The organism is Pinisolibacter sp. (assembly GCF_036782435.1).
Lineage (GTDB): Bacteria > Pseudomonadota > Alphaproteobacteria > Rhizobiales > Ancalomicrobiaceae > CALBKH01.
This window is the reverse complement of record NZ_DAIPZB010000008.1, coordinates 50,517-105,841: the sequence shown is the minus strand read 5'-3', so window position 1 is coordinate 105,841 and position 55,325 is coordinate 50,517. Positions and strand designations below refer to the sequence as shown.

Sequence of the window (55,325 nt, the reverse complement as noted above, 5' to 3'; positions counted from 1 at the left end):
GTCAGCGTCGGCTCGCGGCCGATCAGATCGAGGATGCGCTGGTACTCGTCCGGCTTGAGGCCGTGTTCGGCGACGAGTTCCGGGGTGATCTTCACTTCGTTCGGGATCATGGGTCCGCCTCGTGAGGCTGGCGCGGAAAGACGCGCGAAACGGGGATCGGCGGATCGCTCACGCCACCTTGGCGAGGCTCTCGAACAGGCCGCGGCCGTCGGTGCCGCCCTGCAGTGCTTCGATCAGGTTCTCCGGGTGCGGCATCATGCCGAGCACGTTGCCGCGCTCGTTGACGATGCCGGCGATGTGGTTGAGCGAGCCGTTCGGGTCGGCGGCTTCGGTGGTGCGGCCGAGTTCGTCGCAGTAGCGGAAGACCACGCGGCCCTCACCCTCGAGACGGGCGAGCGTCTCGGGATCGGCGTAGTAGTTGCCTTCGCCGTGGGCGATCGGGCAGCGGATGACCTGACCGGCGGTGTAGGCGGAGGTGAAGGCGGTCGTCGGGTCGTCGACGCGCAGATGGACCTCCTTGCAGACGAACTTCAGCGAGGCGTTGCGCATCAGAGCGCCCGGCAGCAGGCCGATCTCGGTGACGATCTGGAAGCCGTTGCAGACGCCGAGCACGTAGCCGCCGCGGTCGGCGTGGCGCTTCACCGCGTCGATGATCGGCGAGCGGGCGGCGATGGCGCCGCAGCGCAGGTAGTCGCCGTAGGAGAAGCCGCCGGGCACGGCGACGACGTCGACGCCGTCGGGCAGTTCGGTCTCGGTGTGCCAGACCATGACCGGCTTCACGCCCGTCACCACTTCGAAGGCGCGGGCCATGTCGCGTTCGCGATTGATGCCGGGGAAGACGAGAACGGCGGACTTCATGGGCTTCATCCTGTCACGGGGCCGGGCGGAGCGGGCCGCGGCCGAAGGTCTCGAGCGACGGGCGCGGGCGCGAGAGGCGCGTCGCGACGCCCGGAGCCGGCGGCTCGGCGCGGCTCAGACCAGTTCGATCCGGTAGTTCTCGATGACGGTGTTGGCGAGCAGCTTCTCGCACATGGCGGTGACCTCGGCCTCGGCCGCGGCGCGGTCGGAGGTGGCCAGCTCGAGCTCGATCAGCTTGCCCTGGCGGACGTCGTCGACGCCGGCGAAGCCGAGGCTCTTCAGCGCCCCCTGGATCGCCTTGCCCTGGGGGTCGAGAACGCCGTTCTTGAGGGTGACGGTGACGCGGGCTTTCATGGGGGTCGTCCTCGGCTGGTGGCACGGGCTCGGAAACGCCGAAAAGGCCGGTCCGGACTCGCCGTCCGCCGACGTTTCTTCGATCGAGCCCGCGCGTAGCATGCGACGCGAGGAGGGGCAAGCCGAACACTCGGCGAGGAGATCGGCCGACCACGCCGGATCGAAGGTTGGCAGCCCTTCTCGCGTCTTGTAGAACCGGGCGGTTCATCGAAAGCATGGCGCGGTGCGGCCGCGAGAGGGATTTCGAGCATGGCGGGTGACACACGGATCGAGGCGGCGAAGCGTATCGCGGCCCATGTGGCGGAGAAGGTCGACGCCGATCTGTCGCTCGAATTGTGGAACGGTGAAGTGGTGCCGCTCGGCAGGTCGGCGCGCGACGACATCCGTATCCGCATCGCTCATCCGGACGTCATCCGCCGCATGCTGCTCAGCCCGAAGCTGATGACCGTCTACATGCTCTACGCCGCGGGCGACTTCGACATCGTCGGCGGCACGCCGCTCGAGGCGATCGAGCGTTGGGACCACATGAAGGTGCTGAAGACGGCGCGCGGTCTGTCCAAGTGGTGGCTGATCAAGAATCTGCTGCCCTTCGTCTTCTCCCGCCGCGATGTCGCCGCCATCGATGCCGGTAACGCCTATACCGCCGACGTCGCGAAGAAGCCCGAATCCGGTCGCAACGACAAGGAACTGATCCAGTTCCACTACGACGTGTCGAACGAGTTCTTCGGGCTCTTCCTCGATCCCGAGATGGTCTATTCGTCGGCCTATTTCCAGGACGACGAGACGACGCTCGAGGATGCGCAGATCTTCAAGCTCGACATGATCTGTCGGCGTCTCAGGCTGAAGCCGGGCGACCATCTGCTCGACATCGGCTGCGGCTGGGGCGGTCTGATCTGCCACGCGGTCCGCAACTACGGCGTCACCGCCCACGGTGTCACCCTGTCGCAGAAGCAGTTCGACTTCGTCACCGCCAAGCTCGCCCGCCTCGGCATCGCCGACAAGGTGAAGCTCGAGCTCAAGGACTATCGCGAGATCGAGGGCGAGGAGGTCTACGACAAGATCGCCCAGATCGAGATGTTCGAGCACGTCGGCCTCGACAACCACGACCGCCACTTCTTGCAGATGCACAAGCTCCTGAAGCCGCGCGGGCTCTACCTGCACCAGGCGTCGGTGCGGCGGGCGACGCGCGACCTCTCGAAGTTCCGCAAGCAGACCGCCTACATGAAGTTCATCACCACCTGCATCTTCCCCGGCGGCGAACTCGACCACATCGGCCTCACGGTGACCAACCTGGAGCGTCTCGGCTTCGAGGTCCACGACGTCGAGAACTGGCGCGAGCACTTCTCGCGCACGACGCGGTGCTGGAGCGAGCGGCTGGCCGCCAACCGCGACAGGGCGGAGGCGGAAGTCGGTGCGGCCAAGACGCGGCTGTGGCTCGCCTATTTCGCCATGACGACCCTCGGCTTCCAGCGTGGCCCGATCCTGGTCTACCAGACGCTCGCCTCGAGGCGCCGCTCGGGCTTCTCCGGCCTGCCGTGGACGCGCAAGGACCTCTATCGCTGAGGCCACGTGGTCCACGGATCCTGGATTTCGGCCGGCCGGCGTCGCGAGACGCCGGCCGGTTTCGTTTCGAGTCGGGCGAATGTGGGGTGCGATGGGTCGAGACGGCGCGCGACGCGCGCCACCTCACCATGGGGGCCCGGTGCTCGCCGATGAAACGCCGGGGCCTCGTGATGGAGGCTCCGGGACGGGTGGCCTCCCGACGTCGAATACGTTCGTGTCCGCAGCGGTGGGCATCGTCGATGGAGGAAAGCCACTGCAAGCCGTCATCGCCGGGCTCGACCCGGCGACCCGGCGGGCTCTCCGCTCGGAGATGGGCCCTTGGATCGCCGGGCCGGGCCCGGCGATGGCGAACCGAGAGGAGAGAGCGGAACAGCCGTACCGGTGGCTTCGGTCGGCTCGCGTCGTTCGACACTTTCCATCCCGCGGGGGGCGCAGACCCATCTCGAAGGGTCGCGCATGAGAATCGACGCGACGGCCTTTTCGAATATGCGGTCCCGATAGCTGGGGCGTGGCCAGGAAATGTCCGGCACCCCGTGGGTCGTCGACATCGTTTCCAACCCCGATCTCGTGGAGCAAAATGCGCTTGATCGCTCATGCGCATGAGCGCATATTGATCAATGCCGATCCGAACGGGTGCACTCGCGGGACGGGTCGTCGGCCGGTAGCTGGTACCCGGGTACCGATGTAGCCATTCGCACGCCGGGTTCGCCGAGCCGGTCTTCGAAGCGCCAAGGGGCAGGGTGATGAAGCGAACCGTCGATCTCCTCTCGGCCCTCGCCGAACCGACCCGTCTCGGGGCGCTCCGGCTCCTGTGGGACGGGCGCGAGCACTGCGTCTGCGAACTCATGGAGCGGCTCGGGGCGACCCAGTCGCGGATGTCGCGGCACATGAGCGTGCTCGAAGCGGCCGGCTTGGTGACCGGGCGGCGGGATCGCCAGTGGGTGCGCTACACCCGTTCGGTCCGGCTGGCGCCGGAGGTCGCGGCGTTGGTCGATGCGGCGCTGGCGCATGCCGGCGACACGGCGGGGCAGGAGGCGGCGGCATGAGCGACTGTCGGGTGACATCCTGTGGGGCAGGGCCCGCGCCGAAATCCCCGACCTCGTCGCGGGCCCTGTGGATCGGCGGCACGCTCGCCGCACTCGTTCTGTGGTGGCTCGTCTATGGCCAGTTGAAGCTGCTCGCCGACCGGGCGACGGCGGCGTTGCCGCTCGCCCCCGGCAGCCACGCGGCCGAGGCGGTCGCCTTCTTCCTCTACGACACGCCCAAGGTGTTGATGTTGCTCACCCTGGTGGTCTTCGTCATGGGCGTGGTGCGCAGCTTCTTCTCGGCGGAGCGGACGCGGGCGCTGCTCGCCGGCCGTGCCGAAGGGGTCGGCAACGTCGCCGCGGCCTCACTCGGCATCGTCACGCCGTTCTGCTCGTGCTCGGCGGTGCCGCTGTTCATCGGCTTCGTCTCGGCCGGGGTGCCGCTCGGCGTCACCTTCTCCTTCCTGATCGCCGCGCCGATGGTCAACGAGGTGGCGCTCGGCCTGCTCTTCGCCCTGCTCGGCTGGAAGGTGGCGGCGACCTATCTCGCCTTCGGCCTCGGCGTGGCGATCGTCGCCGGCTTCGTCATCGGCCGCTTCCATCTCGAAGGCTGGCTGCAGGACTGGGTCAAGGCGGTGCGTGCCGGGGCGGTCGATCTGCCGCCCGAAGACCTCGACGTGGTCGATCGGCTCAGGGCCGGCGTCGACGCGGTGAAGGATATCGTCGGCAAGGTATGGGCATGGATCCTCGCCGGCATCGCCGTCGGGGCGTTCATCCACGGCTGGGTGCCGGCGGACCTGCTCGCCTCGATCATGGGGCGCGGGGCGTGGTGGTCGGTCCCGGCGGCGGTGGTGGTCGGCATCCCGATGTATTCCAACGCCGCGGGAATCGTGCCGGTGGTCGAGGCGCTGATCGCCAAGGGCGCGGCGCTCGGCACCGTGCTCGCCTTCATGATGAGCGTCATCGCGCTCTCCGCGCCCGAACTCCTGATCCTGCGCAAGGTGCTGACCGACCGTCTGATCGCCGTCTTCGTCGGTGTCGTCGGTCTCGGCATCCTGGCGGTGGGCTACCTCTTCAACGCGCTCTTCGGTTGAGAAGAGCGAAGACCGGGAGACTTCCGATGAAGACCGTCAAAGTGTTGGGGCCGGGCTGCAAACGTTGCGAGGCGACGGCCGAGCTGGTGAAGACGGAAGCGGCGAAGCTCGGGCTCGAGATCGCGCTGGAGAAGGTCACCGACTACGCGGCGATCGCCGGTTTCGGCATCGCGGCGACGCCGGGCATCGTCGTCGACGGCAAGGTCGTCCATGCCGGCGGCTTGCCGAAGGCGGAAGACGTGGCGAAGTGGCTGGCGGGGTGAGCGATCTCGTCGTCGATTCGATTTCGCGACGAGAAAGGCCGGCGCCTCGCGGCGCCGGCCTTTTCGTTTCATCCGACCGATCGCGCGGATCGCGCCTCACTCCACCAGCGTCGGGCCGGAGCCGGCGGCGGGGGTGACGTTGTCGTTGAGGATGCCGAGGCGGCGGGCGACTTCCTGGTAGGCCTCGAGCATGCCGCCGAGGTCGCGACGGAAGCGGTCCTTGTCGAGCTTGTCGCCGGTCGACTGGTCCCACAGGCGGCAGCTGTCGGGCGAGATCTCGTCGGCGAGCACGATGCGCATCATGTCGCCTTCCCACAGCCGGCCGAACTCGATCTTGAAGTCGACCAGACGGATGCCGACGCCGAGGAACAGGCCGGAGAGGAAGTCGTTGACGCGGATGGCGAGCGCCATGATGTCGTCGATGTCCTGCGGGCTCGCCCAGCCGAACGCCGTGATGTGCTCCTCCGACACCATCGGGTCGTTGAGCTCGTCGTTCTTGTAGTAGAACTCGATGATCGAGCGCGGCAGCTGGGTCCCCTCGGGGATGCCGAGACGGGTCGAGAGGGACCCGGCGGCGACGTTGCGCACCACCACCTCGAGCGGGATGATCTCGACCTCGCGGATCAACTGCTCGCGCATGTTGAGGCGCTTGATGAAGTGAGTCGGCACACCCAGCGCGTTGAGCTGGTTGAAGACGAACTCGGAGATGCGGTTGTTGAGCACGCCCTTGCCGTCGATGACGGCGTGCTTCTTGGCGTTGAACGCGGTCGCGTCATCCTTGAAGTGCTGGATGAGCGTTCCCGGTTCGGGACCCTCGTAGAGGATCTTGGCCTTGCCTTCGTAGATGCGGCGCCGACGATTCATGGGTACGTACCGTGGTCTGAAGAGGAAATCCATTCGGCCGGAGGCCTCCGAGAGCGGCCCGTCCGGGTGCGGGCCGGTTGCCGCGTCCGGTTCGACCGGGGCGCGACGACGACGAGGCGCGCGGACGACCTCCCACGGAAACCGGCTTTCGCCGCCGGCCTCCACCGAAGGACGACGCGCGGGTGCGGGGAATCTCCCCACGTCCCGCGCGCCGACGAGCCCACATTATCCGATGCGACCCGCCTTCACAATGTGAGCGGCCATGCGGCGCTACGCTGCGGCGGGGACACGAGGAGACGGGACGGTGCGACGCCGGGTCGTCGAAGGTCCCGTTGATTTGCGGGTCGTCGGGCGCTATCAGTGCCTCGACAAGGGCCCCCCTATACGCGATGCCTTCGCGGTTTTCCAGGAGATTTCGGGACATGACCACGTTCGACAAGCGCGAAGAGGCCTTCGAGAAGAAGTTCGCCCACGACGAAGAGCTGCAGTTCAAGGCTTCGGCCCGCCGCAACAAGCTGCTCGGCCTGTGGGCGGCGGAAAAGCTCGGGCTTTCCGGCGACAAGGCGGCGGACTACGCCAAGGAAGTGGTCGCGGCCGATTTCGAAGAGGCCGGCGACGAGGACGTCTTCCGCAAGATCCGCAAGGATTTCGACGCTGCGAACGTCGGCCAGTCCGACCACCAGATTCGCCGCGCCATGGAAGAGCTGATGGCCACGGCGATCGAGCAGATCAAGACCCAGGGCTGATCCGAGCCCGCGGGCTCGGTCGAGCGAGACGATTTCGGCGCGCGGATCCGATCGGGTCCGCGCGCTTTTTCATGCGTTTCGGTCCCTCGTGCCACCCACGATCGGTCCGACGTCGATGCTCCGAGTTTTCGCCTCGGCGACTTCGACGAGGATGGCGGCATCGCGATCACTTCGCCGGTCGTTCGGGCGTCGTCGCCGACGGTCGTTCGGGTGCCGGCGCCGACGGTCGCGCCCGGCAGGGGTGGCCGGGCGGGCACCAAGGCGCGCCCGGCTTCGTATAGCGCCAATCGTAGAAGGGGTCGTCCAACAGCAGGTCGCCGCCGATATTGGTGGCGAAGTAACCGACGCATCTTCCGTCATCCCGCAAGAGGCCGCTCTTGCGCACGACGTCGGAATAATCGGGGTCTCTCCCTCGAACGATCGGCTCGTTTCCGCCCAGCCAGATGTAGTTGCCGCTCGAAAAGGTGATCACGCGCATGGCCTCGTCGTCGAAGCAGAGGAACTCGATGTCACGGATCAGTGGCTCGCCGTAGGTCCATCGGCGCAGGTCGATGCGGGTCCCTTTCTTCCAGTCGAGGGCACGGACGAGCACGGTACCGTTCGGAAGAGCGTATTCCTTATCGAACCGCGCATAGAGCACCAGGAGAGGGTAGACGACGATCACCGCCGCGACGACCCAGAGAACCTGTTGTAGACGGCTGAGAGGGGCGGGCGAGGGCTCGTCGAGGTGGGGCAAATTTCACCTTCGATTCGGATCGAAATACGAGATGATCGCTCGGTCGGCGAAGATATCTGCGCGGAACGAAGCTGTCCAATGTCCGACCATCTCGTACAGCGTTCCGCCTATAACTGTCAGAATTTTCAGTATTTTCGTGGCGTCTTCAATTTTGTCTGGAGTTGGTATTTCTGATGGTAGGATCTTGATCCTGGCAATCGTGTAAGCAAGTCGAAGAAAATACTCCCATTTCAATGGGTTCGAACTCAATCATGCCGCGAAGTCACGCAGGTCGACCGGGCCGGTGAATACGTCGTAGAAGTTGAAATTCGTTTCGCCCGCTATCGAGATCATGTTTCCTCGTCTTTCGGCCGTTCCATCGAAGGCCCCGGCGACGGTCGAGTTCCCATGGGAGAACGCCACGTCGCCGAAGTCGTTGGCTTTGCCGAAGTCGTGATGCACGCTTCCGGGTGTCGAATCCCGAGCCGCGTCGGCGATCTGATCCGAAAGCCGCCGGAAGGCGCCGTCTCCGCCGGATGAATAGGCATGGTACTCGGCGATTTCGCGGAGGTGGCCGATCTCCTCGAGGGTGACCGTTCGTCCGCCGCCGGTGAAGAGGTGCCAGACGAAATCGCTGTCCTCCCAACGTCCGTAAGACGATGCGAGGCCGGAGGTGAAGGTGTGTTCGGCGAACTCTGTTTCGCCCTCCCGGTGGGGAACCGCCACGCAACGACAGTCGGGTTCCATTCCCGGGTGGCCGGTCTCCGGCGGCGTGGACCAGGAGAAGATGCGGCCATCGTTGGCGCGATGTGCCGGCCGCACCTTCTCGTCGCGGCGGCTGCGCCAGACGTAGCGCTCGGGGGAGAGATCGTCCTTACGTTCCAGCGGAAGTTCGATCGACGTTCCCTGCCGCAGATATCGGTCGAAGCGGAGGCGGTAGGTGTCGGCTCGATGAAGGGTCATGGGCGAGGTTCCCCGAACGGTTCTCGCCGTGATCGGGCCGGTTCTTCCGGTGGGGACGGTTCGCCGGTTTCTCCCCATGAGTGGGGGCGGAACGCGAGCCGACGAAACGGAATTGCCAGTCGCCCCGTCTCGTGGCACGACGCGGAGAGGCCCTTCCGCGACGAGGCGCACCGATGACCGACACCGCCGCATCCCATCCCGCGCTCTCCTTCGCCGAACGGCTCAGGGCCGGGGAGGCCTTCGTCGGCGGCTGGTTCAGCCTGCCGGAGGTCCATTTCGCCGAAGCGGTGGCGGCGAGCCCGGTCTCGCCGATCGTCCTCGACGTGCAGCACGGGCTGCACGACGTCGCTTCGATCGTCTCCTGCGTCACCGCGATCGCGGCGGCGGGCAAGCCGGCGTTGGTGCGGGTTTCGGTGGGTGATTTCGTGCTCGCTGCCCGGTCGCTCGACGTCGGCGCCGTCGGGGTGATCGCACCGATGATCGACACCGCCGAACAGGCGCGGGCCTTCGCCGAACAGGTGAAGTATCCGCCGCGCGGACGCCGCTCCTGGGGAGCGGGGCGGGCGATGTCGGTGCTCGGCGGCGTCGAGCCACCGACCTATCTGAGAGAGGCCAACGATCGCACCCTGGCGCTGGCGATGATCGAGACGCGCGAGGCGGTCGAGGCGGTCGAGGAGATCCTGGCGGTCGACGGCATCGACGGCGTCTTCGTCGGCCCCAACGACCTCTGTATCGCGCTCACCGACGGCGACCGCGCCGACACGCGCGATCCGATCCTGAACGCCGCGCTCGACCGCATCGTCGCGACGGCGCGCGCCGCGGGCAAGATCGCCGGGATCTTCGGCGGCCCGGCGGAACGGGCCGCTGCCTTCCGTGCCAAGGGCTTCTCCTTCGTCACCGTCGGCTGGGACCAGATGTACGTGGCGGCCGGCATCGCGGCGATGCTCGACGAGATGGAGAAGACCGCGACCTCCGCCGGCGGCTCACCGGGGCGGACGAGCGACTGATACCGGGCTCGTGAAATTCGGTTGGTCCGAATTTCACGAGTGTCACGGCCCGGCCGGGCGACGCCCGTTCGGGCTCGCCTTCGCCGACGATGTTTCGAAAAGGTCGACACATCGTCGGCTCGGTATGGGGGCGACTCGCGTCGATCCGTCATCTGGAATTCCTGGGTCTCCCGGTCGTAGGAAAGGAGCGAGCCTTCCGGCGCCGCGCGGCGGACCGGCGGGCCGTGTCTCCGGTGGGGGAGGGGATGGCGATGGACCTCGAGGGCATCAGAACGGTGAACCATCGGATGCGGCGGATGGCCGATCCGGTCGGCGATCTCCTCACCGAGACGTTTCATTTCATCGGTCTGTTCGCCATCGGCGGGGCGACGGTGTGGGCGGCGATACATGCCTTCACCGGGATGATCGCCAAGGGGCACGCCTCGATCGAGGATCTGCTGCTGCTCTTCATCTATCTCGAGATCGGCTCGATGGTCGGGATCTATTTCAAGACCAACCGAATGCCGGTGCGCTTCCTCGTCTATGTCGGCATCACCGCGCTGACGCGCCATCTGATCGGTTACATCAACCATGAACCGAAGCCGGACATGGGGATCCTGATCATGGCCGGTGGCACGCTGATCATGGCGATCTCGGTGCTGGTGCTGCGCTACACCTCGGTCAAGTTCCCGGCCCCGGAGGCGGTGGAGAGCTCGCGCGCCGATCACACGTCGACGGATTGAGGTCGCCTCATCCCACCGCCATCCACGACCGGCGATCTCCCGCGCGGACGACGCGCCTCATCCGATGCGGTCGAGCAGACGACCGAGGTGGATCAGACCCTCGGGCCAGATGCCGAGGCGCTGCAGATTGCCGATATGGCCGAGTTCGCCGACGTCGACCAGTTCGGCGCCCCAGGCGGTGGCGCATTCGATGGCGCGAGCGAACGTGACGCGCGGATCGTCGCGCGAGGCCAGCACCATCGCCGGGAAGGGCAGGGGGCGCATCGGCATCGGCGCGAAGGGGCGCACCGTGTCGAAGGACGGATCGGGATCCTCGACGTTGGTCGGCGAGACGAGCAGCGCGCCGGCGACCTTGGCGAGGTCGGCGGAGGACGCCGCGTCGGCCCATTTGACGATGGTGGCGACGGCGAGCGAGTGGCCGATGACGACGCAGCGGCGCGGGGTCGTCCGGATCGCGGCGTCGAGACGGCCGATCCAGTCGCCGGGCTGCGGCTTCTCCCATTCGGTCTGGAGCACGCGCGACGAATTGGGGATCGCCGCGGCCCAGGCCGACATCCAGTGGAACGCATCGGAATTGCCGCGGCCGGGGACGAGCAGGATGTCGATGTCGGCGAGCGAAAAGGGCATGGGTGGGCCTCGCAGGTGAGAGCGAAGGGCGAGGGTAGCGCCGACCGCGCGGGCAGGCGAGGGGGATGTCGGCGCATGGTACGCGATGGTTCGAGACGGTGTTCCTCCGGAACACCTCCTCACCATGAGGCGTTGTTGGATCATCCAACCAAAACAAGCGCCTCATGGTGAGGAGGACGCCGGAGGCGTCCGTCTCGAACCATCGCGCAACTTCCGAACGAGCCACTGCGCGCGCGTCAAATGCCGATCGCTCGCCGACCGCTCCGGTTCTCCCCGAACACTCGGGCGAAGATCGTGTCGACGTGCTTGAGGTGATAGCCGAGGTCGAACTTCTCGCGGATCTCCTCCTCGGACAACGCCCTGCGGACGTCCTCATCGGCCAACAACTCGGCGAGGAAGTCGACGGTGGCGGCACCGGTCTTCTGGTAGCTGTCCCACACCTTCATGGCGTTGCGCTGGACGAGGCGATAGGCGTCCTCACGCGACACGCCGGCCTGGGTGAGCGCCAGCAGAATGCGCTGGGAGTGCACGAGGCCGCCGAGGCGGTCCATGTTGCCGGCCATGCGCTCGGGGTAGACCACCAGCTTCTCGATCACGCCGGCGAGGCGGTTCAGCGCGAAGTCGAGGGTGACGGTGGCATCGGGGCCGATCATGCGCTCGACCGAGGAGTGGGAGATGTCGCGCTCGTGCCACAGCGCCACGTTCTCCATCGCCGGCAGGGCATAGGCGCGGACCATGCGGGCGAGGCCCGTCAGGTTCTCGGTCAAGACGGGGTTGCGCTTGTGCGGCATCGCCGAGGAGCCCTTCTGGCCGGGGGAGAAATACTCCTCCGCTTCCAGGACCTCGGTGCGCTGCAGGTGGCGGATCTCGATCGCCACGCGCTCGATCGACGAGGCGACGACGCCGAGGACGGCGAAGAACATGGCATGGCGATCGCGCGGGATGACCTGGGTCGAGACCGGCTCGATGGTCAGGCCCATCTCTTTCGCGACATGCGCCTCGACGCGCGGATCGATGTTGGCGAAGGTGCCGACGGCGCCCGAGATCGCACATGTGGCGATCTCGTCACGCGCCGCCACCAGCCGGGCGCGGTTGCGGGTGAACTCGGCGTAGGCTTCCGCGAGCTTCAGGCCGAAGGTCACCGGCTCGGCATGGATGCCGTGCGAGCGGCCGATGGTCGGGGTGTGCTTGTGCTCGTAGGCGCGGGTCTTCAGCGCGGCCAGCACCCGGTCGACGCCGGCGACGAGCAGGTCGCTCGCGCGCTTCAACTGCACCGACAGGCAGGTATCGAGCACGTCCGACGAGGTCATGCCCTGGTGGACGAAGCGGGCCGAGGGGCCGACGATCTCGGCGAGGTGGGTGAGGAAGGCGATGACGTCGTGCTTGGTCACCGCCTCGATCTCGTCGATGCGGGCGACGTCGAAGGTGGCGTTCTTCGCCTTCTTCCAGATCTCCTCGGCGTCCGACTTCGGCACGACGCCGAGCTCGGCCAGCGCATCGGTGGCGTGCGCCTCGATCTCGAACCAGATGCGGAAGCGGGACTGCGGCTCCCAGATGGCGGTCATCTCGGGGCGCGAATAGCGCGGGATCATGGGGCACCTCGGGGCTTCGGGCGGGGTTTCGGCGGAAAATCTCGGCGCCGGAGTAGCAGGAACGGGCGTCCGGCTCAACTCGCCGGCCGTGGCGGGGGCCGAAGGTCGCATGGCGGCGCCGCGTCGGTCGCCTTGCTTCCGCCGAGGTGGGCGGGCACGATCCGCCCACTCGCGCGACGCCCCTCGTCGTGCACGCCCGACCGACCGCTCGGGCACCTCTGCGGGAGGCAGGATTGATTTCCACCGACGTGATCGTCCTCGGCGCCGGCATGGTCGGCACTTCGGCCGCGCTGCATCTCCAGACGAAGGGCAAGCGGGTGGTGATGCTCGATCGCCGCGGCGTCGGCGAGGAGACGAGCTACGGCAACGCCGGTGTCGTCGAGCGCGAGGGTCTCGTCCCGGTCGGTTTCCCGCGCGAGATCGGGGCGCTGATCCGCTACGGCCTCAATCTCTCGACCGAGGCGCACTACCATCTCTCCTTCCTGCCGAAGATCCTGCCTTGGCTGTGGCAGCTCCGACAGGCGACCGACACCGCCGGCATCGTCCGGTTCGCGGCCGCCGTCGAAGCGCTGTCGCGTCATTCGATCCCCGAACATCGGGCGCTGGCGAAGGAGGCGGGGGCCGAGGCCTTCTTCCGCGAGACCGGCTGGGTGCGGCTCTATCGCAGCCACAAGGGGCTGGCGGATGCCGCGAGCCTGCACGACTTCGCAGATCAATACGGCATCGAATACCGCCATCTCACGATGGCCGAACTGAAGGAGCTGGAACCGGACCTGACGCCGACCGGAGTGGGCGCGGTGTTCTGGCCGGAGACCCAGTCGGTCAGTTGGCCGGAGGGGGTGACCAAGGCCTACGCCGATCTCTTCATGGCGCGCGGCGGTGTCGTGGCGCGCGGCGATGCGCGGTCGCTCAGACGTGGCGGCGAAGGCTGGGTGGTCTCGACCGAAGACGGCGACCTCGCCGCCACCCACGTGGTGGTGGCGCTGGGGCCGTGGTCGAACGACCTGCTCGACCGCTTCGATCTGCGTTTTCCCCTGGCGGCGAAGCGCGGCTACCACATGCATTTCGCGCCGAAGGGCGAGGCCGGGTTGTCGCGGCCGATCGTCGACATCGAGAAGGGCTACGTCATCACGCCGATGCTCAAGGGCATCCGGCTGACGACCGGCATCGAGTTCGCCGAACGCGACGCGCCGCCGACGCCGGTGCAGCTGGAACGGCTGAAACCAGTGGCGCGGGCGCTGTTTCCGCTCGGCGCCGAGGTCGATCCCGAGCCCTGGCTCGGCAAGCGGCCGACGCTGCCGGACGGGTTGCCGATCATCGGACCGGCGCCGGGCGTGCCGGACATGTGGCTCGATTTCGGCCATGCGCACCTCGGCTTCACCCACGGGCCGATCTCGGGACGCTTGATCGCCGAGGCGATCTCGGGTGAAAAGCCGCTGGTGGACCTCACGCCCTTCCGGGCGGAACGTTTCGGGAGACGGTGATGGGTGCGAAACTGCTCGGCGGGTTGATGATCGTGATCGGGCTGGCCATGCTGGCCATGGGTGCGATCAACTACCTCGGCTACGGCATCGGCCTCGACGGCAACACGCCGATCGTCGCCATGGGCCTGATCATGCTCTTCCTCGGCTGGCTGAAGTTCGGCGACAAACCGAAGTCGGAGGGCGAGGGCGAACGCGCCGGCTCGATCTCGGACAACAACCGGCAACGCTGAGGCCGCTTCATGCAGCGGACGGAGGGATGATGAGCGATCGTCGGGTCGGCCTTCTCCTGATCGCGCTCGGTGCAGCCGTCTGCGGCCTCACCTACGCCGTGGGCGAGGGGCTCGTCACCGGCGTGCGTGCGGCGTGGCCGGCGTATCTGGTCGGCGGCGTGCTGGTGGTGATCGGCCTCGTGAACCTCCGAGGCTCTCGCGAAACGCGACGCTTTCCGGGCGACGGCCGTGGCCCGGACGCGGACGCCACCGGTCGGCTCGGCGGCCCGGTGCGACCGAACCCGCGCCTGTGGCGATCGAACGTGGCGAACCCCCACGATCCCGTGCATCACCTCGGTGGTGGCGAGCCGAACGGTCGCGACTGAACCGCGATCCGTAGAGTGCAAAGAGCGCGAGCGAATTGCACCGGCGTCCTTCGCGGATCGCTTCGGGCGTCCCACGCGGAGTCGGCCGGTGCAATTCGCTTCGCTCATTGCACCCTTCCCTCGCGCCGACCTCAATTCTCGCGGAGCGGCAGGCTCGGGGTGTCCTTCACCGTGGCGACGACGATGTGCGACTGGACGTCGGTGACGAGGTTGTTGTCGAGCAGCTTCATGCGCAGGAAGGTGTCGTAGGCCTTCATGTCCTCGGCGACGACCTTGATCAGATAGTCGACGGCGCCGGTCACCCGCTCGCAGGTGATGACCTCCGGCCAGGTGGCGACCTTGCGGTCGAATTCGGTCATGTTGTCGAGCGAGGGCACGCCGAGCTTGACGAAGGTGTAGACGACGAATTCGAGACCGACCGCCTCGCGATCGACCAGGGCGGCGATCTGCTTGATGACGCCGGCGTCCTTCATCCGCTTGATGCGGCGCCAGCACGGCGTCTGGCTCATGCCGGCTTCCTTGGCGATGTCGGCGATGGCCAGAGAAGCGTCGCGCTGGAGCACCCGGAGGATGCGAACATCGTGGGCGTCGAGGAGAATCTTTTCCGGCATCCCGCATCACCTGGAAAAATCCGACGCCGATGGGCGATCGGGCGGGCAACGTAGCACGGAATTGATCGGCGCAAAGGTGTATTCTGATCGATACAAAGTCGGCCTCGACGAGCCCTTCCGGGGGTGAAGGCGAGGCGGATCGCTCCTGTTGCAGACACGGCGCGGAAGATGCCGGGACCGGGCGATCGGGTGGAAACCGCGTCAAGGAGGAAGGCCGATGAACGGTGCCGTCAGACCCGTCTCGCTCGCCGACAAATACGTCCTCGATCACGGACGAGTCTACATCACCGGCATCCAGGCGCTGGTGCGGCTGCCCCTCGATCGAGTGCGGCTCGATCGCCAGGCGGGGCTCGACACCCGCGGCTTCATCTCCGGCTATCGCGGCTCGCCGCTCGCCGGCTACGACCAGCAGCTGATCGCCGCCAAGCGCGATCTCGACGCCCACGGCATCGTCTTCACCCCCGGCGTCAACGAGGAACTGGCGGCCACCGCCGTCTGGGGCTCGCAGAAGGTCGGCGGGGCGGACGCGACCCAGGACGGCGTCTTCGGCATCTGGTACGGCAAGGCGCCGGGCGTCGATCGCTCCACCGACGTGTTCAAACACGCCAACCAGTCGGGCACGTCGCGCCACGGCGGCGTCTTGGCGGTGGCCGGTGACGACCATCTGGCGAAATCCTCGACCGTCGCCTGCCAGTCCGAATTCCAGTTCGTCGACTGCGAGATCCCGGTCCTCAATCCCGCCGACCTGCAGGATGTCGTCGACTTCGGCCTCTACGGCCTCGAGTTGTCGCGCTACTCGGGTCTGTGGGTGTCGATGATCGCGGTCGCCGACACGATGGATTCGTCGGGGATCGTCGACGTCGGCCTCGATCGCCACGTCTTCCGTATGCCGCGTGCCGAGTTCGATCCGCGGATGCGCGACGCCGTCGATCGGCCGATGACGCTGAAGGCTCGCCTCGACAACGAGCGTTCGGTGCGCGAGATCCGCCTGCCGGCGGCGATCGCCCACGCCCGCGCCAATCGCATCGATCGTCCGACCTTCGGCTCGAAGCGGCCGCGCATCGGCTTCGTCGCCACCGGCAAGGCCTATCGCGATCTGCGCCAGGCGCTGGCGCTGATCGGCATCGACGAGAGCCAGGCGGCGCGGCTCGGCATCGCCATCTACAAGGTCGGCATGAGCTGGCCGCTGGAGCCGGTCGGTCTCGGCACCTTCGCCCGCGGGCTCGAGAAGCTCGTCGTCGTCGAGCACAAGCGGGCGCTGATGGAGCCGCAGATCAAGGAACTCGCCTATCACTGGCCCGACCATCAGCGGCCGCGCATCTGGGGCAAGTCGACGCCGGAGGGCGAGCCCTTCCTCTCCGCCATCAAGGAACTGTCGGCATCCGACATCGTGCCGGCGCTGATGGCGGTGGTGCCGGGCCTCTCCGACGACGAGGGCGCCCGGGCGGCGGCCGACGGGCTCGTCCAGCAGACCATGTGGGCGGTCGGCCATGCGGCCGATGCGCGGCGCTCGCCCTATTTCTGCTCGGGCTGCCCGCACAACACCTCGACCAGGACTCCCGAGGGGGCGCGGTCGATGCCGGGCATCGGTTGCCACGCCATGACCGAACTCGCCGAGCGCACCACCGAGGGGCTCACCGCCATGGGCGGCGAGGGCGTGCCGTGGGTCGGTCAGGCGCCGTTCTCCAGGACCGGGCACATGTTCGCCAATCTCGGCGACGGCACCTATTTCCACTCCGGCCTGATGGCGATCCGTCAGGCGATCGCCGCCAAGGTGCCGATCACCTACAAGATCCTGTTCAACGACGCGGTCGCCATGACCGGCGGCCAACACGTCGACGGTCAACTGACCGTGCCGCAGCTCACTCGCCAGCTCGAGGCGGAGGGCGTGGCGAAGATCGTCGTCGTCGCCGACGACCCGACCAAATACGGCTCGCGCCGGGGCTTCGCGCCCTTCGTCGAGGTGCGGCCGCGGGCCGAGCTGCTGCTGGTCGAGGAAGAACTCGCCAAGGTGCCGGGCTGCACCGTGCTGATCTACGATCAGGTCTGCGCGGCGGAGAAGCGGCGGCGGCGCAAGAAGGGGACCTTCCCCGATCCGGCCAAGCGGCTCTTCATCAACGAGCGGGTGTGCGAGGATTGCGGCGACTGTTCGAAACAGTCGAACTGCGTCGCGGTGGAGCCGGCGGAGACCGCCTTCGGGCGCAAGCGGCGGATCAACCAGGGCAACTGCAACAAGGACTTCTCCTGCGAGACCGGTTTCTGCCCGTCCTTCGTCGAGGTGATCGGCGGCAAGCTGAAGCGCTCCGGCACGCGGCTCGATCCGGTTGAACTGGCCGGCGATCTGCCGGCGCCGGTCACCGCCCGGCTCGACCGCGTCCACAATCTCGTCATCGCCGGCATCGGCGGCATGGGCGTGACCACGGCGGCGGCGGTGCTGGCCATGGCGGCGCATGTCGACGGGCTCGATACGGCGACGCTCGACATGACCGGCCTCGCCCAGAAGGGTGGTCCGGTGACCAGCCACGTCCGCGTCGCCCGCTTCACCCATCCGATCGAAGGGCCGCGGGTGCCGACCGCGTCGCTCGACGTGCTGATCGCCGCCGACATGCTGGTGGCGGCGGGAGCCGAGCAGTTGGCGGCGGCCTCGCCGAAGCGTACCGCGGTCTTCGCCAACGTGCGCGTGGCGCCGACGGCAGAGTTCGTGCTGCGCCAGACCCAGACCTTCCAGGCCGGCCGGCTCGCTCAGACGCTCGAGGAGGTGGCGGCGCGGTTCCACGGCTACGACGCCGGCGACCTCGCCGAGCGGCTCTTCGGCGATGCGCTCTACGTCAACATGATCCTGATCGGCGCGGCGGCGCAGTCGGGTGTGTTGCCGATCTCCTATCGGGCGCTCGAGACGGCGGTGCGCCTCAACGGCGCGGCGGTGGAGGCCAATCTCGCGGCGCTGGCGCTCGGCCGTGCCCTGATCGGTGCGCCGGAGCGGGTGAAGGCGCTCCTCGAACCCCACCCGAGCGTCGATCCGGCGGCGCAGTCCTTCGTCGAACGGCTCGACTTCCTCGCCGCCGATCTCGAAGCCTATCAGGACCGCCGGCTCGCCGACGACTTCCGGGCTCGGGTGGAACGGCTGCGCGCGGCGGAAGCGAAGGCGCTGCCGGGATCGGAAGGGCTGGCGCGGGCGGCGATGGAGATGCTGTTCCGCGTCACCGCGATCAAGGACGAGTACGATGTGGCGCGCCACCAGTCCGATCCGGCCTTCGCGGCGCGGCTCGCCGAGACCTTCGAAGGGGCGCAGAAGATCCGCCTGGTCATGGCGCCACCGCTCCTGTCGCCGCTCGATCCGGCGACGGGGCGGCCGAAGAAGACGAGCTGGGGTCCGTGGATCCTGCCGGCGATGCGGGTCCTGGCGGGGCTGAAGCGCTTGCGCGGCACCTGGGCCGACCCGTTCGGCCACACCGCCGAGCGCAAGGCGGAACGGGCGATGCGCGACGCCTATCGCGGCGACCTCGAGCGGATGGCGGTGGACCTCGAGCGCGCCGGCGCCGGGGCGCGGCTCGACCTGCTGCTCGACCTAGCCTCCTGGCCGCGCGACGCCAAAGGCTACGGCCCGGTCAAGGAGGCCGGCATGGCGCGGGCGCGGGCGACGCGGGACGGGATCCTGGCGAAGCTCGAGGCGCCCGAGACGGCCGTCGCGCGGGCCGCCGAATGATCACAGCACGAGCCGGGTGACCGGCCCGTCGTCGTCCCACAGGTCCTCCCAGGTGGGGAGCTCGTCGTAGGGCTTGGGGCGGGCGGCGTGGACGCCGCGGGCGATGGCGCGCGCCATCACCTCCGCCGCGGTGATGCCGAGGCCGACCATGTCGGCGAGCGGCTCGTCGAGCGGCCGTTCTTCGGTCGAAAGGGCGAAGACGAGGTCGCCGTCGAGCGGCGTGTGGGCGGGCCAGAGCGCGCGGGCGAAGCCGTCGTGGGCCTGGATGGCGAGGCGCTTGGCCTGGGCCTTGGTGAGCGTCGCGTCGGTGGCGATCACCGCGATGGTGGTGGCGGTTCCGGTCGTCGACGCGGCTCCTTTGAGCTTCGGGTCGGTGGCGTCGTGGGGCCAACGCGCGGGCAGGCCGAGGCCGCCGAATTCGTCGTCGATTTCGTGGGGCGCGGCCCAGAAGCGACCGGTGTCGCCGATCACCGCCGAGCCGACGGCGTTGACGGCGACCAGCGCCGCGACGGTATGGCCGGAGGGAGCGATCTGTGAGGCCGAGCCGAGGCCGCCGATCAGATCGGCGGTGGTGCAGCCGTAACCGGCGCCGATGGTGCCGAGCGGGAAGGGGCTGTCGTCGGCGTCCTCCGCCGCGGCCCAGCCGAGGTCGCGGTAGGGTGGGAAGCGGCCCCAGTTCTTGTCGCCGCCGTTCATGAGATCGAAGAGGATCGCCGCCGGAACGATCGGCACGCGGACGTCGCCGACGGCGAAACCGCGGCCGCGGGCCCTGAGCCAGGCCTGGACGCCGCTCGCGGCATCGAGGCCGAAGGCGGAGCCGCCGGAGAGCACCAGGGCGTCGATCCGGTCGACCGTCTCTTCCGGTGCCAGCAGGTCGGTGTCGCGGGTGCCGGGTGCGCCGCCCATGACGTGCACAGCGGCGATCGACGGCCGATCGGCGATCACCACCGAGACGCCGGAGCCGAGCCGGCGATCGTGGGCATGGCCGACGGTGAGACCGGCGACGTCGAGGATGGAATTGGTCGGACCTGCGCGACGCACGCGATTCTCCCCGCTCGAACTATCGGGGGTGAGACTAGCACGCCGCGCGGCGCGCGCCTCCAGAAGGCGAAACCGCCGCGTGGCTTCCCACGCGGCGGTTCGTTCGAAGGCCGAGGCCGGGCGGCGAAGGCCGCCTCGGATCCGGATCAGTCCTGAACGTAGGAGATCTTGCCGTCCGGCATCTTCTTCCAGGTGTACATGACGTAGTCGACGTCCTTGCGGTCGCCCTTCTTGTCGTAGGCGATGTCGCCGAGCACGGTCTTGAAGGTCATGCCCGAATGCATGGCTTCGGCCATCTTCTTCGGGTCGAGCGAGTTGGCCTTCTCGGCCGCCTGCTTCATGATCTGGACCGCGGCGTAGGAGTAGAGGGTGTAGGCCTCCGGCTCGTAGTTCTTGGCGCGGAACTTGGCGACCACGTCCTTGGCGGCGGCGTTCTTCAGCGGATCGGGGCCGAAGGACATGAGGGTGCCGACCACGCCGTCGCCGCCGATGGTGGCGAATTCGGCCGAGGTGATGCCGTCGCCCGAGAGCATCTGGGTCTTGAGGCCCTGATCGCGCATCTGGCGGATGATCAGGCCGCCTTCGGTGTGCAGGCCGCCCCACATGATGACGTCGGCGCCCGAAGCCTTGATCTTCGAGACGAGGGCCGAATAATCCTTCTCGCCGGCGTTGATGCCTTCGTAGAGGACTTCCTTGATGCCGGCGGTCTTCATGAAGCCCTTGGCGGCATCGGCCAGACCCTGACCGTAGGTGGTCTTGTCGTGGACGATGGCGATCTTCTTGCCCTTGAGGTTCTTGACCGCGTAGTCGGACCACAGCTTGCCCTGCTGGTCGTCACGGCCGCAGGTGCGGAAGACGTTCCACAGACCACGCTCGGTGATCTTCGGGTTGGTCGCCGACGGGGTGATCACGAGGAGGCCGTTCTCGGCGTAGACCTCGGAGGCCGGCATGGTGACGCCCGAGTTGAAGTGGCCGACCACCAGCTTGACGCCGTCACCGACGAACTTGTTGGCGATCGAGACGCCCTGCTTCGGATCCGAGACGTCGTCGCCGATGGTGGTGACGATCTTCTGGCCGAGGATGCCGCCGGCGGCGTTGATGTCTTCGACCGCCTGCTCGGTGCCGTTCTTGAGCTGAGCGCCGAAGGCGGCGTTCGGGCCGGTGATCGGGCCGGCGATGGCCAACTTGACGTCGGCATTGGCAACGCCGGACCAAGCCAGACCAGCGGCCAGAACCAGGCCGGACAACCACATCTTCTGCATGGGACTACTCCTCTCCATCGTTCTTTCGAGAACGTCAGTTCAACGTCCCTTCCGCCGAAGTTCGCACCCGCGCGGTTTCGTCGGAGGTCGTATCCGGTTTCATCCCTCCCCGGGGAGGGGAGGGGCCGGCGATCCCGACCCGGATCGGTCGAGCCGTCGGTTGGAGCCGTCCCGTGCGCCTCCCTCGGGAGGGGATGGTCCGGCTCCGATGGGCGTACTCTCTCCCGCTTCCGAGCTGTTGTCATCCCCTTTCTTGCGCAAAAAGCACGCGTCGGAAGAAGATGGTGACCGAGTTCGGCGGTGCTTGCCGTTGCTTTGTGCAGTGCGGCAAGAATTGATGCGTGACAACGTCGTTCATCGCCGGAGCGAATTCGCGAAAGGCGCTTCGGAGGGACTTTCAGAGACGGAACGACACCCCAGTCCGCGAAGCCGACGACTTCGCGGGTGCGAATGAACTCGACTGTGGCGTCCCTCCCGAAAAGGTCGGCGCCGTCGGCCGGTCGGGTCCCGAACCGAGGTTCGTTCCGAGGCGGCGAAGGTCGCAGCCGGAATGATCCGGCGTCAGGCGCGGTCCTTCCAGAACATCGGGCCGTTGGGCAGATAGAGCCAACGGTATTTCGCGGTCATCTGATCGACGCGCATCATCCGGTAGCCGATGGCGCCGATGATCTGCACCACCACCAGATCGACCAGATAGAACTGCAGCGACAGCAGGGTGCCGTCGAACAGGGCGAAATGGATGAAGCGCACCGCTGCCGCCAGCAGGGCCAGATAGCCGACCAGAACGGGATAGCGCTGCCAGGTCGAGGCCATGGCGCGACCGGTCATCCAGGCACCCCACCCGCCCATCACGAAGGTGACGAGCAGGAAGGTCCAGATCGAGGATTCCTCGTAGAGAATGCCTTCCAGCATGTGACCCGTTCCCGATCAGTGATGGCCGCCCTCGAGATAGGCCGCGCGGACCTCGGGGCTCTCGAGAAGTTCCTTGCCGGTGCCGGACATGGTGATGACGCCGTTGACCATCACGTAGCCGCGGTGGGCGAGCTTGAGGGCATGGAAGGCGTTCTGTTCGACCAGGAACACCGTCATGCCCTCGCGGTTGAGTTCGCGGATGGCGTCGAAGATGCCCTTGACGACCAGCGGCGCGAGACCGAGCGACGGTTCGTCGAGGAGCAGCATCTTCGGTCGCGACATCAGCGCGCGGGCGATGGCGAGCATCTGCTGTTCGCCGCCCGAAAGGGTGCCGCCGCGCTGATCGATGCGTTCTTCGAGGCGCGGGAAGAGGCCGAAGACGCGCTTCAGGTCCTCGTCGAAATGGGCGAAGTCGTCGATCGAAGCGCCCATCTGCAGGTTCTCGAGCACGGTCATGCGCGGGAAGATGCGTCGACCCTCGGGCGACTGGGCGATGCGCATCCGCGCGATCTCGTGGGTCGGCAGCTGGGTGATGTCGGTCCCGGAATAGACGATCGAGCCGGCGCGGGCGCGCGGATTGCCGAAGATGGTCATCATCAGCGTCGACTTGCCGGCGCCGTTGGCGCCGATCAGGGTGACGATCTCACCCTCGTGGACGTCCATGTCGACGCCCTTCAGGGCGATGATGTTGCCGTAATAGGTCTCGACGCCGCGGATGGACAGAAGCGGTTCGCTCACGACGCCACCTCCGCTTCGCTCGCCTCGACCTCGTCGTCGCCGACGCCGAGATAGGCCGCGATCACCTTGGGATCGTTCTTCACGTCGGCCGGCGAGCCGTCGGAGATCTTGGTGCCGTAGTCGAGCACCACGACGTGGTCGGAGATCTCCATCACCACCGACATGTCGTGTTCGATGAGGAGCACGGAGCATCCTTCCTTGTCGCGGATGGCGCGCAGCAGGGCGTTCAGCTCGGCGCTCTCACGCGGATTGAGGCCGGCGGCGGGCTCGTCGAGGCACAGCAGGTGCGGCTCGGTGCACATGGCGCGAGCGATCTCGAGCCGACGCTGGGCGCCGTAGGGCAGGTCGCCGGCAGGATCGTCGGCGCGATCGGTGAGACCGATCTGCTCCAGCCAATGCTCCGCCTTGGCGATCGATTTCTTCTCGGCGTGGCGGTAGACCGGCAGGCCGAGGATACCGAAGATCGACATGCCGGAGGCGAGCATCAGCGGATTGTGCTGCGCCACCAAGAGGTTCTCGAGAACGGTCATGCCCTGGAACAGGCGGATGTTCTGGAAGGTACGGGCCACCTTGGCGTGGGCCGAGACCTTGAAGTCGGGCATGCGCTCGAGCAGCCACAGCGACGAGTCGCCCTTCGTCCAGTGTTGGCCGGGCGAGGCGGTGGCGGCGGGCAGTTCCTTCCAGATCGACTGGGCGCCGTGGCGCAGGGCGATCCGGCCTTCGGTCGGCTTGTAGAAGCCGGTGATGCAGTTGAAGACGGTGGTCTTGCCGGCACCGTTGGGACCGATGAGGGCGGTGATGTCGCCCTCGCCGACGGTGAAGGACAGGTCGTTGATCGCCACCAGACCGCCGAAGCGCATGGTGAGATGCTCGACCTCGAGCAGCGGTTGGCTCTCCCAGCGGTTCATCAGCCGTGGCCCTCCTTGACGAGAGAACCGGACACCGACTTGCGCTCCTTGAGGAAGGCGGTGGGTTCGCGCGTGGAGATCAGACCACGCGGCTTCCACAGCATGATGGCGACCATGGCGAAGCCGAAGAGCAGGGTACGGTACTGGGTCGGGTCGAAGTCGGACCCGAAGATCAGTTTGAGGAAGTCCATCTCGCGCATCAGTTCGAAGCCGCCGACCAGTGCCACCGCGGCGATGACCACGCCCCACAGCGAGCCCATGCCGCCGAGCACGACGATGGCCAGGATGTTGGCCGATTCCATGAAGGTGAAGCTCTCCGGCGAGATGAAGCCCTGACGGGCGGCGAAGAACGAGCCGGCGAAGCCGCCGAACATCGCGCCGGTGGCGAAGGCCGTGAGCTTGGTGTTGGTGGTGTTGATGCCGAGCGAGCGGCAGGCGATCTCGTCCTCGCGCAACGCCTCCCAGGCGCGGCCGATCGGCAGACGGCGCAGGCGCAACGTCACGAAGGCGGTGATCAGGGCCAGCGCCAGAATGACGTAGTAGAGGAACATCGTTCGGTGGATCGGCGAGAACTCCAGGCCGAACGTCGCCGCGAAGCCGTTGTCCGCGGCGGTGAACGGGATGCCGAAGAGGGTCGGCCGCGGGATGCCCGAGATGCCGGCGTAGCCGTTGGAGAAGTCGACCCAGTTGACCAGGATGAGACGGATGATCTCGCCGAAGGCCAGCGTCACGATGGCGAGATAGTCGCCTCTGAGACGCAGGACGGGGAAGCCGAGTATGACGCCCCAGGTGGCGGCGAGGACACCGGCGATCGGCAGCAGCATCCAGAACGACAGGCCGAAGGTCTTGGCGAGCAGCGCGTAGGAATAGGCGCCGACCGCGTAGAAGGCGACGTAGCCGAGGTCGAGCAGGCCGGCGAGGCCGACGACGACGTTCAGACCCCATCCCAGCATGATGTAGATCAGGATCTGGATGCCGAAGTTGTCGATCCACTTGATCGAGCCACCGGCGCCGAGCGTCGAGAGGATCACCACGGGAAAGACGAAGAGCAGGCCGATGAAGAACGGCGCGGCGACGCGCTCGACCTCGGGCGGTAGAGCGAAAGGCGCCTTCTTGGTCTTGGTCGGCCGGTTCCAGACGAAGAGTTTGAGCAGCAGGCGACCGCCGACGACGACGGCGACGAGGGAAGCGAGGAGCGGCCAGCGCGTCTCGAGGACGAGCTTGTGCTCCATGTTCTGCACCGTCAGCAGGCCGATGAACGGCCCGAGGATGGCGGTGAGGACGATCGTCGTGAAGAAGGCGTCCTTGAGGGCGCCGACCCAGTCGATCGCGGGGGCGGAGGCGGTGGCGTCACGATTCATGGCGTCACACCTTCTCGACTTCCGGTTTGCCGAGGATGCCCTGCGGCATGAAGATCAGCACCACCACGAGGATCGAGAACGCCGCCACGTCCTTGTAGTCGATGGTGAAATAGGCCGACCAGAAGACCTCGATGAGACCGATCAACAGGCCGCCGAGCACGGCGCCGGGCAGCGATCCGATGCCGCCGAGCACGGCGGCGGTGAAGGCCTTCACGCCGGGGGTGAAGCCGTCGGAGAAGCTCACCACGCCATAGTAGACCATGTACATGACACCGGCGACGGCGGCGAGCGCGGCGCCCATGACGAAGGTCAGCGAGATGGTGCGGTCGACGTCGATGCCGAGCAGCGAGGCCATCTTGCGGTCCTGCTCGCAGGCGCGCTGGGCGCGGCCCAGCGGCGTCTTCTGCACGAGGTACCAGAAGCCGGCGAGCAGCACCGCGGTCACCACCCAGATCATGATCTGCTTGTAGGAGATGGTGACGGGATAGGTGTCGGACTGGACCAGGACGATGACGTCCTTGAGCATCGGCGGGATCGGCTTGTTGCGCGGGCCCTGCGTCACCTGGACGAAGTTCGACAGGAAGATCGACATGCCGATGGCGCTGATCAGGGGTGCGAGACGGAAGGAGCCTCGAAGCGGCCGATAGGCGACGCGCTCGATCGTCCAGTTCCACACCGAGGTCAGGAGCATCGCGACGATCAGGCAGATCAGCAGCACGATCGCGATCGATCCGACGCCGAGCCAAGTCGTGAGGGCGAGGAAGGTGATCACCGCGATGAAGGCCGACACCATGAACACGTCGCCGTGAGCGAAGTTCACCATGCCGATGATGCCGAAGACCATCGTGTAACCGATGGCGATCAGCCCGTAGATCGATCCGAGGGTGATACCGTTGATCAGCTGTTGGAGGAATACTTCCATCAGGGGACGTACGCTCCCGCTCGAGGACGCCGAAGGCCGGTCGTTTCCGGCCGCTCGAGAGGCATCGACAAAATCACGTCCGCGCGTCGCAGGCCGCCACGCCGGTGCCTCATTTGTGCCAAGGTCTTAACAAGCGGCGGGGGTCGAGGCAATTCCCGTCGTCCGAAACCCGACATAAAAGTGTTTTCTTCCTCGTACGTCGCGGAAAAGAGAAAAAGCTCCCGATTTTCGGGAAGCATGAGACTTTGGTGAAAGATGTCGATTTTCGCATGGCTCCCCTGTCTCCGACGCGGAGATCTCGCACCCGACGAAAGGCGAGCCGGCTTCGTGGCGCCGAGGCGAGGACGGATCGATTTTTCGCGTTCCCGATGGATTCGTTCTCCTCGGTTCGCGTAGCGCCCGTCGGCGGGCGATGAATTTCGGGTCGAACCGGTGGCTTCGTGCCATTTCGACGATCGGCGCGGTGCGGTTCGCGATCCGCGTCGCGGCGATCCTGCGAACTGGTCGCAGCGGTAGGACTTTCTATATGAGTGTCGTGCGAAGGTGGCGGTCGGTCCGTTCCCGCTCGAGTGGCGGACGGGGACGAGACGAGAGGAAAGAGGCATGTCGAGTGTCGTGCGAGGGATGCGGGTCGCGATGACGGACGAGGCGGCGATACCTGCGGCGGTCGACGGTGAAGTCTTCCGCGAGGCGATGAGCCGGATCGGTGCGGCCGTCCACATCGTCACCACGGCGGGGCCGACCGGCCGCGCCGGGGCGACGATGACGGCGGTGACGTCGGTCTCGGATGCGCCGCCGAGCCTGCTCGTCTGCATCAATCGCAACGGCAGGCTCAACACCGTGCTGCGCGGCAACGGCGTCTTCTGCGTCAACACGCTGGTCGCCGGCGACGAGGAGCTCGCCGGGGTCTTCGCCGGCAAGGGCGGTCTCGATCACGAGGCGCGGTTCGGCCACGGGCGTTGGTCGACGGGAGATCTCGGCGCGCCGGTTCTGATGGGCGCCCGCGCGGCACTCGAGTGTCGCATCTCCGACGTCAGCGAAGTCGGTTCGCACACCGTCGTGTTCGGCCGCGTCGAGGCGGTTCATCTGGGCAAGGCGCGTTCGGCGCTGCTCTACGTCGATCGCGGCTATCGCGTGCTGCCGCACATCGAGACGATGGACTGACGGCCGGTCCCTCGCCGCGTTCAGTCGAGATAGCTGATCTCGTGAGCGGCGCAGGCCAGCACGAGGTCGAGAAATGCGAGTTTCGTCAACACGATCGCGAGATCGGCACGGGCTTCTTCCGGTATTTCCGGGGTCTCGGCGACGAAGCGCGCGAACTCGGTGGCGAACCCTTCTGCCGCCAGGAGGGAGGCGCGGGTGGGGAGGCCGGCTTCGACCCGTCGGCGCCCGAAGTGTTCGACATGATCGTCGGCGAGGCGCTCAAAATCACCGCGGATGAGCCGGCGCCAATGGGCGATGCGCGAGGCGAGAAGTTCGGGGACCTCGTCCGGAGCGATGTGAGAGCCGATTTCCGTCTTCTCGAGCCGAGCGTAGAAGCGCCGGGCGGCGATCCCGACATGCCGCTCGAGAAGGTCGGCCCGCGGTGCGACGAGTTCGAGATCGCGCCGGGTCAAACCGATTTCGGTCAGATAGCGGTCGATCGATCCGAGCTGTGACATCCGTCCGAAGTCCCGTGGCTGGCGCAGCGGACATCGTCGCGATACCGATCGCGAGACGAAAGTCTCCACGCGAGTCGCCCGATATGAGCGAGTGAACACATCGAAAAATGCTTCACCCGGCGGATCGATACAATCGTCAATTGTACATAGCGATTTTTGACGATATCTCGCGCCTCGCGATCGCGACGGCCGTCGCCTCGACGCGGCGTCGCGGCGTCTTGCGTGGTGGTGCGAATCGGCGTCCCTGAGGGGGACGACACGAGGAGAAGACCGATGACCCCGGTCGCGACGCGCGGCGCCCGAGCCGCCCTGATCGCCGCCCTGATGTTCGCTGCGGGACCGTCCGGCGCGGCGGGGGATGCGGCGGTGAAGCGCGGCCGGGAGATCGCCGAGGCGGCCTGCGCGGATTGTCACGCGATCGGCGCGACCGGCACCAGCCCCAAGGCCGAGGCGCCGCTCTTCCGCGAACTGGGGCGAAAATACCCGGTGGAGAGCCTCGAGGAGGCGTTGGCCGAGGGGGTCGTCGTCGGTCACCCCGGGATGCCGCAGGTCAAGATGAACGAGGCCGACATCGGCGCTTTCATCGCTCATCTGAAGAGCATCCAGGTGCCGTGACGGGCGCTCGGCCGGATCGCCGCGCGGCGCGCCGTCCACCCGCCTAGACGTCCTGGTTCCGCGCGCCTTCTTCGCGGTCGCCATGAGATCGGTGCGAGCCGGAAGTCGAGAGGGCTCGGTCGGCGGCGACGTCAGCCGACGGTGAAGGCGCCCATCATACCGCCGTCCTCGTGCTCGAGCAGGTGGCAGTGGAAGAAGAACGGCGCCTTCGCATCGGCGGGGCGGGTGAAGGTCACCAGAAGTTCGGCGCTGTTCTCCACCCGGATGGTGTCCTTGAGACCGCGGTTCCATGCCTTGGGCTGGTCGCCGTCCTCGCTGAGGACCCGGAACCGGGCACCGTGCAGATGGAACGGGTGGGCCATGTCGGGCGAGGCGATCTCCCAGATCTCGGTCGCCCCGAGCGCGACCTTCTCGTCGATCCGGCCTTCGGCGAAGGAGCGGCCGTTGATGGTCAGGAGGAGCGGCGGCACCGCGGCGGTCGGTGCATGTCCGTCGCGACCGACCGTTCCGTGGCTCATCGAGCCCGGCATCATGTGACGGCCGTGATCGTCGGCGGCGGCGGCGGGGTTGGGAACGGCGCGCAGCTCGAACCGGCGCCGCTTCAGATCGCCGGTCGTGCCGATCGGCGGCAGCGGCGTGGAGAGGGTCGCCGGGACCCGAGCGGGGGTTGCGGCGTCGCGGACGGTGTCGAAAGCGACGAGCCGGACCGGTTTGTCGATGACGTCGGGCAGCAACGCCGCGTCCGCGCCGGTCCGATGTTCGTGCAGGTCCGGGCCGGTCAGCAGGACACCGGTTTCTTCGGCGAAGTCGACCAGGATCTCGGCGCGCTCGCCCGGCGCCAGGGCGAGCAGCGTCAGTTCGATCGGAGCGGGCAGGAAACCGGCGTCGGTGGCGATCAGACGGAACGTCCGCTGGTCCTCGAAGGCGATGCGGAAGGTGCGCGCGTTGGCGGCGTTGAGAAGGCGTAGGCGAACGAGACGAGCGGGTACCTCGGCGATGGCCTGCGTCACGCCGTTCACCACCATGTCGCTGCCACGAAACCCGTGTTCGACCACCGCGGCGCCGGCGCCGTAGACGGGGCGGCCGGCGTCGTCGAGGTCGCGATCCTGGAGGACGAGCGGGATGTCGTCGACGCCCCAGGTGGAGGGTAGGCCGAGGGCGGCGCTCGTCCCGTCGTCGACGATCAGCAGTCCGGCGAGACCGTCGTGGACGTCGCGGGCGGTGCGGCCGTGGACATGGGCGTGGTACCACAGCGTCGCCGCCGGCTGGTCGACGGTGAGTTCGGTCTCCCAGCTCTCGTCGGTCCTCAGGCCGGGAAGGGTCGCTCCATCCTGGCGAGAGGGGACGAGGAGCCCGTGCCAATGGACGTTGGTCGGTCGGGCGAGACGATTGACGAGGCGGATCTTCGGCTTCGTCCCGGGCTTCAGGCGCAGCGCCGGGCCCATGTAGGTACCGCCGTAACCGACGACGTCGACCGGCTTGCCGTCGACGAAGGCGTGGGTGGCGGCTTCGGCGACGAGATCGAAGGTCTCGCCGTCGGCGAGGTCGACGAGCCGGGGGATCGGCAGGGGCATGCCGGTGAAGGTCGGTTCGGGCGCGGCGGCAGGGGCCGCCTTCTTCGACGACTTCTTGTTGCGGCGTTCGGCCCCGGCCGGCGTGATGCTCGCCACGAGACCGATCGCGGCGCACGCCAGCAGCGCACGGCGGGTCGTGAGGTGGCGGGTGATCGTCATTGGTCCGAGGTCCTCGACGGCAGCCGCGGCGAATCGTCCACGCCGCGTGTCCCGCCGTTCTAACCGTCTCCGCCATGGGGCGACAGGGATCCGGCGACAATGGGGCGTCGCCGGTGATGGTGGCAGAGCCTGGAACGGCCGGTGTCGGCGACGGAAACGAAAGAGGCGGCCGCTCGGCCGCCTCTTCGTATGCCGGTTTCGAAAGTGTGGATCAGAAGTCCATGCCGCCCATGCCGCCGCCCGGCATGGCCGGGGCGGCGTCCTTCTTGGGCTTGTCGGCGATCATCGCTTCGGTGGTGATCAGCAGGCCGGCGACGGACGCGGCGTCCTGGAGGGCGCAGCGCACCACCTTGGTCGGGTCGATGACGCCGAAGGCGTACATGTCGCCGTAGGCGCCGGTCTGGGCGTTCCAGCCGAAGGCCGGGTCGGCGTTCTCGAGGATCTTGCCGACGACGATCGAGCCGTCGTCCCCGGCGTTGAGGGCGATCTGACGGGCCGGCGCGGTGATCGCCTTGCGGACGATCTCGACACCGGTCTTCTGGTCGGCGTTGGCCGGAGCGACCTTGTCGAGAGCGGCGATGGCGCGCAGCAGGGCGACGCCGCCGCCGGGCAGGATGCCTTCTTCGACCGCCGCGCGGGTGGCGTGCATGGCGTCGTCGACGCGGTCCTTCTTCTCCTTGACCTCGATCTCGGTGGCGCCGCCGACGCGGATCACCGCGACGCCGCCGGCGAGCTTGGCGAGGCGCTCCTGGAGCTTCTCGCGATCGTAGTCGGAGGTGGTCTCCTCGATCTGGGCCTTGATCTGGGCGACGCGGGCGTCGATGTCGGCCTTGGTGCCGACGCCGTCGACGATCGTGGTGTTCTCCTTCTCGATCACCACCTTCTTGGCGCGGCCGAGCATGTCGAGGGTGACGGCCTCGAGCTTGATGCCGAGGTCTTCGGAGACGACCTGACCGCCGGTGAGGATGGCGATGTCCTCGAGCATCGCCTTGCGGCGATCACCGAAACCGGGGGCCTTGACCGCCGCGACCTTGAGGCCGCCGCGCAGCTTGTTGACCACCAGGGTGGCGAGCGCTTCGCCCTCGACGTCCTCGGCGACGATGACCAGGGGACGCGAGGTCTGCACCACAGCTTCCAGCACCGGCAGCATCGCCTGGAGATTGCCGAGCTTCTTCTCGTGGATGAGGATGTAGGGGTCCTCGAGTTCGGCGCGCATCTTCTCGGCGTTGGTGACGAAGTAGGGCGAGAGGTAGCCGCGATCGAACTGCATGCCCTCGACGACGTCGAGTTCGGTGGTCAGGGACTTCGCCTCTTCCACCGTGATGACGCCTTCGTTGCCGACGCGCTGCATCGCCTCGGCGAGGAAGCCGCCGATCTCGGTGTCGCCGTTGGCGGAGATGGTGCCGACCTGGGCGATCTCCTCATTGGAGGTGATCGGCTTGGACATCGCCTTGATGGCGCCGACGACCGCCTCGACGGCGAGATCGACGCCGCGCTTCAGATCCATCGGGTTCATGCCGGCGGTGACCGCCTTGGCGCCTTCCTTGACGATCGCCTGGGCGAGAACCGTGGCGGTGGTGGTGCCGTCACCGGCGAGATCGTTGGTCTTCGAGGCCACTTCGCGCACCATCTGGGCGCCCATGTTCTCGAACTTGTCCTCGAGTTCGATCTCCTTGGCGACCGACACACCGTCCTTGGTGATGCGCGGCGCGCCGTAGGACTTCTCGATGACGACGTTGCGACCCTTGGGGCCGAGGGTGACCTTCACCGCATTGGCGAGGATGTCGACGCCGCGCAGCATCTTCTCGCGCGCATCGACGGAAAACTTGACGTCCTTGGCAGCCATGGAAAGCTCGCTCCCGGTTCTTCGGAATGGGGGTCCGTGGAAGAGTGGTCACCGGGCGCGCGGGATGCGCGCCGCGGGCGAGGCATCAGGCGACGATGCCGAGGATGTCCGCTTCCTTCATGATCAGCAGGTCCTGGCCGTCGAGCTTGACCTCGGTGCCGGACCACTTGCCGAAGAGGACCTTGTCGCCGGGCTTGACCTCGAGGGCGACGAGCGCGCCCTTGTCGTCGCGGGCACCGGGGCCGACGGCGACGATCTCGCCTTCCTGCGGCTTCTCCTGGGCGGTGCCGGGGATGATGATGCCGCCGGCGGTCTTCTGCTCGGCTTCGACACGCTTGACGACGACCCGATCGTGCAACGGGCGGAACTTCATGAGGCTCTTCCTCCATGGGATGGACAGAGAGTAGGGCGGGACCGTACGGCTCCCGGGGGCGATGCCGCGGCGGTGGAAAGGGGTGCGACGAACACCACCGTCACCTCGCGAACGGAACCGGTGGCGCTCATCTGGGCGAAGACCGCGACCGGTTCAAGGGGGGTGCGAGCAAATATTGGCACTCGGGCGATCGGAGTGCCAGCCGGCGACGCGAGGGATCCGCCGAAGCGTCGGGCAGGCGATGGGCTCCGGAGCTCGGATTTTCGCCGGGCGACGCCCCGAAATCGGGAGATCGCGAAAATTCGAACCATCGATTTCACCGAAGCGGCAGAGGTCGGTGGGATGAAGATGGCCGATGCATTCCGCATCCTCCCGCCGAAAGATCCGACCCAGATGAAGATCGCCGCTACCGCCGCCGTTCTCGCGTTGGCCACGACCACTTTCGCTCAGGCGCAGGGGCCGGCGCCGCTGGCTCGTCTCGACAAGCTCCCGGCCGCCTATCTCCTGGGCGCGCAGCGGCTGACGAAGGACGACGGCGAGCTGATCGTGCCGTCGTCGAGCGTCCGAAAGCGCCAGGAAGCGGGCACGCGCGTCCACACCAACGTGCGGATCCTGGTTCCGAACGCATCGCCGATGACGTCGCAGACCCTGCGCCCGGCCGGGCTTCCGCCCTACGCCGGCCATGCCTACGAGACGCCGGCGACGCTCGCCTGCATCTATGCCCAGGTGACGGCGAGCGGCGGGTGCAAACCCGACGCCTTCACAACGGTGGCGACGGGCGGGTCGCGGGCGATCGCCATCGTCGACGCCTACCACTATCCCAATGCGCAGCGTGATCTCGCCGCCTACTCGGCGCAGTTCGGTCTGCCGGCGCCGACGGCGGCTTCCTTCGTCCAGGTGAATCTGGGTGGTACGGCCACCGACGATGGTTGGGGGCAGGAGGCGGCCCTCGACATCCAGATGGCACACGCGCTCGCGCCCAATGCCAAGATCTATCTGGTCGAGGCGGCGTCGAGCAGCCTGGGCGACATGCTCGCGGCGGTCGACAAGGCGAGCGAATTGGTCTCCGCCTCCGGCGGCGGCGAAGTTTCGATGAGTTGGGGCAGCGACGAATTCGTCGGCGAAGAGACCCTGGACTCACATTTCAAGAAGCCCAACGTGGTCTATTTCGCCTCGACCGGCGACGCGGTGTCGCCGAGCTGGCCGGCGGTCTCCGCCAATGTGGTGGCCGTCGGCGGGACGACGGTCGCTCGCAACGCCGCCACGCTCGCCTTCGTCGCCGAGGACAGCTGGACGTCGGCCGGGGCCGGCTTCTCGACCCGGACGCCCGACCGTCGTTCCAGCCGACGAGCGTCGGCGCCACGGGTGGCATTCCCGACATCTCGGCGGTCGCCAATCCCGAGACCGGCGTCTGGGTGCGCTACACCTTCGCTTCGGGCGGTAGTCAGTGGATGATCTTCGGCGGCACCAGCGTGGCGGCGCCGGTCATGGCGGCGATCACCAACGCCTCCGGGCACTTCTACGCGTCGAGCGCGGCTCAGAACGCCAAGATCTACGCCAACAAGGCGATCTCGGGTGCCTTCCGTGCCTCGCGGACGGGCGATTGCGGCCATCACCACGCCTATATGGTGGGCAGCGCCTGGAACCCCTGCACCGGTCTCGGGTCGGCCAACGGGCGCACCCATCAGTGAATACTGCGGGTCCCGCACGGCGCGACGCCGGCGGAGTTTCCGGTCATCGCGACGGCCCGGCAGCACTCTTCGGCGAGTGCTGCCAACTATTTGATGTTAAAAACAAATAAACGGTATCCGGCTTGCATGGAAGCGGGGGCGGCGAACATTCTCGTCGCGACCTCGAGGAGGGATGGTTCATGCCGGAACCGCAGATCGACGACGCCTTCCGCCGTCAGCTGGAAGGCTATTCGCTCACCACCGCCAACATCCTCTACCGGATGCCCGATCGACCGGTGCTGCTGCAGAGCTATCTCTGGCAGGATTGGGACATGGCGCCGAAGTTCCCGGAGCTCGAGCGGTTCCTCGCCTTCTGGGAGCGGGAGCTCGACGGGCCGATCCATTCGGTCGAGGTGGCGCACGTCAAGATGATCGGCCCCAACGAATGGAAGCGGGTCGACGGGATCTTCCGGCTGCACTGAGGAGGCGGGTCGCGACCCGGGCCCTTCAGACGCCCTTGCCGCCGTAGGGCGGGCGGGGGATGTCCTGGTGGGCCTTGCGCAGGGCGGCCGACCAGCGTTCGCGTAGGTCGTGGAAATAGGGCTCGCCCGCCTCGATGCGATGGGAGAGCTCGGCGCGGACGTCGTCGCGGCGGATCAGGGCGAGGTCGATCGGCATGCCGACGCCGAGGTTCGAGCGCATGGTCGAATCCATCGAGATCAGGCCGAGCTTCAGGGCATCCTGGAGCGGATAGTCGAAGTTGACGGCGCGATCGAGGATCGGTTTGCCGTATTTGTGCTCGCCGATCTGCAGGTAGGGCGTGTCGACGGTCGCCTCGATGAAATTGCCGGCGGCGTAGACCATGAACAAGCGCAACCGTCCACCGGCGATCTGGCCGCCGAGCAGCATGGTGACGTCGAACGTCAGGTTCTTCTTCTCGAGCATCGGACCGTCGAGGCGATAGACCTCGCGGATGGCGCGGCCGACGAGCTGGGCGGCGCGGAACATCGACGGCGTGTTCCAGATCGTGTCGATCTCGCCGGTCTCGGAGTTCTCGAGGCCTTCGGTGATCAACGAGGTGACCGACTGAGAGATCGAGAGATTGCCGGCGGTGGCGATGGCGATGGAGCGGTCGCCCGGCTTCTCGTAGAGATTGAGCTTGCGGAAGGTGGCGATGTTGTCGAGGCCGGCGTTGGTGCGGGTGTCGGCGATCATCACCAGACCTTCACGCACCAGAATTCCCACGCAATAGGTCATCGCCCCGTCCTCGCCTCGCCGCGTGTCGTTCGTCTCCGCCCCCCCGGCGGCGGCGCGACCATAGGCAAGGGCCGCGCGGATCGCAACCGCGTCGGCGTCCCCGCGGCCGGGCGACGCGATCGTGGTCGCGCTCAAGCGCGTGAGACTTCGCGAATGGTGATGGTGGTGGTCTCGGTTTCCGCGCCGAGGTGGGTGCGGACACCGCGCACCGCGGCGACGTCGAGGGCGTCGAGGCCGACGGCGCGACGCACCCAGGCGTCGGTCGGACAGCTGTTCTCCACCGCGTCGAACCCGACCCAACCGAGGGAGGGGCCGAGGTGCGCCTCGATCCAGGTGTGGCTCACGCCCCGGGCCAGCCAGCCGGCGGCGAGGCGGGCGGGGATGTCGAGGGCGCGGGCGGTGGCGGCGAAGAGATGGGCGACGTCTTCGACCCGCGCCTTGCCGGCGGCGAGGACGGCGTCCGGAGCCGCCGCGGCGGCGTCCTCGTCGACGGCGACGGTCTCGGCGATCCGGCCCATCAGGGTGTGGAGGGTGGTGAGCGGATCGCCGCCGGCGGCGTCGAAGGCGTCGGTGGCGAAGGTGCGCACCGAGGGTTCGATGCGGGTGCGGTCGGTCTCGCGGCGGAAGGCCATCAGCGGCAGACGGCCACGGGTGGCGTGGAGGACGCCGCTGGTGTCCTCGGTCACCACCTCGCCCGAGGCGGTGATCACCAACTCGTCGATCGGGCCGTCGATGGAGAAGGTGTGGGTGAGGTTGCCGAAGGCGTCTTCGACCGGAGACAGGTGGCAATCCTGGGAGACGTCGATGCGCCAGTGATCGACGAGCTGCGACTCGGTGTTGCGCGGGGTGAGACGCAGGGTCTGGATGGCGCGAGAGGCCGGGCTCTCGAAGCGGTAGACGGTCTCGTGGACGATGGTGAGGCGCATGGCGGTCAGACCAGATACTGTTCCGTGATCAGCGCGCCGAGGCGCGCGTTCTCGGCGATGAAGTCCGAGAGGAACTCGTGTAGCCCGCCGGCGATCACCGTGTCGACGTCGGTCGAGTCCAGTTGGGTGAACAGCGAGCGGGCATGACGCTGCGACGCGCCCTGACGGCCGTAGCGATGGGCGATCAGATCGAGGTTGCGGGTGATGCTCTCGTAGCAGGCGGCGAGCGAGCGCGGCATCTGGCGATTGAGGATCATCAGATCGGCGACCAGCCACGGCTTCAGGCTCTGGCGATAGACCCAGTGATAGGAAGTCTGGGCGGAGACGGCGCGCAGGATCGACGACCATTGGAAATAGTCGAGCGAGCCGCCGATCTGCGCCTCCGGCGGCAACAGCACGTGATACTTGACGTCGAGCAGCCGAGCGGTGGCGTCGGCGCGTTCGATGAAGACGCCGACGCGGGTGAACCAATAGGCGTCCGAGCGCAGCATCGTGCGATAGGCCGAGCCGTCGAAGGCGAGCGAGGTGCGTTTGACGAAGCGCAGGAAGTCGGCGAGGCGGCCGAGATCGAGTTCGCCGGGGCCGTAGTCCTTGAGCTCGAGCCAGGCGGAGTTGATCGTCTCCCACATCTCGGCGGTCAGCGCCGTGCGCACCGCGCGGGCGTTGAAGCGGGCGATCTCCAGGCAGCTCTTGATCGACGACGGGTTGGCCGGGGAGAAGGCGAGGAAGTCGATGGTCGCGTCGGCCGTCGCCTCCTCGCCGTAGACCTCGGTGAAGGCGTCGAGGCAACCGGTGGCGGCGAGGGCCGATTCCCATTCGTTGCCGGTCGTGCCGTAGCCGGTGGGCAGGGCGGCGAGACGCGAGGCGGCGTCGATGATGCGGGCGGTGTTCTCGGCGCGCTCGACGTAGCGGGAGAGCCAGAAGAGACTGTCGGCGGTGCGACTGAGCATGGGCGTCTTCCTCGGGAGGGCGGCGGAGCGCGCGTCCCGTCACGGATCAGATGAAAATGGCCGCGGACTGCTGCTGTTGCTGGGCCTGTTGGATCGACTGGCTCTGGTGAGCGGTCGGTACGTCGACCACCCAGGTGTCCTTGGTGCCGCCGCCCTGGCTGGAATTGACCACCAGCGACCCTTCCTGCAACGCCACGCGAGTGAGGCCGCCGGGGACGACGCGGACGCCGTCGGCGCCGGTCAGAACATAGGGCCTGAGGTCGACGTGGCGCGGCGCCACACCTTCGTCGACGAAGGTCGGGCAGGTGGAGAGCGCCAGCGTCGGCTGGGCGATGAACTTCTCCGGATGGGCCTTCAGTTTGGCGCGGAAGGTCTCGATCTTGGCGGCGTCGGCCTTGGGGCCGACCAACATGCCGTAGCCGCCGGAGCCGTCGACCTCCTTGACCACCAGCTCGGGCAGGTGATCGAGAACGTATTTCAGGGCGTCGGGCTCGCGGCAGCGCCAGGTCGGCACGTTCTTCAGGATGGCGTCCTTGCCTGTGTAGAAGCGGATGATCTCCGGCATGTAGCTGTAGACGGCCTTGTCGTCGGAGACGCCGGTGCCGACGGCGTTGGCGAGCGTCACGTTGCCGGCGCGGTAGGCGGCCATCAGGCCGGGGACGCCGAGGACCGAATCCGGGCGGAAGGCGAGGGGATCGATGAAGTCGTCGTCGAGGCGGCGATAGATCACGTCGACCCGCTTCGGCCCCTCGGTGGTGCGCATGTAGACGACGTTCTCGCGCACGTAGAGGTCGGTGCCCTCGACCAGTTCGGCGCCGAGTTTGTCGGCGAGGAACGAGTGCTCGTAATAGGCCGAGTTGAACGGGCCGGGGGTCAGCAGCGCCACCGTCGGATCGGCGGAGGCGGTGCGCGGCGCCATCGACTTCAGAGTGGCGAGCAACTCGTCGGCGTAGTTCTCGACCGGAGCGATGCGGTGGCGGGCGCACAGATCGGGGAAGAGGCGCAGCATGACCTCGCGGTTCTCCAACATGTAGGAGACGCCGGAGGGGGTGCGGGCATTGTCCTCGAGGACGTAGAAGGTGTCGGCGTCGACGCGGACGATGTCGATGCCGGCGATCGACACCCAGATCTTGTGGGGCAGGGCGACGCCCTGCATCTCGGGCCGGTAATAGGGGTTCTTGTAGACGAGATCCTCGGGGATGATGCCGGCGCGGACGATCTCGCCCTTGCCGTAGACGTCGTCGAGGAACAGGTTCAGGGCGGTGACGCGTTGGACGAGGCCGGCGGCGAGCCGCTCCCATTCCGGTCGGGTGATGACGCGCGGCACGATGTCGAAGGGGATGAGGCGTTCCTCGCCCTCGGCGTCGCCGTAGACGGCGAAGGTGATGCCGATGCGGCGGAAGAGCAGTTCCGCCTCGTGCCGGCGTTGGCGCAACAACTCGGGCGGCGTGTTCTTCAGCCAGGTGTCGACGATCTCGTAGCCCTGTCGGCACTCGGAACCCGACCCTGTCATCTCATCGAAGGCTGTCACCATCGTCCGAGCATCTCCTCGCAACGGCCCATCGTCGCTGCTTCGAGAAGCATCATCGACCCGGGCGAACATGTGCGCAAGCGAATTGGAGGTGCAGGAAACTCCGCATAAAGGCTTGGTTTTGCGTGGTTCCGAGGCGACTTGCGCAAGAAATGGGCAGGGATTCCGCGCCGCCACGGGACTGGCGTTCGTCGCCGTCGCGTGCTCTTCATGGAAGCGGGCTCGGGCGAGTCCGGGCCCGCGCGGTGGTCGGCGCGCTCGTCTGAGGAGCGTCGATTTCGCCGGTCGGGACCGCGGGTACGTCGGGGCGTGAGGAGCGGGGAGGCGACGGAGATGCATCGGATCATCGTCGACATCGACGAGGCCGCCCAGAGCGATCTCGACGTGTGGATGTTCGCCGAAGACGTCGCGCGGACCTGCGCTCGCGACGGCCATGCGCGGCTCGACCTGCCGGCGGCGCGCCGGGCGATGACGCGTCTGGCGGTCGAGGTTCACTCGGCCTCGCACGTCCGCCGGCTGGTCAAGGCGATCGAGGCGGTCGCCGCGAAGCACCATGTCGCCGACCGGGTGCTGATCTGGGACGAGAAATACGAACCATGACCGCCCGGCGGGTCGGGTCGGTCGCGCCGGCGGCCGACGACCGTCTCACAGCAGCCGCAGCCCCTTGAAGCTGGCGTGGCCCTCGCGGCCGATGACGATGTGGTCGTGGACGGCGATGCCGAGCGACTTGGCGATGTCGACGATCTGCCGGGTCATGGCGATGTCGGCGGTCGACGGGGTCGGATCACCCGAAGGGTGGTTGTGGACGAGGATGATCGCCGAGGCCGAGAGCTCGAGTGCCCGTTTGACGATCTCGCGCGGGTAGACCGGGGTATGGTCGACGGTACCGGTCTGCTGGACCTCGTCGGCGATCAGGCCGTTCTTCTTGTCGAGGAAGAGGATGCGGAACTGCTCGCGCATCTCGAAGGCCATGGCGGAACGGCAATAGTCGATCACCTGGCTCCACGAGGAGAGCACCGGCTTCTTCTTCACCTCGCCTCTGGCCATGCGCAGACCGGCGGCGCGGACGATCTTCAGATCGGTCGCCACCTGGTCTCCGATGCCGGGGATCTCGCGCAACCGTTCCTCCGGCGCGCCGAGCACTTCGGCGAAGGAGCCGAAGCGGGCGATCAGGGTTTTCGCCAGCGCCTTGACGTCGCGGCGCGGGATCGAGCGGAAGAGGACGAGTTCGAGCAACTCGTAGTCCGGCAGCGCCTCGGCGCCGGCGTCGCGGAAGCGCGCTTTCAGGCGCTCACGATGGCCGTGGCGATGGTCGGCGGTCTCCGCCGGTTCCAACTCGGCTCTGCCCGACGCGTCGTCGAACCCGTTCATGTCCGCCTCGTGTCCGCGATTCCACCCTCGGTGGCGCGGGCACATCTTCAGATGGCATAGGGCGGCTTGTGAAGCCCCTTCGCCGACAACGTGAACACTTCGCAGCCGGTGTCGGTGACGCCGACCATGTGTTCGAACTGGGCGGAGAGCGAGCGGTCGCGGGTGACCGCGGTCCAGCCGTCGGAGAGCACCTTCACCGCCGGGCGACCGAGGTTCACCATCGGCTCGATGGTGAAGACCATGCCGGGGCGCAGTTCGACAGTCTGATGACCGCGAATTGCCTGTTGCCGTTCGGCGTCTGAGGAGAACGTTGGTCCGTAGTGGAGTATATTGGGAGTATCATGAAAAAGTAGACCAATTCCGTGGCCACAGAAGTCCCGGACGACAGAGCATCGCTCCGATTCAACATAGTTTTGTATGGCGCTACCAATGTCTGCCGTGGTGTTGCCGGGCTTCACCTGGGCGATGCCGCGCATGAGGCTCTCGTAGGTGACGTCGACGAGCCGGCTCGCGGCGCGCTTGACGTCACCGACGAGGTACATGCGGGAGCTGTCCCCGTGCCAGCCGTCGAGGATGAAGGTGACGTCGATGTTGACGATGTCGCCGTCCTTGAGCGGGCGGTCGTCGGGGATGCCGTGGCAGACGACGTGGTTGATCGAGGTGCAGACGCTCTTGTTGTAGCCGCGATAGTTCAGCGTCGCCGGCAGGGCGCCGCCCTTCAGGGCGAAGTCGTGGACGAAGTCGTCGATCTCCTGCGTCGTCACGCCCGGGCGGGCGAGCGGGGCGACCGCATCGAGACAATCGGCGGCGAAGCGGCCGGCCCGGCGCAGGCCCTCGAAGGCCTCGGCGCCGTAGAGGCGGATGGCGCCGGTGTTCTTGAGCGGCGCGGTGGTGGCGTCGACGTAGTTGACCATGATCCGTCCGGAAAAGAGGAGGCGGAGGCGATCCGCGCATCTGGAGTTCTATTTATAGGCTTCGGCGGCGGATTCCAGAGGAAAGCGGCGGGAGACGGGGGCTCCGCCGGCTGCTGCTGCGCGTCGCCGCTCCGCTTCGGTACGCCGCCGCCAGGTCGAGCGCGATGGTTCGAGACGGTCGCTCGCGCGACCTCCTTATCATGAGGTGATTGTAATCATTGATGAACTCGCACGACCCTCATGGTGAGGAGGGCCGCAGGCCGGTCTCGAACCATCGCGCACGGCGTTCCCCCGACCTCACCCGACCGCGATCCGTCGCTCGACCAACACTTCCTCGGCACTCACCCGGGTCGCCCAGACCTCGATCTCGACGCCACGGGCGCGCGCCGCCGCGAAGCCCTGCGCATAGGCCGGGTCGATGTCGGCGGCGAGGGCGAAGCGGGTGCAGTCGGGGCGGTTCACCAGATAGACCATCACGGCGCGATGGCCCTCGGCGACCATGTCGGCCAGTTCGTCGAGGTGCTTGGCGCCGCGGCTGGTCACCGCGTCGGGGAACTCGGCGAGGCCGGGCTCGCGCATCAGGGTGACGTTCTTCACCTCGACATAGGCGCGGCCGCGGATCTCGTCCTCGAGCAGGATGTCGATGCGGGAATTCTTGCCGTATTTCACCTCGCGCCGCAGGCCGGTATAGCCGGTGAGCGAGGGGATCGTGCCCGCCGCGATCGCTTCGGCGACGATGGCGTTGGGGTGGCCGGTATCGATGCAGACGAGATGGCCCTCGACCTCCTCGAGCTTCCAGCTCCAGGCGAGCTTGCGCTTCGGGTCGTCGGACTTCTGCAACAGCACGCGGGCGCCGGGGCGGGCGAGCGACAGCATCGAGCCGGAATTGGCGCAGTGCGCGGTGATCTCCTCACCGCTTTCGAGCACCACGTCGGCGAGAAAGCGCTTGTAGCGCTTCACCAGACGACCGGGGACCAGCGGGGTGGTGAACCGCATCGGGAAACCTCTCGGCTGAACGCTCAGCGCTCGGGATAGGGCAGGGGATAGGGCGACTTCAGCCGGCGGCCGATGGCGACCTCGGCCTCGAACAGGCGGGTCTCGCCGTAGTGGACGGTGATCGGGTTCTGCAGGTCGAGGCGCTCGACGTAGGGCATCAGCGCGTCGCGTCCACGATCGTAGGTCTTGGGGCGGCCGATCACGAGGACGTCGCGGCCGACGAAATCGGCCGGGTCGGAGAGGAAGGCGAAGCCGCGCGGGTCGGGGCCGAAGACGGCGACCGTGGCGTGGCTCCCCAGTTCCTCGGCGATGCGGGCGGCGTCGATCCAGTGGAAGGTGACGACGAGCGGCCGATCCTTGGCCGCGGTGCCGGGCGCGGGCGGTTTCGCCGGGAGGAGACGGCGGCGGATCAGCTCGTCGCGCAGGCCGTGCCAGCCGACCGATTCGGAGAGGAAGCGGTCGATCTTCAGCGCCGAGACGATCTCCGGCGAAGGCGGCAGGAAGCGCAGCACGAGGACGGCGGTGGCGGCGAGCGCCAGAAGCGCGGTGGAGGCGACGGCGAAGCCGTGGGCGAGGCGCGACGGGCTTCCGGTCTTCGCTTCGACGGCGGTGATCGCCTTGCCGAGGACGGGGAGGAGGAAGAGCCAACCGGGCATCTGCCAGTGCGGCAGCGCGTCGCCGCCGCGCAGGGGCACGGCGGTGAAGATCAGGATCGAGGGCAGCGCCAAGGCGGTGAGGAAGGCCGTCGGCCCGGCGAGGCTCTTCTCGGCGCGCAGCCGCGAGACGGTGGCGGCGACCGCGGCGACGAGCGTCCAGGGGGCGAGATAGGCGAGCTGGCCGAGAACGGCGCGGCCGAGGCCCGGCCACGAGACGCCTTTGCCGCCGCCGCCGCGCGACGACTGGAAGAGGAAGGAGACCCAGCCGTTCTCGGCGTTCCAGATCACCACCGGCGAGACGGTGACGACGGCGATCGCCGCGGCGATCCACGGCGCGGGACCGCGCAGATGGAAGCGATGCGGGGTCGCCACGATGAAGGTGAAGGCGGCGAAGGCGAAGAGCGCGGCGTGGTACTTCGACAGGCCGGCGAGGCCCAGGCACAAGCCGGCGAGGAGCCACAGGCGGCGCTCGCGCAATCCCTCGGGGCGGAAGAACAGCAGCTCGACGAGGATGCGGGCGGTCGCGGCGAGGAAGAGGATCAGCGGTCCGTCGGGGACGATCCAGCTGCCGGCCGAGGCGAAGAAGAAGGGCGCGAGGGTCAGCGCCACCAGCGCCCACAGGCCGGCGCGCGGCCCCCACAGCCGCCGCGTCAGGTCGAAGATCAGCCAGCTCGTCACGGTGAAGGCGAGGACGAAGGGCAGGCGCAGGACGAAGGCCGGCACCGGATCGCCGAAATGGGGCGTCGCCAGAGCGCGGGCCGCCTCCACCCACCAGAAGACCATCGGCGGATGGTCGAACCAGGAGAGTTGGACCTGCTGCGACACCGCGACGGCATAGGCCTCGTCGACGCCGAGATCGAGCAGGGCGGCGAGCGCCAGCCGGGCGAGGAGGCCGACCACGAGCACCGCGACGGCGGCGCGCGTCGCCGAGGTATGCGGAACGGGGGCGGGCGATCGAGGCATCACGAATCCCGGCGGTGGCGGCTCGTCGGAGTCATAGCCGCCGGGGCGCACATGTGCCACCGCCGCGCTTCGGGAGGAGCGCGGCGGGAGGAAACGCGAGGGTTCGTTCGATCAGAGGACGATCGGCAGGCCGTGCATGCGCCAGGCGCCGATGCCGCCGCCCATGTGGCTGTCGTGCGGCAGGCCCATCTTGTGGCAGATGTCGACGGCGCGGGCCGAACGAGAGCCGACGAGGCAGTAGAACACCACCGGCTTGTCCTGCGGGATCGCGGTGGCGGTGGTGTGGAGCGAGGAGAGCGGCGCGTTGTAGGCGCCGGGCACGTGGCCCTGCGCGAATTCGTGGGCCTCGCGCACGTCGACCAGCAGCACCTGACCGTCCTTGGCCATGCGATGGACGTCGGGCGGCGTGATGGTCTTGACCGGCGCGGACTTACCGAACATGAAACCGAACATTCTCGTCTCCTCGTCGATCGCGACACCGCCCGTCCCGGCGGTCGCATCGGATATATGCGGCGTTCCTCATAAACGCAGGCGCGGCACTTCGCAACTGCGAGAAATTCGGCATCGCGGCCCGGCGTTTCAAGACCGGTGGCTGCGAAAAAATCGATCTTCCGCAATGCGGAACGTCTGCGGGTGTCGGGCGGCTCAGAGGCCGGTCTCGATCCGGCCGGTGAGATTGTCGACGCTGACCGGGCTCTCGAACCAGGTGACGACCGGCTCCGACCCGTAGAGGGCGGCGACGCGTTCCTTCCATTCGCCGGAATAGACCGCTTCCGCGGCCGCCCGGCTCTCCCAGAGATAGACGCCGCCGGCGAAGCGGCCGTCTTCGGAGAGGACGTAGTGTTTGCGACGCAGGCCGGGGAGGCCGAGGTATTTCGGCGCCGAGGATTCGAACCGCCGCGTCGCTTCGGCGAGGTCGATCGGCTCGGGCAGGGCGAACTGGACCAGGGTCAGGATCATGGCGGCCTCCGATGGGGCGGCGATGGTCGCCGAAAACGGCGGCCGCGTCCATCGGTCGGTGACGGCAGAGGTGAGCCTGGGCGCGTTCGCTCAGGCGAAGATGTCGACGAGGGTGCCGGTGTAGCCGGACTTGCTCTTCGCCTGCCTGTCGGCGAGCAGCGAGGATTGCCAAGCGACGTTGGTGAGGGCATCGTCGAGCATGGTGGCGGAGCTGTTGCGTTTGACGGCGAGCAGATTCGTGGCCGCGAAGCGATAGGAATCGCCGGTCGATTTGGCGTTGGCGTAGGAGTAGTTCTTGCCGAAGACGATCATGCTCGGCCCTTGCGGCGGACGTCGCCAGCTCCAGGCTCGCAGACCGAGATGAACGGAAAGTTACGGCGCGCACGCTCGGTCCGAGCGATCTGGTGCGGACGGCGGGACTCGAACCCGCACGCCTTGCGGCGCAAGATTTTAAGTCTCGTGCGTCTACCGGTTTCGCCACGTCCGCTTCGCCAGGAAGAGGGGTAGCGGGGAGCCTCGTCGAGATCAAGCCGGGACGGTGAGCGATCGCGCGGCCACGGTGACGCGGACGCGACGGCGAGGGTGACTGTAGCGCGCAAAATCGGATGGCAGGGCGCGCAAGATCAGGTGGCAGCAAGAATCGCCCGGTCTGATTGCCCGTTAGAGCCCGCTTCGAAGCCTCCTCAGAGCCACTTCGAAATAGGTCTCGTCGACCTCGATCCCGACATACTCCAGGCCCGCTTGGGCGCAGGCCACGCCGATGGTTCCGGTAGCGGCCCCGCTTTCCCCCCGCTCGTACCGAGCGGGTGAATATCTCTCACGCCGAGATCGCCGCGGCCCGGGCGAAGAGCGCATCGATCTCCTGCTCGCCGAGGCCGAGGGCTCCGGCGAGCGTCGCGATGGTCGGACTCGTCCGCTCGAAGACGCCGCCGCTCGCCCAGGCCTCCTGGGTGATCGGATCGGCCGCGGCGACGGCGGCGTCGATGGTCTCGAGCAGGCCCGCCTCGCGCAGCGCGGCGCGGGCCTGGAAGCGGGAGACGGTCATCGGTCGCAGCGATGTCTCGGCGGCCACCGCCCCATCGACGAAGGTGGAGGTGGGCGTCGCCGGGACGATCACCGCGTCGCCGAACTCCGGCATCTCGCCCCCGGACCAGAGCAGATCGACATGGTACCCGGGAACCGGCTCCATGACGGGGATCTCGATCCGATCTCCGTCCGGACCCTCGAAGAAGTCGGTGCCGACTCGACGCCGATGAATGCCGTCACCGCCGAGGGGCATCAGGTCGACGCGCACACCGTCCAGGTAGGCTGTGACGCGGAAACCCGCAGTCCCGGTCTCCGGGTCTCTTTCGACGAGGCCGAACGGCTCGAGGGCGGCGAGAGCGGTGGCCCGATCGATATAGCGCAGATGGATGGTCATGGATCAGCTCCAAGGTCTCGCTTGTGCCATCAGGCCGCCGGCCGATGCGACGAAGGGCCAGACGACGATTTCATCGACCGCTCCATTGGTCGCATACGCACCCGAAGGGGTGGCGAATAGCCGCGCCACTCCCGCGGTGAGAATACCCACCCCCGGATTCGAGCGTGATTGCACCTCTCCGCCGTTGCCACAGAGGAGCCACGATCCGACGCCGGCCGACATCGCCGCGCCGAAGGCCGTAACCGCCGAAGATCCGAGTGTCGCCACCAGAGACTGAACACCATCATACGACCGGATCGTCGTCGCCGACGTATACCACCCCAAGGCAAAGCCGCTGGTGAACGCGATCAGTCGCTGGAGGGACGTCGCATATGTCGCCGAGGCCCGGAAAGCGATGGTGTATCCACCGGCGAAACGGGCCGCCAGCGCCGACGATACCCGCACGTCGTCGGCGACCCGTGTCACGCTCGACGACCCGCTCACCGTCACGTAGGACGACGGCGGCTCGGCCGCGCCGGTGACCCGCTCGGTATTGACATAACCGACCGCCCATGTCGCCGCGCTGTCTCCGACGTAGTAAATCGACGTCTCGGAGACCCCGTAGATTAAGACGCCGATGATGCCCGCCGCATCGGAGGCCGCCGTGACCTCGATCCGCCAACAGGAGTCGGCCAATGAGCTGATGCGAACGAAACCGAGCCCCGCCTGGGCGAGAATACCGCCGGTGGTCAGATCGACCGTGACGTAGTGGCTGCCGGAGAAGGCCGAACCGGCGAGCTGAAGGCGGACGTTGCGCGCGCCCGACACGCGCTTGACGACCACCTGGGTCGCCCAGTTCTCCCCTGCCGCCGCCACGGTCGCCCCGACGTTCCCGACAGCGAGACGATGTGGGCCATCCGAGCTGTCTTCGATGAACGGCGTAAGCCCGGCCACCCCGTCCGGGCCGGCGATCGCCGATCCCGTGGTGACCCCGATTTTGTTCCAGGCGGCGTTGGACAGGGACTCCGAATAGGGGCCGTACTTCGTCGCCGCTACCGCTTCGACAACCAATCGACGCCGTCCCGACGACCAGTCCCACGCCGGTGAATTCGCGCCGACCGTGTCGAGCGTGCCGGTCGGCCCGATCACCCGCTTCGGCGCGGTCGAGAAGGTGAGAAGGTCGCCGACGGTGCAATAGGCCCCGCCCGACATCATCGCCCCTGATGGCGCCGAGAACAGGGCGACAGGGGGGAGCCCGTCGAGGACGTGGGGCAGCGCCGGCACCGAGACGGCGGCGACGCTCACCGCGGCAGCCTGAATCTCGGCGAGGATCTCCGGCGCGGTCGCGGTCGCTCCTCCGGCGATCAGACGATAATTGCCGTCGAGGCGCACCAACTCGCAGACCGATCCGGCGGCGATCGGCAAGGTGAGATAGGCTCCCGCCGCGTCCAGAATGTAGCCGGCGGCGAAAGCGCCGATGACGAGGGTGGCGCCGGGAATGATCGACACCGTCGGCACGAGCAGGAACCGCATACCGTCGATCAGTGCCGGCGGCACCGGCGACGCCGTCGCCGTCACCGCCGACGCGGTGCCGCCGACCGACGTCAGGAGCAGCGGTGCGCGGCCGTGCAGGTTCTCGACGTGGGCCTTGACCGCCGGCAGGAAGTTGGCGCCGGCCTTGCCGCCGGACGAGGTGACGTCGATCGTCTGGGTGGTCGGGGTCGTCATCGGTCAGGCTCCGTAGAGTTCGGTGGCGGCGTAGTCGACGGCGGTGATGCGCGCCGTGAGGTCCTCGGCCGGTGCGATCTCCCAGATCAGCACCTCGCGGCCGACGCGAACGAGCGCCCCGGTGACCACCAGCGTGCCCTCGCCGATCAGCTCGCGCGTGCCGGACATCGGCATCGGCAGGGGGGCGGCGAGGGTGAGGACGGTCGAGCCGTCGGCGGCACCCTCGACCTCGGCGGTGACGAGGGTGCCGTCGTCGCAGCGGATGACGCAGCCCGGCGCGCCGCGCGGTTCGGTCAGGTCGGCGATCGCCGTGAGGTCGACGATGGTGGTGAGGTCCGAATTAGCCTCGCCGTAGTCGGCCGCATCGTCGAGGGTGATCGTGATGATGCGGTTGCTGTCGTCGAGGGTGAGCGAGCGGATGCGCCCCCGCCCGCCGAGCCGACCGAGGATGTCGGTCTCCCACAGCACGAGCGAGCCGCGCTCGAATTCGAGATGCTCGATGTCCATCGTGCAGGAGTGCAGCGCCGAGCGGTGGATGCGCCAGCCGTAGTCGAGTGCGGCCCGCGCCCGCGCCTGTGCCTCGGTCTGGATCCCCTCGTAGCTGATCGCTTCGAAGACCGTCGCCTCGAGAAGGCCACCGCCGGCGGTGGAGGCATAGCCCGGTGCATAGACCAGGATTTCGCGCGGCTTGTAGTCCTCGACTTCGTCGATGATCGTCACTCTCAGCGCATGGGGCAGATCGCCGAAGGCCTTATGGGTTTCGAAGCGGCCGGCGTTGCGCTGGGAGATCAGGCCGACCGGTGTCGATCGCGGTCGGTCGATCACCACCGAGTGGCGCGGCGCGCCGAAGTTGGGCGAGGCCCGACCGGTGAGGGCGATGGCGCGTAGAGTGTCCTCCGCCGACTTGCCCTTGACCACCATGTCGCAGGTCAGTCCCTCGGCGTCGCACCACTCCGCCCAATCGGCGAGATTGGTCTCGTCGATCAACGCTGTCGCGGTCGGCACCGCGGTGTCGGGCCCACACAGGACGTGGCGGTACCAGTCGGCCGGGTTGCGGCTCCGGCCGAGCGCCCACCCCGTGCCGGTCCATGTTCTGCACAGGCCCTGGGCGAGGACGCGCAACGTCTCGAGGCTGCGGTTCTTGCCGCGGATGGCGATCAGCGTCACCGGGTCGGATCCCGAGGCGATCGGGTATTCGTCGTACACCGACTGCACCGAGATCAACGAGATCGCGTCCGAGAAGTAGCTCGGGTTCATCACCAGCTTGGCGTTGGCCGAGGCGATCGCCGCGATCGGTGGGGTGAAGAGGTCGGCGACATCGACCGAGCTACGGACGTAATGGTAATTCGCCAGCTGAAAATTCGCCCAGTTCAGCACCCACGACCGCTTGGTCTCGACCTGCCACCGGCCCTTGGGATATTGGCTCTCGAGCAGGTACAGGATGATCCGGCTGTCGCTTTCCCATTCCCATTGAGTATAGGCCGGCGCCGAATTATTGACGAAATAGCTCGAAAGCGGGCTCTCCCAGACGCCCGCGGTCACCCACTGAAGCGCCCAGCCTTTGATCTTGTTGACGTCGCGGTTGGTACCGATGGCCCCGCCGACCGGCCACGGGTTGCCGGCCGACGCCGGATAGACGTCGACCCAGCGGATTTCGAGTTGGAGGCGGATCGCGTCGTTACCCTCGAGCGCTCGGATCATGAGCTGAGGCAGGTTGATCCAATCACCCCAACCGGTCGAACCGCGCAACCGCATCCGGTGGCGCAGAGCGACGGCCGCTGCGTAGGTGGCGCCGGATGCCGCCCGGTAGATGAGGCCGGCGGGCAGTACATACTCGAGGCGCAGCGCGTCGGCGCCGTCTCTACCTTCGACGCGATGCCAATCGGGTTCCGACTGCGCGACGGTGCCGATAATCTGCACCGCGCCGTCCGGGTCGTCGGGGTCGACCTCCCAGTCGCTCAACTCGATGTTGACCGCCTCCTCGATCCGCGTGTCGGTCACCAGCGTGAGCGGTGTGTCGTCGGTGCGGATTTCGACCTCGAGATCGGCGATCGTCGACGCCTCCACCGAGCCGAGCCTGACCTCGTCGATGTCGTGGAGGCCGGCGAGCGCATAGACCGCCGTCACCGTCTGATCGTAGCGGGTGGTGCCGCCGGTCTTCCTGACGCCGGGTTTGAGCATGGTGAAGGGCGGCACGACGAGCTGCGGCGCCACCATGGTGCGGCCGATCACCCGCTGCAACGACGCCCCCGGTTCGAAGTCGTTGCCGGCCGAAGCGAAGCCGAGCGGGTCTTTGCTCTCCCGCTTGTTGTCGGGGCGGAGCAGCCCCTGCAGCGCCAGCGCCCCGCCGATCGACAGGCCGGCCGCCAACAGGCGGGCGCCCATCGTCCCGGCCTTGAAGGCGCTGCCGAGCAGCCCGGCCATGCCGCCGCCGCCGACCCAGGCGGTGAGCGTGATCAGCGCCAGAGCGGCGACGATGCTGAGCGCCTTCTGCCCGCCGCGCCCGCCACCGGCGACCGGCAGCCGCAGCACCAGTGTCACCGGGTGCAGACGCGACCAGGTCGCCGGCCGCACCACGTGCCAGCGGTCGCGCGGCACGTGATGGTCGCCGAGCCACGCCTCGAGCAGCTCGCGCCGCGGCTCGTGGGCCGGGTCGAGAGGAATCGCCGCGACGATCTCGGCGATCGTCGACCGCGCCGGACAGGTGACGTCGATCCAATCGCCGGTGATGGCGTCGACGGCGACGCGGATGTGGATCATCTCCGGAGCGTCGAGCGCCGTCATGCGAGCCCCTCCAACGCGGCGGGACGGTGGAGGCCGAGCAGCCGCGGTGTGACCGTCGGCAGTGCCCGCCGGAGGGCGGTGTCGCGAAAGGCCCGGACCATGACGCCGGTCGTCTCCTCGGTGTCGATCATCAGGCCGGGCATCACGACGCAGCCGACGTGGAGCGGCGCCGATCGGGTGCGACCGTCGCCGCCGCGCACGAGGCCGGTCATCAGTACGAGGTCGAGCGGCCGCTCGGCCCCCGGCTCGATCCGCCGCCAGCCCGCCGCCGCCGCCTCGTCCGTCAGCCGGCGCGCGATCGCCGGATAGGCGCCGAGCCCGCCGTGTTCGTCGAGCACGACGCCGGCGGCCTCGGCGACGATGGCGCGATAGAGCCCCCAGCAGTCCAGCCCGATCGCCGGGTCGCGACCACCGAGGCGGAAGGGCACCCGCAGCCAGCGGCGAGCGTCGATCGGAGCGATCATCGGCCGATGCTCCGCATCGCCGCGAGATAGCGACCGGGCCGGATCCACTGGCGCGGCCAGGTCTCGCGCGACAGGTCGGCGCGCTCCAGCGAGCCCTCGACCGTCATGGCGTCGACCCTGACGTCGCGCAGGATGAGATGGCCGTGCGGCCCGCCGACGATCGTGTCGGGGTCCGAATCGAGCACCGCCCAGATCGTCACCGTCGCCGGCGTCGAGATGCCGTCGATCGCCTCGCCGATCCGCTGGTCGACGTTGGGGATCACCAGCCGGGCCCGCGGCGCCTGATCCGACACCGACGGCAGGTCGACCTCGATCGCCGCCGCGAGCCAGGTCTCGCCGAGCGCCGTGACGATCCAGGATCCCGACGTCGTGTCCTCGGTCCCGGCCGCATTGGTCAGCCGGATCGGTGCGTCGAGATCGTCGTGCTCGAGGAGGAGCAGGAGGACGACGTCGGTCGAGCCGGCTTCGGGATAGGCGGCGTCGCGGAAGGCCTGAGTGGTCATGGCATCCGCTCCAGATTGCAGGAGAGAAGCCACAGCGGACCGGCCTTCGGGGTCACCCGATAGGGATCCTCGGCGTCGAACCACCAGCGATAGGTGACACCGTCGCGCGGATCCGCCCACAGGAAGGGCAAGCTGCCCTTGACCAGGTCGACCCGCAGGAAGGTGCGGAACAGCGGCAACTGGGCGACGTCGACCGTGAAGGCCGCGGTGACGAGATCCATGTCGATCGAGGAGCGAGGCCGCCGCTTGCCCGGACCGCTGTCGGTGCCGAAGGCGATCAGAACCGGCTTCGGGCGCTCTTCGAAGCCGTTTCGATCGGGGGTTTGCGGCAGGTCGAGGGGCCAGATCGCCGTCATCGTCACCCCTTCCTCAGCGGGCGCGCCAGGCCATAGGTCGTCCCGACGCGGCCGACCACGTCCTCGATCAGGATCTCGTATTCATTGCCGCCGCCGGCCCGCCGGCGCTCCCGCACCGAGGCCCGCGCCCCCTCCGACCGGTTGTTGACCGAGATCGGCACCACGACCGTCGGCGCGCCGCCGGCGGCCCCGGCCGGTGCCGCTGTGGCCGGGGCGGCGGCGATCGGCGAGCGGGCGACCGTCTCGCCCCCCACCCAGCCGCCCGCCGCGTAGCCGCGCCGCGACGCCCGCCGCATCGCCTCGAGATTGGCGACGCCGATCTTCGATGTCGCCTCGGCGTCGAACACGTACTCGCCGCGATGGACGACGCCGGCCGGTTCGTCCCGACCGCCTGGGCCGGTGAAGCCGCCGTCGGCATAGAGCCCGCCGAGTGTCGGCGTCGCCACCGCCGCGGTGCCGCCGCCGAAGAGCCCGGAGAACAGCCCGCCGAGGCCACCGACCCCGCCGGATGCCACTTTGATGACGAGCCCGGCGAAGCCGGCGAGGAGCCCGTCGATGCCGGATCCGAGGCCACCGAGCAGCGTGCCGAAGGCACCCTCGGTGCCCGACGCGAGATTGGTCGTCGACGTCGCCAGCGACGTGCCGGCCTGTCCGATCGACCCCGACGAGCCGGTCAGCAGTCGCGCCGCGTCGCCGGCGCCGCTGCCGAGGCCGGCGATCGACTGCGAGGCATCGGTCGACGCGCTCTGCAGCTGCCGCGCCCAGGAGAGATCCGGTCCTTCGATGCCATAGCGCTCGCCGCCGGCGGCGAAGGTTTGCGGTCCGCCGGCGAAGCCGACGGTGCCGGAGGCGTTGCCGGTCGCATAGCCCGCGAGGTTCGAGCCGGCGCCGACGCGGGCGAGCATGTCGTCGTACTTCACGCCGAGGCGGGGATCGGCCATCGCCCGATCGGCGGCGGAGAAGGTCGACGACGGGAAATAGGCCCGGTCCGAGAGTGTCCGGTCGAGCGACATGCCGCGGGCGGACGCCCGGTTCAGGACGCTCTCCATGAAAGCCTGCTGGGCCTGCGGTCCCTGTCCGCCGACCTCGGCCTCCGTCATGGCGAAGAGGCGGGACCGCACCGCCGGATCGGCGAGCTCGGCCGAGAAGCCGCGACGGCGGTCGATCAGCCCCCGAGCGCCGGCGATGCGCGCCGTGCCGTTGTCGTTCGCTCCGGCGAGCGTCAGAGGCGGCAGGCCGCTCCGCGCCACCGCCCCGGTCGAGCCGAGACCGCCGGCGAGCGAGCCGTTGATCATCACCGTCCCGGCGGTGATCGTCGCCGTGCCGACCGTCTGCGGCAGCAGGGCGCTCGCCGCGCCGGCGGCGCCGCGACCGCCGAACAGGGTCTTCGCCACGTCGCCGATTTCCGGCAGGTTCTGTCCGATGATCCCGTTCTTCAGCGGGTTGGCGACGGTGAGCTTCAGCATCTCCTTGGACAGATCGTCGACGAGCTGCTTCGACACGTCCTTGCCGGTCCGCAACCCCTCGACCAGCGTGTCGATCGCCGATCCGCCGGTCTGTTGCACCTCGCCCCACGCCGCCCGCTGCCGTTCCAGCTCGCTCGTCGCCTCCGCCGTCGCCGCCGCCTGACGGCGGATCCGGTCCGCGAGGTCGGTACCGCCGAGGCCTTCGCGGCGGATCTTCTGCTCCGCCTCGAGCAGGGCGAGCGCCCGCGCCCGCACCGGCTCGGACTGGCCGATCAGCGCGATTTCGGTACGCAACGTCTCCAGCCGGTGCTCGCCTGTCCGCAACTCGTCGACCGCCCGCGCCCGCTTCTCGGCCTCGGCCTGCGCCATCATCGCGCCGCGCAACTCGCGGGCGAGGCCGAGCAGGCGCTCCTTCTCGGCACCTTCCTTCTGCGCCGCGGCCGCCACCAGCTCGCGCGTCCGCGCCTCGATCTGGATCTCGCGGGCGGCGTCCGACGAAGCGAGTGCCCCCATCGCCACCAGCGCGGTGACCCGGTTGCGCGCCTCGGCGTCGGCCGTCGCCTCGGCGATCGACGTGCGGGTCGCCACCACCGTCTCGCCGAGGACCCGCGCGTAGGCGAGCTCGGCGGCCGCCGCGGCCTGCGCCGCCGTCACCTCCTGCCCGCGCAGGGTGATCCGCACCCGCTCCTGTTCGAGCGCCGCCCGGCTCACCGGATCGCGCGCCTCCATCAGAGCGAGGTCGATGCGCTGCAGCTCGACCGCCCGCTCCTGTTCGGAGATCCAGGTGGAGAGGGCCTGCGTTTGAGCGTCGGTCGCCCGAGCGATCCTGTCCTTCTCCTTCCCGGTTGCGCTCTCCCCAGCCTTGGAGAGAGCCGCAAGGCTCGTCTCCAGACCAATCCGTCGCCGGGCCTCCTCATTGACCGGAGAGCGGTCCGCCGCAGCGATGGCACGAGACGTCGCCATCTCGCCGCGCGCCGAAGCCGCGTTACCCGCGGCGATCCGGTCGGCTCGATCCACCATCCGCTCGAGGCGGGCGATTTCCGATTCCGCCTTCTCGAGCCAAGGGCCGACGTCCATGCCGAGGGGGCCGACCGGTCTGCCCTCCGCCAAGGCTCGTTGGACCGACCGGTACTGCTCGACGAGCGACGAGAGCTTCGAACTCGGTGACCCGGCGACCGCGTCGTCGATCGCCGCACCGATCCCGACGCCACCCTTCGCCGACCAAGCCGGCATTTCCAACCAGCGCTGCCAGAACGGCTGTGCGTCCTTGTAGGAGACGACCCGCTTCGCCAAGGCGTCGAGAAGAGCCCCTTGTGCCTCGGCGACTTTCCCCTGTTCGACCATGCGGGCGATGGCGCGGGCCGTCGACTCGTCGACGAGGTGCATCGACTTCGCCAATGTTTCGGCACCGCGCGCCGGATCGGCGATCAATTCGGCGAGCCGCTTCGCCGCCTCGGTATCGTCGACGCCGATGGTCGCGGCGAAATCGCGCCCCATCCGGATCATGCGGCCGAAGTGCTCGGTCCCGATCTGACCGGTCCGCGTGAGTTCGACCGCCATGGTGCGGGCCGTGTCGATCGAGACGCCCCCGGCCGTCGCGTTGGCGCGGGCGATGGTCTCGATCTCTCCGGCCGTCGTCCCGATGTTGCGGCCGAGCCCGCGCGCCGCGACGTCCGCCTCGCGCATCGCCGACGCGTGATCGAGGGCCGATTTCGCGGCGACGAGGCCGAGGCCGCCCAATGCACCGAGCCCGAGCCGGAACGGTGTCAACCACGCGAGGCCGGCCCGGATCGCATTGCCGATGCCCCCGTAGATTTGTCCGATCTGCGACCCCTGCTGGATCGCCACCATCATCGGGTTCTGACCCGATGCGAGCGACACGAAGACGTCGTTGAGCTGGTAGGAGAGTTGTGTCGCTTGGAAGCCGGAGAGCTTCATCGACGCGGTATGGGCATCGTGCCCGGATTTCGACGCCCGCAGTGCCTCGACCGACGCCGCCGTCGCCGCCCGGGCGCGCTGGCGCGCCGCCGTCGCTTCGGCCGCCGAGATCGCCCCGACCTTCTCGGCCCGCGAGATGTCCTCGACCGTCCGGCGGTACGTCTGCCCGGCCGCCCACAACGGCACATACTTCGCCCTGAGGGCGTCCATCTCCTTCCCGTAGGCGGCGATGTCGGCGCCGCGATCGGGGACGATGGTCTGGCGGTCGACGATCTGTTCGGCGCCCCGCTTCATCGCCGACGCGCGTGCCGCCGCGGCCGACGTCGTCCGCT

At 68.0% G+C, this 55,325-nt stretch carries 55 protein-coding genes and 1 tRNA gene (1 of these 56 only partly in view); 17 read left to right on the top strand and 39 right to left on the bottom strand.

All coding sequences use genetic code 11. The features are described from left to right. From purL to purS, 3 genes are all read right to left on the bottom strand, one after another. A protein-coding gene (gene purL / locus V7Q42_RS05370; protein ID WP_333822922.1) for a phosphoribosylformylglycinamidine synthase subunit PurL crosses the window boundary here: on the bottom strand, window positions 1–110 show its 5' portion. Its footprint begins 2,110 nt before the window's first position; only the first 110 of its 2,220 coding nucleotides appear in the window; its start codon is at window positions 108–110; the stop codon falls past the left edge of the window. Window positions 111–168: 58 nt separating this feature from the next. Continuing rightward, window positions 169–858, bottom strand: a complete 690-nt coding sequence (purQ, locus tag V7Q42_RS05365; protein ID WP_333822921.1) for a phosphoribosylformylglycinamidine synthase subunit PurQ — start codon at window positions 856–858, stop codon at window positions 169–171. Window positions 859–972: 114 nt separating this feature from the next. Further along, on the bottom strand, window positions 973–1,212 hold the full coding sequence (purS, locus tag V7Q42_RS05360) for a phosphoribosylformylglycinamidine synthase subunit PurS (protein ID WP_333822920.1): 240 nt from the start codon (window positions 1,210–1,212) through the stop codon (window positions 973–975). Between the two features lie 249 nt (window positions 1,213–1,461). Between purS and V7Q42_RS05355 the strand changes: the two genes are divergently transcribed. The 4 genes from V7Q42_RS05355 (at window position 1,462) to V7Q42_RS05340 (ending at window position 5,157) form a co-directional block, all read left to right on the top strand. Continuing rightward, on the top strand, window positions 1,462–2,775 hold the full coding sequence (locus V7Q42_RS05355; protein ID WP_333822919.1) for a cyclopropane-fatty-acyl-phospholipid synthase family protein: 1,314 nt from the start codon (window positions 1,462–1,464) through the stop codon (window positions 2,773–2,775). Between the two features lie 743 nt (window positions 2,776–3,518). After that, complete coding sequence (locus V7Q42_RS05350) at window positions 3,519–3,821, top strand: ArsR/SmtB family transcription factor (RefSeq protein WP_333822918.1); 303 nt, start codon at window positions 3,519–3,521, stop codon at window positions 3,819–3,821. Continuing rightward, a complete protein-coding gene (locus V7Q42_RS05345) occupies window positions 3,818–4,894 on the top strand; it encodes a permease (protein WP_333822917.1) in 1,077 nt (358 codons plus the stop codon). The genes V7Q42_RS05350 and V7Q42_RS05345 overlap by 4 nt, the downstream gene beginning before the upstream one ends. Before the next feature lie 26 nt (window positions 4,895–4,920). Next, the gene (locus tag V7Q42_RS05340; protein ID WP_333822916.1) at window positions 4,921–5,157 is read left to right on the top strand and encodes a thioredoxin family protein; all 237 of its coding nucleotides are present in this window, start codon (window positions 4,921–4,923) and stop codon (window positions 5,155–5,157) included. Window positions 5,158–5,253: 96 nt separating this feature from the next. Here the strand turns inward: V7Q42_RS05340 and purC are convergent, their stop codons facing one another. Beyond that, on the bottom strand, window positions 5,254–6,054 hold the full coding sequence (purC, locus tag V7Q42_RS05335; protein WP_333822915.1) for a phosphoribosylaminoimidazolesuccinocarboxamide synthase: 801 nt from the start codon (window positions 6,052–6,054) through the stop codon (window positions 5,254–5,256). A 389-nt stretch (window positions 6,055–6,443) separates the two neighbouring features. On the opposite strand from purC, the gene V7Q42_RS05330 reads away from it, so the two are divergent. Continuing rightward, window positions 6,444–6,767, top strand: a complete 324-nt coding sequence (locus V7Q42_RS05330) for a DUF1476 domain-containing protein (RefSeq protein WP_333822914.1) — start codon at window positions 6,444–6,446, stop codon at window positions 6,765–6,767. Between the two features lie 166 nt (window positions 6,768–6,933). On the opposite strand, the gene V7Q42_RS05325 is transcribed toward V7Q42_RS05330, so the two are convergent. Continuing rightward, window positions 6,934–7,503: a hypothetical protein gene (locus tag V7Q42_RS05325; RefSeq protein WP_333822913.1), complete on the bottom strand. Its 570-nt coding sequence runs from the start codon at window positions 7,501–7,503 to the stop codon at window positions 6,934–6,936. Between the two features lie 249 nt (window positions 7,504–7,752). Beyond that, on the bottom strand, window positions 7,753–8,523 hold the full coding sequence (locus V7Q42_RS05320) for a phage minor head protein (protein ID WP_333822912.1): 771 nt from the start codon (window positions 8,521–8,523) through the stop codon (window positions 7,753–7,755). Between the two features lie 95 nt (window positions 8,524–8,618). Here V7Q42_RS05320 and V7Q42_RS05315 point away from each other — a divergent pair, with 95 nt between their 5' ends. Then, the gene (locus V7Q42_RS05315; protein ID WP_333822911.1) at window positions 8,619–9,452 is read left to right on the top strand and encodes an HpcH/HpaI aldolase family protein; all 834 of its coding nucleotides are present in this window, start codon (window positions 8,619–8,621) and stop codon (window positions 9,450–9,452) included. 245 nt (window positions 9,453–9,697) lie between these two features. After that, window positions 9,698–10,174 (top strand): phosphate-starvation-inducible protein PsiE, encoded by a 477-nt coding sequence (locus V7Q42_RS05310; protein ID WP_333822910.1) that lies wholly within the window; start codon window positions 9,698–9,700, stop codon window positions 10,172–10,174. Window positions 10,175–10,231: 57 nt separating this feature from the next. On the opposite strand, the gene V7Q42_RS05305 is transcribed toward V7Q42_RS05310, so the two are convergent. Together V7Q42_RS05305 and purB are read right to left on the bottom strand one after the other, a co-directional pair. Further along, on the bottom strand, window positions 10,232–10,801 hold the full coding sequence (locus tag V7Q42_RS05305; RefSeq protein ID WP_333822909.1) for an RBBP9/YdeN family alpha/beta hydrolase: 570 nt from the start codon (window positions 10,799–10,801) through the stop codon (window positions 10,232–10,234). 236 nt (window positions 10,802–11,037) lie between these two features. Then, window positions 11,038–12,393 carry an adenylosuccinate lyase gene (gene purB / locus V7Q42_RS05300; protein WP_333822907.1) on the bottom strand — a complete coding sequence of 452 codons (1,356 nt, stop codon included), beginning with the start codon at window positions 12,391–12,393 and terminating at the stop codon, window positions 11,038–11,040. 233 nt (window positions 12,394–12,626) lie between these two features. On the opposite strand from purB, the gene V7Q42_RS05295 reads away from it, so the two are divergent. From V7Q42_RS05295 to V7Q42_RS05285, 3 genes are read left to right on the top strand one after another with little or no spacing between them, the layout of a single operon-like run. Continuing rightward, complete coding sequence (locus V7Q42_RS05295) at window positions 12,627–13,877, top strand: NAD(P)/FAD-dependent oxidoreductase (RefSeq protein WP_333822906.1); 1,251 nt, start codon at window positions 12,627–12,629, stop codon at window positions 13,875–13,877. Continuing rightward, complete coding sequence (locus V7Q42_RS05290) at window positions 13,877–14,107, top strand: hypothetical protein (RefSeq protein WP_333822905.1); 231 nt, start codon at window positions 13,877–13,879, stop codon at window positions 14,105–14,107. Before V7Q42_RS05295 ends, V7Q42_RS05290 begins: the two co-directional genes overlap by 1 nt. 29 nt (window positions 14,108–14,136) lie before the next feature. Next, complete coding sequence (locus V7Q42_RS05285; RefSeq protein ID WP_333822903.1) at window positions 14,137–14,472, top strand: hypothetical protein; 336 nt, start codon at window positions 14,137–14,139, stop codon at window positions 14,470–14,472. Between the two features lie 131 nt (window positions 14,473–14,603). Here V7Q42_RS05285 and V7Q42_RS05280 read toward each other — a convergent pair whose 3' ends face one another. Next, window positions 14,604–15,083, bottom strand: coding sequence for an Lrp/AsnC family transcriptional regulator (locus V7Q42_RS05280; protein WP_333822902.1), 480 nt, complete (start codon window positions 15,081–15,083; stop codon window positions 14,604–14,606). 217 nt (window positions 15,084–15,300) lie between these two features. Between V7Q42_RS05280 and V7Q42_RS05275 the strand changes: the two genes are divergently transcribed. After that, window positions 15,301–18,789, top strand: a complete 3,489-nt coding sequence (locus V7Q42_RS05275; RefSeq protein ID WP_333822901.1) for an indolepyruvate ferredoxin oxidoreductase family protein — start codon at window positions 15,301–15,303, stop codon at window positions 18,787–18,789. Here the strand turns inward: V7Q42_RS05275 and V7Q42_RS05270 are convergent, their stop codons facing one another. From V7Q42_RS05270 to V7Q42_RS05240, 7 genes are all read right to left on the bottom strand, one after another. Next, window positions 18,790–19,830, bottom strand: a complete 1,041-nt coding sequence (locus V7Q42_RS05270; RefSeq protein ID WP_333822900.1) for a P1 family peptidase — start codon at window positions 19,828–19,830, stop codon at window positions 18,790–18,792. It abuts the gene before it with no gap. A 146-nt stretch (window positions 19,831–19,976) separates the two neighbouring features. Continuing rightward, window positions 19,977–21,092 carry a branched-chain amino acid ABC transporter substrate-binding protein gene (locus V7Q42_RS05265; RefSeq protein WP_333822899.1) on the bottom strand — a complete coding sequence of 372 codons (1,116 nt, stop codon included), beginning with the start codon at window positions 21,090–21,092 and terminating at the stop codon, window positions 19,977–19,979. A 561-nt stretch (window positions 21,093–21,653) separates the two neighbouring features. Beyond that, window positions 21,654–22,004: a DUF6867 family protein gene (locus V7Q42_RS05260; RefSeq protein WP_333822898.1), complete on the bottom strand. Its 351-nt coding sequence runs from the start codon at window positions 22,002–22,004 to the stop codon at window positions 21,654–21,656. Between the two features lie 15 nt (window positions 22,005–22,019). Continuing rightward, complete coding sequence (locus V7Q42_RS05255; RefSeq protein ID WP_333822897.1) at window positions 22,020–22,742, bottom strand: ABC transporter ATP-binding protein; 723 nt, start codon at window positions 22,740–22,742, stop codon at window positions 22,020–22,022. Next, window positions 22,739–23,650: an ABC transporter ATP-binding protein gene (locus V7Q42_RS05250; protein ID WP_333822896.1), complete on the bottom strand. Its 912-nt coding sequence runs from the start codon at window positions 23,648–23,650 to the stop codon at window positions 22,739–22,741. Before V7Q42_RS05250 ends, V7Q42_RS05255 begins: the two co-directional genes overlap by 4 nt. Next, window positions 23,650–25,011, bottom strand: coding sequence for a high-affinity branched-chain amino acid ABC transporter permease LivM (gene livM, locus V7Q42_RS05245; protein ID WP_333822895.1), 1,362 nt, complete (start codon window positions 25,009–25,011; stop codon window positions 23,650–23,652). The genes V7Q42_RS05250 and livM overlap by 1 nt, the downstream gene beginning before the upstream one ends. Window positions 25,012–25,015: 4 nt before the next feature. Beyond that, window positions 25,016–25,933, bottom strand: a complete 918-nt coding sequence (locus tag V7Q42_RS05240) for an ABC transporter permease subunit (RefSeq protein WP_333822894.1) — start codon at window positions 25,931–25,933, stop codon at window positions 25,016–25,018. A 603-nt stretch (window positions 25,934–26,536) separates the two neighbouring features. On the opposite strand from V7Q42_RS05240, the gene V7Q42_RS05235 reads away from it, so the two are divergent. Then, complete coding sequence (locus tag V7Q42_RS05235; protein WP_333822893.1) at window positions 26,537–27,097, top strand: flavin reductase; 561 nt, start codon at window positions 26,537–26,539, stop codon at window positions 27,095–27,097. A gap of 20 nt (window positions 27,098–27,117) precedes the next feature. On the opposite strand, the gene V7Q42_RS21425 is transcribed toward V7Q42_RS05235, so the two are convergent. After that, the gene (locus V7Q42_RS21425) at window positions 27,118–27,594 is read right to left on the bottom strand and encodes a protoglobin domain-containing protein (protein ID WP_442958163.1); all 477 of its coding nucleotides are present in this window, start codon (window positions 27,592–27,594) and stop codon (window positions 27,118–27,120) included. A 273-nt stretch (window positions 27,595–27,867) separates the two neighbouring features. Between V7Q42_RS21425 and V7Q42_RS05225 the strand changes: the two genes are divergently transcribed. Continuing rightward, complete coding sequence (locus V7Q42_RS05225) at window positions 27,868–28,209, top strand: c-type cytochrome (protein WP_333822891.1); 342 nt, start codon at window positions 27,868–27,870, stop codon at window positions 28,207–28,209. Between the two features lie 131 nt (window positions 28,210–28,340). On the opposite strand, the gene V7Q42_RS05220 is transcribed toward V7Q42_RS05225, so the two are convergent. The 3 genes from V7Q42_RS05220 to groES form a co-directional block, all read right to left on the bottom strand. Then, on the bottom strand, window positions 28,341–29,942 hold the full coding sequence (locus V7Q42_RS05220) for a multicopper oxidase domain-containing protein (protein WP_333822890.1): 1,602 nt from the start codon (window positions 29,940–29,942) through the stop codon (window positions 28,341–28,343). 211 nt (window positions 29,943–30,153) lie between these two features. Then, window positions 30,154–31,788, bottom strand: coding sequence for a chaperonin GroEL (gene groL, locus V7Q42_RS05215; RefSeq protein WP_333822889.1), 1,635 nt, complete (start codon window positions 31,786–31,788; stop codon window positions 30,154–30,156). Window positions 31,789–31,873: 85 nt separating this feature from the next. Further along, window positions 31,874–32,161: a co-chaperone GroES gene (gene groES, locus V7Q42_RS05210; protein ID WP_333822888.1), complete on the bottom strand. Its 288-nt coding sequence runs from the start codon at window positions 32,159–32,161 to the stop codon at window positions 31,874–31,876. A 120-nt stretch (window positions 32,162–32,281) separates the two neighbouring features. Here groES and V7Q42_RS05205 point away from each other — a divergent pair, with 120 nt between their 5' ends. The 3 genes from V7Q42_RS05205 (at window position 32,282) to V7Q42_RS05195 (ending at window position 34,313) form a co-directional block, all read left to right on the top strand. Beyond that, entirely contained in the window at window positions 32,282–33,616 is a 1,335-nt protein-coding gene (locus V7Q42_RS05205) for a hypothetical protein (protein WP_333822887.1), read from the top strand. Next, window positions 33,577–33,852: a hypothetical protein gene (locus tag V7Q42_RS05200; RefSeq protein ID WP_333822886.1), complete on the top strand. Its 276-nt coding sequence runs from the start codon at window positions 33,577–33,579 to the stop codon at window positions 33,850–33,852. Before V7Q42_RS05205 ends, V7Q42_RS05200 begins: the two co-directional genes overlap by 40 nt. Before the next feature lie 179 nt (window positions 33,853–34,031). Continuing rightward, the gene (locus V7Q42_RS05195) at window positions 34,032–34,313 is read left to right on the top strand and encodes an usg protein (protein ID WP_333822885.1); all 282 of its coding nucleotides are present in this window, start codon (window positions 34,032–34,034) and stop codon (window positions 34,311–34,313) included. Window positions 34,314–34,338: 25 nt separating this feature from the next. Here the strand turns inward: V7Q42_RS05195 and V7Q42_RS05190 are convergent, their stop codons facing one another. From V7Q42_RS05190 to V7Q42_RS05175, 4 genes are all read right to left on the bottom strand, one after another. Continuing rightward, entirely contained in the window at window positions 34,339–35,088 is a 750-nt protein-coding gene (locus V7Q42_RS05190; RefSeq protein WP_333822884.1) for a peptidase, read from the bottom strand. 131 nt (window positions 35,089–35,219) lie between these two features. Next, entirely contained in the window at window positions 35,220–36,014 is a 795-nt protein-coding gene (locus V7Q42_RS05185) for a transglutaminase N-terminal domain-containing protein (RefSeq protein WP_333822883.1), read from the bottom strand. Window positions 36,015–36,019: 5 nt separating this feature from the next. Continuing rightward, a complete protein-coding gene (locus V7Q42_RS05180) occupies window positions 36,020–36,964 on the bottom strand; it encodes an alpha-E domain-containing protein (protein WP_333822882.1) in 945 nt (314 codons plus the stop codon). Window positions 36,965–37,010: 46 nt separating this feature from the next. Next, window positions 37,011–38,498: a circularly permuted type 2 ATP-grasp protein gene (locus V7Q42_RS05175; protein WP_333822881.1), complete on the bottom strand. Its 1,488-nt coding sequence runs from the start codon at window positions 38,496–38,498 to the stop codon at window positions 37,011–37,013. Between the two features lie 330 nt (window positions 38,499–38,828). Between V7Q42_RS05175 and V7Q42_RS05170 the strand changes: the two genes are divergently transcribed. Next, complete coding sequence (locus V7Q42_RS05170; RefSeq protein ID WP_333822880.1) at window positions 38,829–39,095, top strand: hypothetical protein; 267 nt, start codon at window positions 38,829–38,831, stop codon at window positions 39,093–39,095. Between the two features lie 45 nt (window positions 39,096–39,140). Here the strand turns inward: V7Q42_RS05170 and radC are convergent, their stop codons facing one another. From radC to V7Q42_RS05095, 15 genes are all read right to left on the bottom strand, one after another. Continuing rightward, window positions 39,141–39,866: a RadC family protein gene (radC, locus tag V7Q42_RS05165; protein ID WP_333822879.1), complete on the bottom strand. Its 726-nt coding sequence runs from the start codon at window positions 39,864–39,866 to the stop codon at window positions 39,141–39,143. 47 nt (window positions 39,867–39,913) lie between these two features. Then, the gene (map, locus tag V7Q42_RS05160; RefSeq protein WP_333822877.1) at window positions 39,914–40,780 is read right to left on the bottom strand and encodes a type I methionyl aminopeptidase; all 867 of its coding nucleotides are present in this window, start codon (window positions 40,778–40,780) and stop codon (window positions 39,914–39,916) included. Between the two features lie 297 nt (window positions 40,781–41,077). Continuing rightward, on the bottom strand, window positions 41,078–41,776 hold the full coding sequence (gene sfsA, locus V7Q42_RS05155) for a DNA/RNA nuclease SfsA (RefSeq protein ID WP_333822875.1): 699 nt from the start codon (window positions 41,774–41,776) through the stop codon (window positions 41,078–41,080). Window positions 41,777–41,799: 23 nt separating this feature from the next. Beyond that, on the bottom strand, window positions 41,800–43,395 hold the full coding sequence (locus V7Q42_RS05150) for an ArnT family glycosyltransferase (RefSeq protein ID WP_333822874.1): 1,596 nt from the start codon (window positions 43,393–43,395) through the stop codon (window positions 41,800–41,802). A 111-nt stretch (window positions 43,396–43,506) separates the two neighbouring features. Next, window positions 43,507–43,836, bottom strand: a complete 330-nt coding sequence (locus V7Q42_RS05145; protein ID WP_333822873.1) for a rhodanese-like domain-containing protein — start codon at window positions 43,834–43,836, stop codon at window positions 43,507–43,509. Window positions 43,837–44,040: 204 nt separating this feature from the next. Next, window positions 44,041–44,355, bottom strand: coding sequence for a monooxygenase (locus V7Q42_RS05140; RefSeq protein WP_333822872.1), 315 nt, complete (start codon window positions 44,353–44,355; stop codon window positions 44,041–44,043). Window positions 44,356–44,445: 90 nt separating this feature from the next. Then, the gene (locus V7Q42_RS05135; RefSeq protein ID WP_333822871.1) at window positions 44,446–44,667 is read right to left on the bottom strand and encodes a hypothetical protein; all 222 of its coding nucleotides are present in this window, start codon (window positions 44,665–44,667) and stop codon (window positions 44,446–44,448) included. Between the two features lie 90 nt (window positions 44,668–44,757). After that, window positions 44,758–44,842: transfer RNA gene (locus tag V7Q42_RS05130), tRNA-Leu, on the bottom strand. A gap of 330 nt (window positions 44,843–45,172) precedes the next feature. After that, window positions 45,173–45,775 carry a hypothetical protein gene (locus V7Q42_RS05125; protein WP_333822870.1) on the bottom strand — a complete coding sequence of 201 codons (603 nt, stop codon included), beginning with the start codon at window positions 45,773–45,775 and terminating at the stop codon, window positions 45,173–45,175. A gap of 3 nt (window positions 45,776–45,778) precedes the next feature. Further along, on the bottom strand, window positions 45,779–47,482 hold the full coding sequence (locus V7Q42_RS05120) for a phage head spike fiber domain-containing protein (RefSeq protein ID WP_333822869.1): 1,704 nt from the start codon (window positions 47,480–47,482) through the stop codon (window positions 45,779–45,781). Between the two features lie 3 nt (window positions 47,483–47,485). Continuing rightward, entirely contained in the window at window positions 47,486–50,266 is a 2,781-nt protein-coding gene (locus V7Q42_RS05115) for a hypothetical protein (protein ID WP_333822868.1), read from the bottom strand. Then, window positions 50,263–50,730: an NlpC/P60 family protein gene (locus V7Q42_RS05110; protein ID WP_333822867.1), complete on the bottom strand. Its 468-nt coding sequence runs from the start codon at window positions 50,728–50,730 to the stop codon at window positions 50,263–50,265. The genes V7Q42_RS05115 and V7Q42_RS05110 overlap by 4 nt, the downstream gene beginning before the upstream one ends. After that, a complete protein-coding gene (locus V7Q42_RS05105; protein WP_333822866.1) occupies window positions 50,727–51,233 on the bottom strand; it encodes a DUF1833 family protein in 507 nt (168 codons plus the stop codon). Before V7Q42_RS05105 ends, V7Q42_RS05110 begins: the two co-directional genes overlap by 4 nt. Beyond that, complete coding sequence (locus V7Q42_RS05100; protein ID WP_333822865.1) at window positions 51,230–51,589, bottom strand: hypothetical protein; 360 nt, start codon at window positions 51,587–51,589, stop codon at window positions 51,230–51,232. Before V7Q42_RS05100 ends, V7Q42_RS05105 begins: the two co-directional genes overlap by 4 nt. A 2-nt stretch (window positions 51,590–51,591) precedes the next feature. Further along, window positions 51,592–55,325 (bottom strand): phage tail length tape measure family protein (locus tag V7Q42_RS05095; RefSeq protein WP_333822864.1); only part of this gene is annotated, 3,734 nt, incomplete at its 5' end.

Excerpts from the sequence above, each read along its gene's own strand:
- purQ (WP_333822921.1), bottom strand. The coding sequence starts at position 858 with ATGAAGTCCGCCGTTCTCGTCTTCCCCGGCATCAATCGCGAACGCGAC.
- purS (WP_333822920.1), bottom strand. The coding sequence starts at position 1,212 with ATGAAAGCCCGCGTCACCGTCACCCTCAAGAACGGCGTTCTCGACCCC.
- V7Q42_RS05355 (WP_333822919.1), top strand. The coding sequence starts at position 1,462 with ATGGCGGGTGACACACGGATCGAGGCGGCGAAGCGTATCGCGGCCCAT.
- V7Q42_RS05350 (WP_333822918.1), top strand. The coding sequence starts at position 3,519 with ATGAAGCGAACCGTCGATCTCCTCTCGGCCCTCGCCGAACCGACCCGT.
- V7Q42_RS05345 (WP_333822917.1), top strand. The coding sequence starts at position 3,818 with ATGAGCGACTGTCGGGTGACATCCTGTGGGGCAGGGCCCGCGCCGAAA.
- V7Q42_RS05340 (WP_333822916.1), top strand. The coding sequence starts at position 4,921 with ATGAAGACCGTCAAAGTGTTGGGGCCGGGCTGCAAACGTTGCGAGGCG.
- purC (WP_333822915.1), bottom strand. The coding sequence starts at position 6,054 with ATGGATTTCCTCTTCAGACCACGGTACGTACCCATGAATCGTCGGCGC.
- V7Q42_RS05330 (WP_333822914.1), top strand. The coding sequence starts at position 6,444 with ATGACCACGTTCGACAAGCGCGAAGAGGCCTTCGAGAAGAAGTTCGCC.
- V7Q42_RS05320 (WP_333822912.1), bottom strand. The coding sequence starts at position 8,523 with ATGGGGAGAAACCGGCGAACCGTCCCCACCGGAAGAACCGGCCCGATC.
- V7Q42_RS05315 (WP_333822911.1), top strand. The coding sequence starts at position 8,619 with ATGACCGACACCGCCGCATCCCATCCCGCGCTCTCCTTCGCCGAACGG.
- V7Q42_RS05310 (WP_333822910.1), top strand. The coding sequence starts at position 9,698 with ATGGCGATGGACCTCGAGGGCATCAGAACGGTGAACCATCGGATGCGG.
- V7Q42_RS05305 (WP_333822909.1), bottom strand. The coding sequence starts at position 10,801 with ATGCCCTTTTCGCTCGCCGACATCGACATCCTGCTCGTCCCCGGCCGC.
- purB (WP_333822907.1), bottom strand. The coding sequence starts at position 12,393 with ATGATCCCGCGCTATTCGCGCCCCGAGATGACCGCCATCTGGGAGCCG.
- V7Q42_RS05290 (WP_333822905.1), top strand. The coding sequence starts at position 13,877 with ATGGGTGCGAAACTGCTCGGCGGGTTGATGATCGTGATCGGGCTGGCC.
- V7Q42_RS05285 (WP_333822903.1), top strand. The coding sequence starts at position 14,137 with ATGAGCGATCGTCGGGTCGGCCTTCTCCTGATCGCGCTCGGTGCAGCC.
- V7Q42_RS05280 (WP_333822902.1), bottom strand. The coding sequence starts at position 15,083 with ATGCCGGAAAAGATTCTCCTCGACGCCCACGATGTTCGCATCCTCCGG.
- V7Q42_RS05275 (WP_333822901.1), top strand. The coding sequence starts at position 15,301 with ATGAACGGTGCCGTCAGACCCGTCTCGCTCGCCGACAAATACGTCCTC.
- V7Q42_RS05265 (WP_333822899.1), bottom strand. The coding sequence starts at position 21,092 with ATGCAGAAGATGTGGTTGTCCGGCCTGGTTCTGGCCGCTGGTCTGGCT.
- V7Q42_RS05260 (WP_333822898.1), bottom strand. The coding sequence starts at position 22,004 with ATGCTGGAAGGCATTCTCTACGAGGAATCCTCGATCTGGACCTTCCTG.
- V7Q42_RS05250 (WP_333822896.1), bottom strand. The coding sequence starts at position 23,650 with ATGAACCGCTGGGAGAGCCAACCGCTGCTCGAGGTCGAGCATCTCACC.
- livM (WP_333822895.1), bottom strand. The coding sequence starts at position 25,011 with ATGAATCGTGACGCCACCGCCTCCGCCCCCGCGATCGACTGGGTCGGC.
- V7Q42_RS05240 (WP_333822894.1), bottom strand. The coding sequence starts at position 25,933 with ATGGAAGTATTCCTCCAACAGCTGATCAACGGTATCACCCTCGGATCG.
- V7Q42_RS05235 (WP_333822893.1), top strand. The coding sequence starts at position 26,537 with ATGTCGAGTGTCGTGCGAGGGATGCGGGTCGCGATGACGGACGAGGCG.
- V7Q42_RS21425 (WP_442958163.1), bottom strand. The coding sequence starts at position 27,594 with ATGTCACAGCTCGGATCGATCGACCGCTATCTGACCGAAATCGGTTTG.
- V7Q42_RS05225 (WP_333822891.1), top strand. The coding sequence starts at position 27,868 with ATGACCCCGGTCGCGACGCGCGGCGCCCGAGCCGCCCTGATCGCCGCC.
- V7Q42_RS05220 (WP_333822890.1), bottom strand. The coding sequence starts at position 29,942 with ATGACGATCACCCGCCACCTCACGACCCGCCGTGCGCTGCTGGCGTGC.
- groL (WP_333822889.1), bottom strand. The coding sequence starts at position 31,788 with ATGGCTGCCAAGGACGTCAAGTTTTCCGTCGATGCGCGCGAGAAGATG.
- groES (WP_333822888.1), bottom strand. The coding sequence starts at position 32,161 with ATGAAGTTCCGCCCGTTGCACGATCGGGTCGTCGTCAAGCGTGTCGAA.
- V7Q42_RS05195 (WP_333822885.1), top strand. The coding sequence starts at position 34,032 with ATGCCGGAACCGCAGATCGACGACGCCTTCCGCCGTCAGCTGGAAGGC.
- V7Q42_RS05190 (WP_333822884.1), bottom strand. The coding sequence starts at position 35,088 with ATGACCTATTGCGTGGGAATTCTGGTGCGTGAAGGTCTGGTGATGATC.
- V7Q42_RS05185 (WP_333822883.1), bottom strand. The coding sequence starts at position 36,014 with ATGCGCCTCACCATCGTCCACGAGACCGTCTACCGCTTCGAGAGCCCG.
- V7Q42_RS05180 (WP_333822882.1), bottom strand. The coding sequence starts at position 36,964 with ATGCTCAGTCGCACCGCCGACAGTCTCTTCTGGCTCTCCCGCTACGTC.
- V7Q42_RS05175 (WP_333822881.1), bottom strand. The coding sequence starts at position 38,498 with ATGGTGACAGCCTTCGATGAGATGACAGGGTCGGGTTCCGAGTGCCGA.
- V7Q42_RS05170 (WP_333822880.1), top strand. The coding sequence starts at position 38,829 with ATGCATCGGATCATCGTCGACATCGACGAGGCCGCCCAGAGCGATCTC.
- radC (WP_333822879.1), bottom strand. The coding sequence starts at position 39,866 with ATGAACGGGTTCGACGACGCGTCGGGCAGAGCCGAGTTGGAACCGGCG.
- map (WP_333822877.1), bottom strand. The coding sequence starts at position 40,780 with ATGGTCAACTACGTCGACGCCACCACCGCGCCGCTCAAGAACACCGGC.
- sfsA (WP_333822875.1), bottom strand. The coding sequence starts at position 41,776 with ATGCGGTTCACCACCCCGCTGGTCCCCGGTCGTCTGGTGAAGCGCTAC.
- V7Q42_RS05150 (WP_333822874.1), bottom strand. The coding sequence starts at position 43,395 with ATGCCTCGATCGCCCGCCCCCGTTCCGCATACCTCGGCGACGCGCGCC.
- V7Q42_RS05145 (WP_333822873.1), bottom strand. The coding sequence starts at position 43,836 with ATGTTCGGTAAGTCCGCGCCGGTCAAGACCATCACGCCGCCCGACGTC.
- V7Q42_RS05140 (WP_333822872.1), bottom strand. The coding sequence starts at position 44,355 with ATGATCCTGACCCTGGTCCAGTTCGCCCTGCCCGAGCCGATCGACCTC.
- V7Q42_RS05135 (WP_333822871.1), bottom strand. The coding sequence starts at position 44,667 with ATGATCGTCTTCGGCAAGAACTACTCCTACGCCAACGCCAAATCGACC.
- V7Q42_RS05125 (WP_333822870.1), bottom strand. The coding sequence starts at position 45,775 with ATGACCATCCATCTGCGCTATATCGATCGGGCCACCGCTCTCGCCGCC.
- V7Q42_RS05120 (WP_333822869.1), bottom strand. The coding sequence starts at position 47,482 with ATGACGACCCCGACCACCCAGACGATCGACGTCACCTCGTCCGGCGGC.
- V7Q42_RS05115 (WP_333822868.1), bottom strand. The coding sequence starts at position 50,266 with ATGACGGCGCTCGACGCTCCGGAGATGATCCACATCCGCGTCGCCGTC.
- V7Q42_RS05110 (WP_333822867.1), bottom strand. The coding sequence starts at position 50,730 with ATGATCGCTCCGATCGACGCTCGCCGCTGGCTGCGGGTGCCCTTCCGC.
- V7Q42_RS05105 (WP_333822866.1), bottom strand. The coding sequence starts at position 51,233 with ATGACCACTCAGGCCTTCCGCGACGCCGCCTATCCCGAAGCCGGCTCG.
- V7Q42_RS05100 (WP_333822865.1), bottom strand. The coding sequence starts at position 51,589 with ATGACGGCGATCTGGCCCCTCGACCTGCCGCAAACCCCCGATCGAAAC.